This is a genomic window from Candidatus Leptovillus gracilis, assembly GCA_016716065.1.
In the GTDB taxonomy this organism is placed as follows: domain Bacteria; phylum Chloroflexota; class Anaerolineae; order Promineifilales; family Promineifilaceae; genus Leptovillus; species Leptovillus gracilis.
In genome coordinates this window covers 57,672-115,342 of the sequence record JADJXA010000012.1, presented here as the reverse complement: position 1 = coordinate 115,342, position 57,671 = coordinate 57,672, and the positions used below count along the sequence as shown (strand labels likewise).

At 59.2% G+C, this 57,671-nt stretch carries 52 protein-coding genes and 1 pseudogene (2 of these 53 cut by a window edge); 29 read left to right on the top strand and 24 right to left on the bottom strand.

The window, feature by feature from the left end; all coding sequences use genetic code 11:
• Together IPM39_22470 and IPM39_22465 are read right to left on the bottom strand one after the other, a co-directional pair.
• Nucleotides 1–334, bottom strand: partial view of an ABC transporter permease gene (locus tag IPM39_22470; protein MBK8988803.1) — the 5' portion only. Its footprint begins 800 nt before the window's first position; the window shows 334 of its 1,134 coding nt (coding positions 1–334); it begins with the start codon at nt 332–334; the stop codon falls past the left edge of the window.
• A gap of 27 nt (nt 335–361) precedes the next feature.
• Nucleotides 362–997, bottom strand: coding sequence for a TetR/AcrR family transcriptional regulator (locus IPM39_22465; GenBank protein ID MBK8988802.1), 636 nt, complete (start codon nt 995–997; stop codon nt 362–364).
• A gap of 203 nt (nt 998–1,200) precedes the next feature.
• Here IPM39_22465 and IPM39_22460 point away from each other — a divergent pair, with 203 nt between their 5' ends.
• Nucleotides 1,201–1,683, top strand: coding sequence for a DoxX family membrane protein (locus IPM39_22460; GenBank protein MBK8988801.1), 483 nt, complete (start codon nt 1,201–1,203; stop codon nt 1,681–1,683).
• Nucleotides 1,684–1,744: 61 nt separating this feature from the next.
• On the opposite strand, the gene IPM39_22455 is transcribed toward IPM39_22460, so the two are convergent.
• The 5 genes from IPM39_22455 to IPM39_22435 all read right to left on the bottom strand — a co-directional run bounded on the left by IPM39_22455 (nt 1,745) and on the right by IPM39_22435 (nt 5,654).
• The gene (locus IPM39_22455) at nt 1,745–3,286 is read right to left on the bottom strand and encodes a nitronate monooxygenase (GenBank protein MBK8988800.1); all 1,542 of its coding nucleotides are present in this window, start codon (nt 3,284–3,286) and stop codon (nt 1,745–1,747) included.
• Nucleotides 3,287–3,473: 187 nt separating this feature from the next.
• The gene (locus IPM39_22450; GenBank protein ID MBK8988799.1) at nt 3,474–4,106 is read right to left on the bottom strand and encodes a LysE family transporter; all 633 of its coding nucleotides are present in this window, start codon (nt 4,104–4,106) and stop codon (nt 3,474–3,476) included.
• A gap of 49 nt (nt 4,107–4,155) precedes the next feature.
• A complete protein-coding gene (locus IPM39_22445) occupies nt 4,156–4,584 on the bottom strand; it encodes a protein tyrosine phosphatase family protein (GenBank protein ID MBK8988798.1) in 429 nt (142 codons plus the stop codon).
• 28 nt (nt 4,585–4,612) lie between these two features.
• Nucleotides 4,613–5,032 carry a SufE family protein gene (locus tag IPM39_22440; GenBank protein ID MBK8988797.1) on the bottom strand — a complete coding sequence of 140 codons (420 nt, stop codon included), beginning with the start codon at nt 5,030–5,032 and terminating at the stop codon, nt 4,613–4,615.
• A gap of 82 nt (nt 5,033–5,114) precedes the next feature.
• Nucleotides 5,115–5,654, bottom strand: coding sequence for a molybdenum cofactor biosynthesis protein MoaB (locus IPM39_22435; GenBank protein MBK8988796.1), 540 nt, complete (start codon nt 5,652–5,654; stop codon nt 5,115–5,117).
• A 170-nt stretch (nt 5,655–5,824) separates the two neighbouring features.
• Between IPM39_22435 and rfbF the strand changes: the two genes are divergently transcribed.
• The 21 genes from rfbF (at nt 5,825) to IPM39_22330 (ending at nt 26,073) form a co-directional block, all read left to right on the top strand.
• Nucleotides 5,825–6,595, top strand: a complete 771-nt coding sequence (gene rfbF / locus IPM39_22430; GenBank protein MBK8988795.1) for a glucose-1-phosphate cytidylyltransferase — start codon at nt 5,825–5,827, stop codon at nt 6,593–6,595.
• Between the two features lie 105 nt (nt 6,596–6,700).
• Nucleotides 6,701–7,744, top strand: coding sequence for an SDR family oxidoreductase (locus tag IPM39_22425; GenBank protein ID MBK8988794.1), 1,044 nt, complete (start codon nt 6,701–6,703; stop codon nt 7,742–7,744).
• Between the two features lie 9 nt (nt 7,745–7,753).
• Nucleotides 7,754–8,986 (top strand): class I SAM-dependent methyltransferase, encoded by a 1,233-nt coding sequence (locus IPM39_22420; GenBank protein MBK8988793.1) that lies wholly within the window; start codon nt 7,754–7,756, stop codon nt 8,984–8,986.
• A 202-nt stretch (nt 8,987–9,188) separates the two neighbouring features.
• Nucleotides 9,189–10,067, top strand: a complete 879-nt coding sequence (gene panB, locus IPM39_22415; GenBank protein ID MBK8988792.1) for a 3-methyl-2-oxobutanoate hydroxymethyltransferase — start codon at nt 9,189–9,191, stop codon at nt 10,065–10,067.
• A 51-nt stretch (nt 10,068–10,118) separates the two neighbouring features.
• On the top strand, nt 10,119–11,150 hold the full coding sequence (locus tag IPM39_22410) for a 2-dehydropantoate 2-reductase (protein ID MBK8988791.1): 1,032 nt from the start codon (nt 10,119–10,121) through the stop codon (nt 11,148–11,150).
• Between the two features lies 1 nt (nt 11,151).
• Nucleotides 11,152–12,003, top strand: a complete 852-nt coding sequence (locus IPM39_22405; GenBank protein ID MBK8988790.1) for a pantoate--beta-alanine ligase — start codon at nt 11,152–11,154, stop codon at nt 12,001–12,003.
• A gap of 16 nt (nt 12,004–12,019) precedes the next feature.
• On the top strand, nt 12,020–12,364 hold the full coding sequence (locus tag IPM39_22400; protein MBK8988789.1) for an aspartate 1-decarboxylase: 345 nt from the start codon (nt 12,020–12,022) through the stop codon (nt 12,362–12,364).
• Nucleotides 12,365–12,397: 33 nt separating this feature from the next.
• On the top strand, nt 12,398–15,037 hold the full coding sequence (locus IPM39_22395) for a glycoside hydrolase family 3 C-terminal domain-containing protein (GenBank protein MBK8988788.1): 2,640 nt from the start codon (nt 12,398–12,400) through the stop codon (nt 15,035–15,037).
• 147 nt (nt 15,038–15,184) lie between these two features.
• Complete coding sequence (locus IPM39_22390) at nt 15,185–15,340, top strand: hypothetical protein (protein MBK8988787.1); 156 nt, start codon at nt 15,185–15,187, stop codon at nt 15,338–15,340.
• Nucleotides 15,337–15,915 (top strand): pentapeptide repeat-containing protein, encoded by a 579-nt coding sequence (locus IPM39_22385; protein MBK8988786.1) that lies wholly within the window; start codon nt 15,337–15,339, stop codon nt 15,913–15,915. The genes IPM39_22390 and IPM39_22385 overlap by 4 nt, the downstream gene beginning before the upstream one ends.
• Before the next feature lie 106 nt (nt 15,916–16,021).
• Nucleotides 16,022–16,555, top strand: a complete 534-nt coding sequence (locus IPM39_22380) for a hypothetical protein (GenBank protein ID MBK8988785.1) — start codon at nt 16,022–16,024, stop codon at nt 16,553–16,555.
• Nucleotides 16,556–16,774: 219 nt separating this feature from the next.
• The gene (locus tag IPM39_22375; protein ID MBK8988784.1) at nt 16,775–17,866 is read left to right on the top strand and encodes an ABC transporter ATP-binding protein; all 1,092 of its coding nucleotides are present in this window, start codon (nt 16,775–16,777) and stop codon (nt 17,864–17,866) included.
• A gap of 113 nt (nt 17,867–17,979) precedes the next feature.
• Nucleotides 17,980–19,047, top strand: coding sequence for a site-2 protease family protein (locus IPM39_22370; protein ID MBK8988783.1), 1,068 nt, complete (start codon nt 17,980–17,982; stop codon nt 19,045–19,047).
• A gap of 91 nt (nt 19,048–19,138) precedes the next feature.
• On the top strand, nt 19,139–20,128 hold the full coding sequence (locus IPM39_22365; GenBank protein MBK8988782.1) for a HEAT repeat domain-containing protein: 990 nt from the start codon (nt 19,139–19,141) through the stop codon (nt 20,126–20,128).
• Between the two features lie 85 nt (nt 20,129–20,213).
• A complete protein-coding gene (locus IPM39_22360; protein MBK8988781.1) occupies nt 20,214–21,125 on the top strand; it encodes an AEC family transporter in 912 nt (303 codons plus the stop codon).
• A gap of 112 nt (nt 21,126–21,237) precedes the next feature.
• Complete coding sequence (locus IPM39_22355; protein ID MBK8988780.1) at nt 21,238–22,545, top strand: hypothetical protein; 1,308 nt, start codon at nt 21,238–21,240, stop codon at nt 22,543–22,545.
• Nucleotides 22,546–22,549: 4 nt separating this feature from the next.
• Entirely contained in the window at nt 22,550–23,089 is a 540-nt protein-coding gene (locus tag IPM39_22350) for a tetratricopeptide repeat protein (protein ID MBK8988779.1), read from the top strand.
• A gap of 77 nt (nt 23,090–23,166) precedes the next feature.
• Nucleotides 23,167–23,613 (top strand): D-tyrosyl-tRNA(Tyr) deacylase, encoded by a 447-nt coding sequence (locus tag IPM39_22345; GenBank protein ID MBK8988778.1) that lies wholly within the window; start codon nt 23,167–23,169, stop codon nt 23,611–23,613.
• A 67-nt stretch (nt 23,614–23,680) separates the two neighbouring features.
• Nucleotides 23,681–25,018, top strand: coding sequence for a PQQ-dependent sugar dehydrogenase (locus IPM39_22340; GenBank protein ID MBK8988777.1), 1,338 nt, complete (start codon nt 23,681–23,683; stop codon nt 25,016–25,018).
• A gap of 33 nt (nt 25,019–25,051) precedes the next feature.
• Nucleotides 25,052–25,786, top strand: coding sequence for a YggS family pyridoxal phosphate-dependent enzyme (locus IPM39_22335; protein MBK8988776.1), 735 nt, complete (start codon nt 25,052–25,054; stop codon nt 25,784–25,786).
• A gap of 23 nt (nt 25,787–25,809) precedes the next feature.
• Nucleotides 25,810–26,073 (top strand): YggT family protein, encoded by a 264-nt coding sequence (locus IPM39_22330; GenBank protein ID MBK8988775.1) that lies wholly within the window; start codon nt 25,810–25,812, stop codon nt 26,071–26,073.
• 112 nt (nt 26,074–26,185) lie between these two features.
• Here the strand turns inward: IPM39_22330 and IPM39_22325 are convergent, their stop codons facing one another.
• Genes IPM39_22325 through IPM39_22315 form a run of 3 tightly spaced genes read right to left on the bottom strand, consistent with a single transcriptional unit; the run spans nt 26,186 to nt 28,601 of the window.
• Nucleotides 26,186–26,623, bottom strand: coding sequence for a hypothetical protein (locus IPM39_22325; protein ID MBK8988774.1), 438 nt, complete (start codon nt 26,621–26,623; stop codon nt 26,186–26,188).
• Nucleotides 26,624–26,647: 24 nt separating this feature from the next.
• Nucleotides 26,648–27,811, bottom strand: a complete 1,164-nt coding sequence (locus tag IPM39_22320) for an acyl-CoA dehydrogenase family protein (protein MBK8988773.1) — start codon at nt 27,809–27,811, stop codon at nt 26,648–26,650.
• 46 nt (nt 27,812–27,857) lie between these two features.
• On the bottom strand, nt 27,858–28,601 hold the full coding sequence (locus IPM39_22315; protein ID MBK8988772.1) for a hypothetical protein: 744 nt from the start codon (nt 28,599–28,601) through the stop codon (nt 27,858–27,860).
• 56 nt (nt 28,602–28,657) lie between these two features.
• On the opposite strand from IPM39_22315, the gene priA reads away from it, so the two are divergent.
• Both priA and IPM39_22305 read left to right on the top strand, forming a co-directional pair.
• Complete coding sequence (gene priA, locus IPM39_22310; protein MBK8988771.1) at nt 28,658–31,516, top strand: primosomal protein N'; 2,859 nt, start codon at nt 28,658–28,660, stop codon at nt 31,514–31,516.
• A gap of 422 nt (nt 31,517–31,938) precedes the next feature.
• Nucleotides 31,939–36,807: a proprotein convertase P-domain-containing protein gene (locus tag IPM39_22305; GenBank protein MBK8988770.1), complete on the top strand. Its 4,869-nt coding sequence runs from the start codon at nt 31,939–31,941 to the stop codon at nt 36,805–36,807.
• 104 nt (nt 36,808–36,911) lie between these two features.
• Here the strand turns inward: IPM39_22305 and IPM39_22300 are convergent, their stop codons facing one another.
• The 10 genes and pseudogenes from IPM39_22300 to IPM39_22255 form a co-directional block, all read right to left on the bottom strand.
• Complete coding sequence (locus IPM39_22300) at nt 36,912–38,216, bottom strand: class II aldolase/adducin family protein (GenBank protein MBK8988769.1); 1,305 nt, start codon at nt 38,214–38,216, stop codon at nt 36,912–36,914.
• Between the two features lie 65 nt (nt 38,217–38,281).
• Nucleotides 38,282–39,715 carry a rhamnulokinase gene (locus IPM39_22295; protein MBK8988768.1) on the bottom strand — a complete coding sequence of 478 codons (1,434 nt, stop codon included), beginning with the start codon at nt 39,713–39,715 and terminating at the stop codon, nt 38,282–38,284.
• A 16-nt stretch (nt 39,716–39,731) separates the two neighbouring features.
• Nucleotides 39,732–40,157, bottom strand: coding sequence for an L-fucose mutarotase (fucU, locus tag IPM39_22290; protein ID MBK8988767.1), 426 nt, complete (start codon nt 40,155–40,157; stop codon nt 39,732–39,734).
• 77 nt (nt 40,158–40,234) lie between these two features.
• Entirely contained in the window at nt 40,235–42,031 is a 1,797-nt protein-coding gene (locus IPM39_22285) for an L-fucose isomerase (GenBank protein MBK8988766.1), read from the bottom strand.
• Nucleotides 42,032–42,054: 23 nt separating this feature from the next.
• Nucleotides 42,055–43,018 (bottom strand): annotated as a pseudogene (locus IPM39_22280) (NAD-dependent epimerase/dehydratase family protein).
• 283 nt (nt 43,019–43,301) lie between these two features.
• The gene (locus IPM39_22275; protein ID MBK8988765.1) at nt 43,302–44,444 is read right to left on the bottom strand and encodes an adenylyltransferase/cytidyltransferase family protein; all 1,143 of its coding nucleotides are present in this window, start codon (nt 44,442–44,444) and stop codon (nt 43,302–43,304) included.
• A gap of 13 nt (nt 44,445–44,457) precedes the next feature.
• A complete protein-coding gene (locus tag IPM39_22270; GenBank protein MBK8988764.1) occupies nt 44,458–45,450 on the bottom strand; it encodes an ABC transporter permease in 993 nt (330 codons plus the stop codon).
• The gene (locus IPM39_22265) at nt 45,450–47,000 is read right to left on the bottom strand and encodes a sugar ABC transporter ATP-binding protein (GenBank protein MBK8988763.1); all 1,551 of its coding nucleotides are present in this window, start codon (nt 46,998–47,000) and stop codon (nt 45,450–45,452) included. The genes IPM39_22270 and IPM39_22265 overlap by 1 nt, the downstream gene beginning before the upstream one ends.
• Before the next feature lie 78 nt (nt 47,001–47,078).
• The gene (locus IPM39_22260; protein ID MBK8988762.1) at nt 47,079–48,053 is read right to left on the bottom strand and encodes an ABC transporter substrate-binding protein; all 975 of its coding nucleotides are present in this window, start codon (nt 48,051–48,053) and stop codon (nt 47,079–47,081) included.
• A gap of 264 nt (nt 48,054–48,317) precedes the next feature.
• The gene (locus tag IPM39_22255; GenBank protein ID MBK8988761.1) at nt 48,318–49,325 is read right to left on the bottom strand and encodes a LacI family DNA-binding transcriptional regulator; all 1,008 of its coding nucleotides are present in this window, start codon (nt 49,323–49,325) and stop codon (nt 48,318–48,320) included.
• Between the two features lie 282 nt (nt 49,326–49,607).
• Here IPM39_22255 and IPM39_22250 point away from each other — a divergent pair, with 282 nt between their 5' ends.
• The 5 genes from IPM39_22250 to IPM39_22230 are packed head-to-tail and all read left to right on the top strand — an operon-like array spanning nt 49,608 to nt 55,186.
• Entirely contained in the window at nt 49,608–50,642 is a 1,035-nt protein-coding gene (locus tag IPM39_22250) for an aldo/keto reductase (protein MBK8988760.1), read from the top strand.
• Between the two features lie 10 nt (nt 50,643–50,652).
• Nucleotides 50,653–52,254, top strand: a complete 1,602-nt coding sequence (locus IPM39_22245) for a carbohydrate kinase (GenBank protein MBK8988759.1) — start codon at nt 50,653–50,655, stop codon at nt 52,252–52,254.
• A 26-nt stretch (nt 52,255–52,280) separates the two neighbouring features.
• Nucleotides 52,281–53,315 carry a galactitol-1-phosphate 5-dehydrogenase gene (locus IPM39_22240; protein ID MBK8988758.1) on the top strand — a complete coding sequence of 345 codons (1,035 nt, stop codon included), beginning with the start codon at nt 52,281–52,283 and terminating at the stop codon, nt 53,313–53,315.
• A 24-nt stretch (nt 53,316–53,339) separates the two neighbouring features.
• Nucleotides 53,340–54,218, top strand: a complete 879-nt coding sequence (locus tag IPM39_22235; GenBank protein MBK8988757.1) for a class II fructose-bisphosphate aldolase — start codon at nt 53,340–53,342, stop codon at nt 54,216–54,218.
• Nucleotides 54,219–54,226: 8 nt separating this feature from the next.
• Nucleotides 54,227–55,186, top strand: coding sequence for a 1-phosphofructokinase family hexose kinase (locus IPM39_22230; GenBank protein MBK8988756.1), 960 nt, complete (start codon nt 54,227–54,229; stop codon nt 55,184–55,186).
• 59 nt (nt 55,187–55,245) lie between these two features.
• Here the strand turns inward: IPM39_22230 and IPM39_22225 are convergent, their stop codons facing one another.
• From IPM39_22225 to IPM39_22210, 4 genes are all read right to left on the bottom strand, one after another.
• Nucleotides 55,246–56,019 carry an ABC transporter ATP-binding protein gene (locus tag IPM39_22225; GenBank protein MBK8988755.1) on the bottom strand — a complete coding sequence of 258 codons (774 nt, stop codon included), beginning with the start codon at nt 56,017–56,019 and terminating at the stop codon, nt 55,246–55,248.
• 26 nt (nt 56,020–56,045) lie between these two features.
• Entirely contained in the window at nt 56,046–56,813 is a 768-nt protein-coding gene (gene cbiQ / locus IPM39_22220; GenBank protein ID MBK8988754.1) for a cobalt ECF transporter T component CbiQ, read from the bottom strand.
• Nucleotides 56,814–56,880: 67 nt separating this feature from the next.
• Entirely contained in the window at nt 56,881–57,549 is a 669-nt protein-coding gene (cbiM, locus tag IPM39_22215; GenBank protein ID MBK8988753.1) for a cobalt transporter CbiM, read from the bottom strand.
• On the bottom strand, nt 57,536–57,671 hold the 3' portion of the coding sequence (locus IPM39_22210) for a carboxypeptidase regulatory-like domain-containing protein (GenBank protein ID MBK8988752.1). The gene runs 311 nt beyond the window's last position; 136 of the gene's 447 nt are visible here — the last part of the coding sequence; its start codon lies beyond the right edge, outside the window — the gene reads right to left on this strand; its stop codon occupies nt 57,536–57,538. Before IPM39_22210 ends, cbiM begins: the two co-directional genes overlap by 14 nt.

Sequence of the window (57,671 nt, the reverse complement as noted above, 5' to 3'; positions counted from 1 at the left end):
CCGCCAAGCGTGCGCCATAATCGGGCGGAATAATCATCCCGGCCCGCGCCGAATTGTTTTCGATCAACTGCCGCAATTCCTCTTCAGACTGCACATCGTAGCCAATCTGGAAATAATCGGCCGCCCGGTATGCGTCCAACAGTTCGCGCGAGGCGCGGCTTTTGTCCTGGTCGAACACCGCCAGCGGCACGTTGCGTACGTCGTTGGTGGCGGCGTAGCCTAACAGGAATAGCTGGATCACCGGCAGCAGAAAGGTCAGCGCCAGGGTGCGCGGGTCTCGGGCAATTTGGATAAATTCCTTGCGAATCAGAGAGCGTAGACGAGAGTTGAACATGGGGGCACTTGGGCCAGCCGCTGCGGTTTATGGTTCAGGCCACAGCCCGGAAAGGAAAATTTCTACGGCCGTAGCAACATGGGTTTCATTGCTCAGGCCATCGCTGCGCAAAGACGGAAATAAAAGAAAACTGAGCATCTGCGGCAGCATCATGCCGATGAAGGCGCGGGCGCTGGCGCGGGTATCGTGGGGCCGCAAATGCCCCAAATCAATCTGATGATTCAGATACGTTTTGAGAAATTCCAATATTTGCTGGATGAAGCGGGTAGCGAACACGTCGGCAATTTCCGGCCGAGTCACAACTTCGGAAAAAACCAACCTGGCCATGGTGTTTATTTCTGGCTGGTTGGTAATGTCCAGATAGGCGGTGGCAATTTGGGGCAGCACTTCTTGCGGCGGCTGGTCCAGCAGTGCGGCGCTTTGGCTGATCACCTGAAACAGGTGCAGGCGCGCTTGCAGCATGGCCTGAAACAGCTCTTCTTTGGTGGGGAAGTACCAATAGATCAGGGAAGGCGATTGCAGCCCGGCGGCGCGGGCAATGCTTTTGATGGTCGCGCCTTTAAACCCTTTGGCGGCAAACTCAGCAAAAGCGGCGTCTAAAATCTGTTGGCGGCGGTCGCTTTCCTGGCTCATGCCTGCTCCATTGCATGGGTGATGTTTCATGCCCGACTCTTTGTGCTGCCTGCATAATATACTTGATTGAACGTTCAGTCAAGAACCAAATCTACCCAAACGGGTAGGTGAGAGCTGCCTAAATCGGCTGCCCAAACTACTCTTTTGGTTGTGGCGCGTGGCGGCGGGCGGGTTATAATTTAGGCATTATTGTGCAAATTATCACAAATATAATAAAAATAGGAGACAGCGCCATGTTGATGAAGAACCACATGTTTGACAAGCGGTTCGATGAGCTTGATTTAAATATCACCCGTTGGATGGCGCGTCATGGCCTGACGCTGCTGCGCATTGGTCTGGGCGTTATTTTCTTCTGGTTTGGGGCGCTCAAGTTGATCCCTAATCTTAGCCCGGCCGAAGAGTTGGTCCGGCAGACCATCTTTTTTGTTGATCCCGATTTGTTTATCCCGGTATTGGCGGTATGGGAGATGGCGATTGGGGTAGGGCTGTTGCTGGGCCGTCCGATGCGATTGACGCTGCTGCTGTTGTTCTTGCAGATGCCCGGCACGACGCTGCCGCTGTTGATGCTGCCGGAGGCGGTTTGGACTTCGTTCCCGTTTGGCCTGACTCTGGAGGGACAGTACATCATCAAGAATCTGGTGTTGGTGACGGCCGGGATTGTGTTGGGGGGCACGGTGCGCGGCGGCTACCTGGAGCCGGAACCGCGCCGGGAATAGCCGCGCCGGGTATGGCCCGCGGGGTATGGCCCGCAGGGTATGGCCCGCGGGGTATGGCCCGCTAACCTAAAATGTCGGCTACTACATCCTGAACGTAGTAATGGGTCTGCCCCTGGCGAGAAAGGCGGCGTATGCCGTCCAGATGGTTGCCCAGGGTGACGATGGCTGGTTCTTCCACCAGTTCACCCTGGATTTCTTTTACCTGGCCCAGACCCACGCTGGACAGCAGGCCGTTGCACAGGCAGCGTCGCTCGTCGGTATTGCGCTCCAGGCCGCGTTTGTTGATGTAGGTTTCAATGGGGCCGGCCGGGCAGCGTTGGAAGAGCGTGCGCTCACCATGCTCGTCGGGTTTGTTGAAGCCGCGCTGCTGTAACATGCCAATATCGCAGACGCGCTTGCGACTTTCGTAGACCTCTGCTTCCGAGAGGGTGTCCTGAAGTTGGACGACTTTGAAAGAAAAACCGGTGGGCGAGAAGGTGGTGGTGCGCACCAGGTCGGCGTCGTCTACGCCGTTTTTCAGGGCGGCCAGGATGGCTGAGCGGTATTCGGGCTTCATGCCCGATTCTTCGGCCAGGGCGAACACAGTGCCTACCTGCACGCCGTTGGCCCCGGCGGCCAGCGCTTCTTGCAATTTTGCGTGGCTGCCATACCCCCCGGCCAGCCAAAAGGGAATGCCGACGGCGCGGATGGCCGACAGGTTGGCTTCGTCGCGGGCGCCGTAGATGGGTTGGCCCAGCGTGTCGCGGACCAGGGGACCAAGCGGGCTGGCGTTGTGGCCGCCGGCCGTATGGTGTTCGATGATGAAACCGTCGGGCGGCGCGGTTTTGCTTTCGGCCAGCACTTTGACCAGGTCTTCTAGCGAGACGATGGCGAGGAAGGCGGGGGTGGTTAACGGCCGTGTCGTCAATCTACCCTCCGCCACTTGTTGAGGGTCAAAAGCGATGGCAAATTCTTCGCCGGTTTCGCGGTATAACACCGAGATTTCGTGGGCCACCGGGGTGTGCTGCGCCAACTGCTGGCACAGGGCCGGCAGCCCCTCCGGGTTGCCCGCGCCGACGATGACGCCATCCACGCCGGCCAACATGGCCCCGTACATCACGTAAATCAGCGGCAGTTCAATCTTGTTGAGAAAGTTGATGAATATCTTGCCGCTGTGCCCCTCTTTCGCCAACCAGACTTCCACAAAACCGGTGGCGATAAGCAGTTCGATGATGTCGTCGTCCAACTTGAGCGGGACCATCGCGGCCGCGCCGTTGGGCATGGGGAAAGTTTTGCGTTCATCGTGGGTGTGAATGATTTGCATTGGCGCGCTGCGGAACCGGTCGCCGGGCGCTTTGCCGCCTTCGATGAAATAGCGGTCGCGGATTTTACGGCCGATGGTCACGCCAAATGTGTCGTCGAGGGACTGGAGGGCGCGTCGGGCGTGGCCGCCGGGGTCGCCCAATTGCAGCAGCCGCACGTAGACCACATCCAACGCTGTGCCGGAAACAGTGCCTACGGTGACGCCGGGTCGCTGCATGGCGACCGTCCGGGCCAGCCGCCAATTGGACACATGCACTCCCATGCCGCCTTGAATGAGCTTTATATCTTCAAGATGTTTCATGAATTATTTGCCTTTGGCTTTTAGCCAGGAGAAACAGGAATAATTTAAGCGGGAAGTGGGAGCGATGAATGTACGGTCCAGAAGAGGAGGGGTGTAGGAAACGTCTTTCTGTCTCGGCATTGCTTGTGGGCACAGTATAACAGGGCGTTGGGGGATTGCCTAATAGCTGACCGCCGACCGGATCGCCTTACAGACCGGTGAAGAGGAGGGCGAGGCTGAAACCGATGAGGATGAGGCCGGAGGCCAGGTTGATAAGGCGGAAAACAGTGGGGGAGAGACGGGCGCGCACGGCCGTTACTGCCAAACAGAGCGTCAGCCACCACAGGGCGGAGCCGAGGAACACGCCCAACACCAGTTGGACGCCTGCCCCGGCTCCATGAGTCTGGCTGCCCAAACCGAAACCGGCGAACACGGCCGTAAAAGACAAAATCGTCACCGGGTTGGACAGGGTGAGGAAGAGCGTGGTGGTATAGGCGTGGAGTAAGGCGATTTGCGATTTGGGATTTGAGGCGGCGGATTGTGGCGCGTTGGTGGCGGCGGGTAGGCGGAGCGTTTTGAGGCCGAGGTACAAAAGGAAGAGGCCGCCGCCGAGACGGAGCCAGGTCTGGTATTGGATGAGGAAATTGGAAACGGCCGTTAACCCCAGCGCCGCCACACTGCCATACAAAGCGTCGGCGGTGGCTGCGCCAAGGCCGGTGAGCAGGCCAATGAGCAGCCCTTCGGTGAGCGTGCGGCGGATGGTCAGGACGCCAATCGGCCCCACTGGGGCAGCGATGCCCACGCCAAAGAGCAATCCTTGCCAGAAAAGTGGGTTGTCCATGGGGCGGATGTTAAGCGTGCGTGACGGCCGTTGCCAGAATAAACAGCCGCTACACCTCGGCTAAAACATGGTTGATGAACGCCTGCCAGGTGGGGTTGGGCTGCCAGATGGCATCTAATACCTGGCGGGCCGTCTTTTCGGGCACGCCCTGAGTGCGCTGATACAGGTAAAGGAATGCCGATACACGCATGTTGGCGATGCAGTGGATGAAGAGGTTACGGCCGTCATGGGCCTGCATCGCCTGGCAAAACAAGGCGAAGTCGCGGCGTTGGGGCGCGTCCCAGATGACGGGGATGTGAACGTATGCCAGACCTTGTCCGGCAACAACAGCCTGTTCGTCGTGCAGCGCGTGGGAAGAATCGGCCGGCGCCAGGTTAAAGACTACTTCATAACCCGCTTCCTTAATCCGCGCAAAGTCATCGGCCTGGGGCTGCCCGGCGCAGGCGACCCGGTCGTCCAGGCGGTAAAAATTGTAGATATGGCTTATATCTGGAGGCACGAGAAGATTATGACCTTTCGGCGAGAATGGCCGCCTTTTGCCGAATCGTTTTCACCATCTCGTTCAGACCCGTTTTGCGCGTCGGGCTGAGGTGCTTTTCTAGTTTAAGCTGCTCAAAAAAGCCGGGAATGTCTAAGTCCAGAACAGCCTGAGGCGAACGGCCGTTCACCAACGCCAACACAATCGCCACCAACCCTTTGACGATGGCCGAATCGCTGTCGCCGACAAACGACAACATTGGCGGCGCGCCTTCTGGCGTCATCTTAATCCATACGCCGCTTTGGCAGCCCTCAATCCGCGTCTCTTCCGTCTTGTCGGCCGCCGCCATGGGCGGCAGATCGCGGCCCAAATCAACGAGATAACCATACCGGTCATCCCATGTTTCCAGCCAGTTAAAATCTTCCAGTATTGCTTCAGGGGTCATCATAAGAAGTTGGTAGTTGGTAGTTGATAGTTGGTAGCAGGTAGTTGGGCGTCTTCATTAGCAACTCCCAACTGTCAACTATCAACTACCGCACCATTTCCCAGGCCATGTGCTGCAATTCGGGGGCAATGAGTTTTTCCCAGGCCAATTGCACGGCATTGGGTGAGCCAGGGGTGGAAAAGATAAGGGTATTGCGGTAAACGCCGGCCGTCGCCCGCGACAACATGGCCGCCGCGCCGACTTCTGACCAGCTTAACATGCGGAATAATTCGCCAAAACCGGGCATTCGTTTCTCCAACTTGTGGTCCAACACGTCGAAGGTAGTGTCGCGGGGGGCGATGCCGGTGCCGCCGTTGAAGAGGACCACGCGGGCCGGGCCGGCGGCAAGTTCATCGAGTACGGCCGTTACCTGCGCCGGTTCATCTTTAATCAGATGATACGCAGCTACCACATGCCCGGCAGCCTCAACCTGGGCGCGCAAATAGCGGCCGTTCACGTCCGTCTCCGGGGTGCGGCTGTCGCTGACGGTGACAATTGCCACCGGAACCGGACCTCCGGCGGCGGCCTGCGCTTTGTGAACGGCCGTGCTGGCCGATTTGTTCGTGTGGGACAAATTCGTTTCCATCATTGCCCCATTTTAGCAGCATTGTGCCTAACCTGCGAAACGCCCGACGCCTCAACTCGCCGCCAACGCCGCGTAAGACGATTCGTAACTCACGTCATCTACCATGCCGTCAAACACAGCATAAGGCGCAGCGTCGGCGCGTCCGGCGCGACACGCATAAGGGAGTTCCAATGAAAGTAGGTATTTTAGCCGGTGGCAAGGGGACCCGTCTCTCAGAGGAAACCACATTGAAACCCAAACCCATGGTCGAGATTGGCGACAATCCCATTATCTGGCACATCATGATGCACTATGCACATTATGGCTTCAAAGATTTTGTGGTTGCCCTTGGTTACAAAGGCGAGGTCCTGAAGAAGTACATGGTAGATTATTTGTCGTTAGGCAGCAGCCTGACGGTAGATTTTCGCAGCGGTCAGGTTCGGTCCCACGACCAATATCATCCAGATTGGGTAGTGGAGCTGATTGATACCGGCCACGATACCATGACTGGCGGCCGGATCAAACGGTTGCAGCCTTACATTGGCGACGAGACCTTTATGCTCACCTGGGGCGATGGCGTTTCAGACGTCAATTTGCACCGCCTGTTAGAATTTCATCGTGCGCATGGCAAATTGGCAACAATGACGGCCGTGCGCCCACCCGCGCGTTATGGACATCTGGAATTTGACGGCGACCGCATCGTCCGCTTCCAGGAAAAACCGCAAACGGCCGAAGGCTGGATCAACGGCGCTTTTTTTGTCCTGGAACCAGAGGTATTCGAGTACATTGACGGCGACGAAATGATGTTCGAGCAAGAACCGCTGGCCCGTCTGGCCGAGGAAGGGCAGTTGATGGCCTACAAACATGAATCCTTCTGGCAATGTATGGACACCTTACGCGAAAAGCATATTTTAGAGACCCTGTGGCAGAGTAAAAACCCACCCTGGAAGGTTTGGGACTAATCCATTCAGCGTACAACAGTTGTTCAGACTATTGTGCGCTTTTATTTTTTATAACTGTTTCTGCTTGTCTGTCAGAATATACCCTCTCATAATAGGAAGTGACATATGCGTGTATTAGTTACCGGACATAATGGCTATGTAGGCACCGTAATGATGCCTATGTTGATCGCCGCCAATCATGATGTTGTGGGTCTGGACACCAATTTGTACGAAGGTTCCACCTTCGGTGAAGACACACAGCGCAATTATCCCGAAATTAACAAGGACGTCCGCGACATCCAAATGGCCGACCTGGAAGGCTTTGACGCCATCATCCATCTGGCCGGGCTGTCCAACGATCCATTGGGCGACCTGAACCCTGAATTGACCTACGACATTAACCATCACGCCTCTGTCCGTCTGGCGGAGATGGCTAAGGCAGTGGGCGTGCAGCGCTTCATTTTCTCTTCCTCGTGCAGCAATTACGGCGCGGGCGTTACTGACTGGCTGGATGAGTCTTCGGCGTTTAACCCGGTAACACCTTACGGCCGTTCCAAAGTCATGGTCGAACAAGACGTCGCCAAACTGGCCGATGACAACTTCAGCCCCACCTTCCTGCGCAGCGGCACCGCCTACGGCGTCTCGCCGCGCCTGCGCTTCGACCTGGTGCTGAACAACCTGGCCGCCTGGGCCTTCACCACTGGTCTGGTCTACCTGAAAAGCGATGGCACGCCCTGGCGTCCCATTGTCCACATCAGCGACATGTCCCGCGCTTTTATCGCTGTCATGGAAGCGCCCCGCGAATTGGTCCATAACGAAGCCTTCAATGTCGGCCGTTCCAGCGAAAATTACCAGATTCGCCAGATCGCCCAAATCGTCGCCGAAACCATCCCCGGCAGCCGCGTCGAATTTGCCGAAGGCGCCACCGCCGATAAACGCAATTACCGCGTCAACTGCGATAAAATTGTTAACACCCTGCCCGGCTACCAGCCCCAATGGACGGCCAAAAAAGGAGCGGAAGAGTTATACGCCGCCTATCAGAAGGTTGGCCTGGAATTGGAAGAGTTTGAAGGCCCGCGCTACCGCCGCCTGAAGCACATCAAAGCGTTAATGGCATCGGGGCGTCTCAGCGACACCCTGCGCTGGCGGCAGCCCGACCTGGCTCTGTAGGTAACAACCATGATTCATACCAACGAAACCACCTGCCGCGCTTGTGGTTCAGACCGCCTGCGCACCATCGTCGAATTTGGCCTCACCCCTCTGGCCGACCGCCTGCTGCGCCGCGACCAACTCGACGAGCCGGAATTAATGGCCCCCCTGACCCTGGTATTCTGCGAGGAGTGCGCCCTGGCGCAAATCCGCGAGACCATTGACCCGGAAATCCTGTTCTTCGCCGAATACCCCTATTTTTCCTCCGTGTCCCCTTCCCTGCTGCGGCATTTCGCCGCCAGCGCCGCCGATATTATGGCCGAGCGCAGCCTGAACGAGACCAGTCTGGTGATCGAAGCCGCCAGCAACGACGGCTACATGCTGAAAAACTTTGCCCAGGCGGGCATCCCGGTGCAGGGCGTAGACCCGGCCAAAGCGCCGGCCCAGGCGGCCATAGACGCCGGGATTCCGACGATGGTCACGTTTTTCGGGCAAGAATTGGCGGCGCAGTTCCGCGCTGAAGGCAAAGCCGCCGACATCTTTCTGGCAAACAACGTTCTGGCCCACGTGCCCGATTTGAATGGTTTTGTCACCGGCATCCGCACCATCCTCAAGGAGGATGGCACGGCCGTCATTGAAGCGCCCTACGTTGTGGATTTGGTAGACCACTGCGAGTTTGACACCATCTACCACCAACACCTCTGCTATTTTTCGGTGACAGCGCTGGACCGGCTGTTCCGGCGACATGGGCTGTATCTGAACGCCGTGAAGCAGGTCGCCATCCATGGTGGCTCGCTGCGGTTGTTTGTGGAACCGGTGGAACGGCCGCAAGAATCTGTCCTTCGCCTGCTGGCCCAGGAAAAAGAGCGCCAGGTAGACCGGATTGACTTTTACCTGGATTTTGCCGGCCGTATGGCGGCGGTGAAAACAGAACTCATGCGTTTGTTGACCGGCCTGAAACAGGAAGGGCGCTCCATCGTGGGCTATGGCGCGGCGGCCAAGGCGACAACGCTGCTGGCTTACTGCGGCATAGACAAGGCGCTGGTGGACTATGTGGTGGACCTGAATCCGTATAAGCACGGCCGTTTCATGGGCGCCAACCACTTCGAGATATTCCCACCCGCCAAACTGCTGGAAGATCAGCCCGATTACGTGCTGCTGCTGGCCTGGAACTTCGCCACGGAAATCATGAAGCAGCAGGAAGCGTATCGCGCCGCCGGTGGGCAGTTTATTGTGCCCATCCCACGCCCTGAAATTCGCTGACCCGTCCTGGAGACACCTAAATGAACGGCAAAGGGTGCGCATCCTCTGGACGCGCACCCTTTGCTTTTGTCGCCGACCCGAAGGGTATCCCAAACCCTTCGGGTCTTTATAGTTACCGAAGCGCTGCATTTTGGTAAAATCTGTATCAAAAGAGCTGATGCGGTTGCGGAAAATCTGTCAGTTCTGAAAAATAGAGGTAACTATGAGTTCTCAGCCTGACCAAACACGGCCCAAAGTGACAATCCCGGCGCTGGCCGCTAAAAAGCAGCAGGGCGACCCCATCACCATGTTAACTGCCTACGACTATTCTTCGGCGCTGCTGGTGGATAAGGCGGAGATTGATATGATCCTCGTCGGCGATTCGCTGGCGATGGTGATGATGGGGTTGGACAGCACCAACCCGGTGACGATGGAGATTATGCTCCACCACGGCCGTATGGTGGCCCGCGGCGCAAGCAGCGCCTTGCTGGTGGGCGACATGCCTTTCATGTCGTTTCAGGTTGGCGTGAAGGAGGCAGTACGCAACGCCGGCCGTTTCTTGCAAGAAGGTGGCATGGAGGCGGTGAAGTTGGAAGGTGGGCGAGCCGTCACCGACCGCGTGCGGGCCATTACGCGGGTGGGTATCCCGGTGATGGGGCATATTGGCCTGACGCCGCAGTCGGCGACCAGTTTGGGCGGGCACAAGGCGCAGGGCAAAACGGCCGTCACCGCCTATGCCCTGCTCCAAGACGCGCTGGCTTTGCAAGCGGCCGGCTGTTTCAGCCTGGTGCTGGAAGCTGTGCCCGCGGCCGTCGCCGCCGAAATCAGTCGGCGGTTAGACATCCCCACCATCGGCATTGGCGCGGGGGCTGGCTGCGATGGGCAGGTGTTGGTTTACCACGATTTGCTTGGTCTGTTCGACAAATTCCAGCCTAAATTTGTCAAACAATATGCCAACATCGGCGCGCAAATCAGCCAGGCGTTGGCGCAGTATCGCCAGGAAGTCGCCGATAAGACATTCCCGGCGGAAAGCCACACCTTCACCATGCCCGCAGACGAACTGGCCCACTTTTTCGCGCTGCTGGATGGTGAGGTTGGATAGTTGGTGGATAGGTGTTAAGCCAACCAACTATCCAACCACTTTCGCAAAATCATGTTACGCATAGGCATTATCGGCACAGGGGCGTTGGCCTCCTTGATGGCGCTGCGGCTGGCCGAGCAGGCGGACGTGGTGATGGTCGGGTCCTGGGCAGAGCAGTTGGACGCGATTGAAGCTGGGGGGTTGACGCTGCTGGAGGCTGACGGCCGTTCCCACACCCATCCCCTCCTGGCTACCGACGAACCACTGCTGCTGCCGCCGGTGGACGTGGCCCTGGTGTTGGTGAAAAGCTACCAGACCAGTACGGCCGTGCGCCGCCTGCGCACCCTGGTCAACACGGACACCCTCATCGTCACCTTGCAAAATGGGCTGGGCAATTGGGATACGCTGGCCCAGGCGTATGGCGCCTGGCGGGTGGTCCAGGGCGTTACCTCTTTGGGGGCGACGATGGTGCGGCCGGGCATGGTCCGCGCCGCTGGCGATGGTCCCATCAGTCTGGCGCGGGCGGCAGCCAACATCTTTTTTGAGCCGCTGGTGGGTTGTTTGCGGGCGGCCGGTTTCAGCGTGGAGATCGTCTATGACGTGCAAGGGCTGGTCTGGGGCAAACTGGCGGTGAACGCGGCCATTAATCCGCTGACGGCCGTTCTGCGCATTCGCAATGGCTTGTTGGCGGAGGAAGAACCCTTAAAATTGGTGATGATGGCGGCGGCCAGGGAAACGGCCGTTGTCGCCGCCGCGCAGGGCATCCAACTGCCATACCCCGACACGGCGCAGCGCGCCCTGCAAGTGGCCCAGGCGACGGCGCAAAACCACTCTTCGATGCTTCAGGACATCCGGCGCGGCAGCCAGACAGAAATCGAGGCCATCTGTGGCGCCGTGATCAAAGCCGGGCAGCAGTTTGGCGTGCCCACGCCCGTCAACATCCAACTCTGGCGCTGGGTCAAATCGGCCGAAGCCGGCCAGCCCATCACCGATTGGAAAATAGAGGTAGATGGGCTGGTGGTGGATCTGACAGGGGCCAGGGATCAGGGAGTGAGGATTCGTGGTCCCGTGCATCCTGGCCCGCAGCCCGCAGCAAAAGGATAACATGAGAGTAAGCAATAACATCCATGAAGTACGCCAGATACGCTGGCAGAACCCGGCCGCAACTTGGGGATTGGTCCCGACGATGGGTTATTTGCACGAGGGGCATATCTCGCTGGTGGAGCGCGCGCGCGCGGAAAATGAGTTCACGGCCGTTACCATCTATGTCAACCCGACGCAGTTTGCGCCGACCGAAGACCTGAGCAGCTACCCCCGCGACCTGCCGCGTGACCTGGCCTTACTAGAAGCGGCCGGGACCGACCTGGTCTTTACGCCCGATGATACCATCATGTATCCGCCTGGTTTCCAGACTTATGTCACTGTCGAGGAGGTGACGCGGCGGCTGGAAGGGGCCTCGCGCCCGACCCATTTCCGCGGTGTGGCGACTGTTGTGGCGAAGCTGTTCAACATCCTCCAGCCGACGCGGGCTTATTTTGGGCAAAAGGATTACCAGCAAACGGCCGTCTTGCGCCAAATGGTGGCCGATCTCAACTTCAACCTGGAGATGGTCGTCTGCCCGACGGTGCGCGAGGCGGATGGGCTGGCGATGAGTTCACGCAACAAGTACCTGGACCCGGCGCAGCGGGCGGCGGCGACCATTTTGTCGCGGGCATTGGCCGCCGGAGCAGCAGCCCTTAACGATGGCGCGCGCGACGCCACTGAACTGCGCGCCCTGATGCAGGCCATGATCACCGCCGAGCCGCTGGCCCGGCTGGACTACCTGAGCGTGGCCCATCCGGGCACGTTGGTTGAATTGGATGAGGTACAAGAGGCGGCGGTGTTGTCTACGGCCGTTTTCTTCGGCCGCACCCGTCTCATAGACAATATGTTGTGGCAGTTGACGATTGACGATTAAGGAGAAACTGACACCCATGCGCTGGGTATTACACGCTAAAATTCATAAAGCTACCGTCACTGAGGCCAACCTCGATTACGTCGGCAGCATTACCATAGACGAAGCCTTGCTGGACAAGGCTGGCCTGTGGCCGGGCGAAAAAGTGCAGGTGGTAGACAATACCAACGGCGCGCGCCTGGAGACCTATATCATCAAAGGGGAACGCGACTCCGGCATCATTTGCATGAACGGGGCCGCCGCCCACCTTATCCACGCCGGTGATGAAATTATCATTATGGGCTACGCCCTGAGCGACCAGCCTATTGCCAACCCCAAGATGATCTTGGTGGATAAAGAAAATAAGTTTGTGCGGTACTTGTAAGCTTAGGCGGATACAGCACCGCGTGAGGAGAAAATGGAAGATCAAATAAACACAATGATTGAACAGCTTACGCTGGCCGAAAAAGTATCTCTGTTGGCCGGAGCCGATATGTGGCACACCGTGCCTGTCGAACGGTTGGGCATCCCGGCTATGAAAGTGTCCGATGGCCCCAACGGAGTGCGCGGTGTGGATGATAACACCGGGCCAACTTCGGTTTGCTTCCCGGTGGGCATCGCTCTGGGCGCTACCTGGAATCCGGCGCTGGTGGAGCAGGTAGGGCAGGCATTGGCCGATGAGGTGAAGACCAAAGGGGCGCATGTGCTGCTTGCGCCTACGGTCAACATTCACCGTTCGCCCATTGCCGGCCGTAACTTTGAATGTTACGCCGAAGACCCCTACCTCAGTGGGATGCTGGCCTCCGCTTACATTCAGGGCTTGCAGAGCCAGGGGGTGGGGGCATGTATCAAGCATTTTGTCTGCAACGATTCTGAGTATGAGCGGCACAGCATGAGTTCAGAAGTAGCCGAACGGCCGTTACGTGAAATCTATCTGGAACCCTTCCGCATCGCTCTGGAGCGGGCCAAACCCTGGACCATTATGTCCGCCTACAACCGCATCAACGGCGTGTGGGCCAGCGAAAACAGCCACCTGCTGCGCGACATCCTCAAGGAGGAATGGGGCTTTGACGGGCTGGTCATCTCCGATTGGTACGGCTCTTACACCGAAAATGTGGCCGCTGGCGGTCTGGACCTGGAAATGCCCGGTCCCGCCCGCTGGCACGACGACCGGGTGCGCCGGGCGGTGGAGAATGGCGCACTAGACGTGGCGTTGGTGGACGACAAAGTGCGCCGCCTGTTACGCACGATGTTTCGTGTAGGCGTGTTTGATCGGCCGGAATTGCCGCCAGAGCAGAGCATAAACCGGCCGGAGCATCGCCAATTGGTCCGCGCCGCCGCCGCCGAAGCCATTGTTTTACTGAAGAACGAGGGCAGCTTGCTGCCGCTGGACCCGGACAGGCCGCAGCGCATCGCTGTCATCGGCGAGAACGCGCAGGCAGCACAAATAATGGGTGGGGGTAGTTCCGGCGTGAATCCCCATTACGCCATCAGCCCGCTGGCCGGGATTCGCCAGCGAGCGGGCGAGCAGGCGCAGGTGGCGTTTGCTCTTGGCTGCGCCATCCACCGTCAACTGCCGCCCATCCCGACGGATTGGCTGCGCACCGCAGACGGCCGTGCCGGGCTGACGCTCTCTTATTTTGGCAACCGTCAGCTGGATGGCGCGCCCATTTATACGGCCGCGATCCAAAAAACCAACCTCCACTGGTTTGGCGAACGGCATCCGTACATAAACCCGGCCAATTTTTCCCTGCGCCTGAGCGGTCAATTGCTTGTACCGCAAAGCGGCGCTTACACCTTTACGCTAGACAGCACCGGCCACAGCCGCTTCCTGGTGGATGGCGTCGTCCAATTGGAGTGCCTGACGGCCGAATCGGAGGCAGTGGCCGTTACCCTGGACCTGATCGCCAACCAACCCTACGACGTGGTGGTTGAATACAGCGCCGACGCGGTCGGCCAGGGCAGGTCGCTCAATCTGGGCTGCCGGCCGCCGCAGGAAGCAGATCCCCTGGCGGCGGCCGTTGCCCTGGCCGCCCGATCAGATGTCGCCATTGTTGTTGCCGGGCTGACCAAAGAATGGGAGAGTGAAGGCTTCGACCGGCCGGACATGGAACTGGTGGGCGCGCAAAATGAACTGATCGCCCGCGTAGCAGCGGCCAATCCCAACACCATCGTCGTCCTCAACGTGGGGTCGCCGGTGACAATGCCCTGGCTGGATGCGGTAACGGCCGTGCTGCAACTGTGGTATCCCGGCCAGGAAGGGGGCAACGCCCTGGCCGACGTGCTGTTCGGCGATGTCAATCCGTCTGGCCGCCTGCCCACCACCTTCCCCCGCCGCCTGGCCGATACCCCGGCTTACCTGAACTACCCCGGCGAAAACGGCAAAGTTCTGTACGGTGAAGGGTTGTTTGTGGGGTATCGTTACTACGACAAAAAGGAAATCGCGCCGTTGTTCCCCTTTGGGCACGGCTTGTCTTACACCACCTTTGCCTACGACAATCTGAAGATTGCGGTGGAGGATACGGCCGTTCAGGTGCAAGTAGACATCACCAACACCGGCAGCCGGTTCGGGCAGGAAGTGGTGCAGGTGTATGTGCGTGATGAGGTGGCGCGGTTGGTACGGCCGTTCAAGGAACTCAAAGCCTTCGCTAAAATCGCCTTGCAGCCGGGCGAAACCCAAACCGTCGTCCTGCCCCTCAGCCGCCAATCGCTGGCCTTTTACGATCCGGCCGTGGGCGATTGGGTGACGGAGGCGGGTATGTTCAGCGTATTGGTCGGCCGTTCGGCGCAGGATATTTGCCTCAGCGGGCAGTTTGAGTGGGGCGGTGACGGCGCGCGGGTGATGAAACTGCACACCGGGCTGCCTTTGCAAACCTTGCTCAATGATGCGCGGGCAACGGCCGTGCTGCAAGAACATTTGGGCGATCTGATGAATCACCCCCAGATAGACATGGCAATGACCATGTCCCTGGAGCAAATCGCCGCCTTCGTGCCCGACATGCTGCCGCGCGAAACCATCGAAGCCATCAATCACGCGTTGGCTTCGCTGACAAATTGATCGAGGGAGTGTTTCAAATAAGTTGAGCAGGTAGGGGCGGGACAGGCGGGGCGACATCTTTGCCAATCACCAATGCCTCGCCCCCGCCTGTCTCGCCCTCTTTTTTGCCCGACACAGCCGTTTGTTGGGCGAGATGGCGCGGAGAAAATGCCGTCCGCTGTGGCGGATACCAACCCGCGCCACCCACCACCACGAATGAAAACAGAGCGCCATCTTCCAGATGGCGACGCCAGCAAGATGCTGGCGTTACGTCAATCCGAAATCCGCAATCCGAAATTTTTAGGCGAAGAGGTGACAAAATGAGTGTGGAAGAACAGACAAAACCAGGCAATCGAGAAGAAATAGCGGCCCGTCTGCGCGACAAGCAAAACCTGGCCGGCATAGACCTGAGTGGATTGGACTTGAGCGAAATGAAGCTGATCGGCATGGTCTTGCCCGGCGCAAACCTCGCCCAGGCCGATTTACGCAAAGCCATCATCGCTGGGGCAGACCTGGCCGGCGTAGATTTGTCGGGCGCAGCCCTGGATGGTGTATTCATTGCCGGCGCCAATATGGCAAACGCCAATTTGCGCGGCGCCAGCCTGAAAGCAGCCAGAATCAACGGGACTAACTTGCAAGACGCCGACCTGACAGACGCTGACCTGAGCGCGGCGACCCTGCTGGCAGTCAACGTCGCCGGGGCGGATTTCAGCGGCGCAGTGACCACCGACGCCCATTCGGGCGGCGTGGTCTGGGCCAACGCCAAAGTCCCTCCGTCCGCGATACCTGAAGCCATGCAGCCGCCAACCTGGGCGCTGTTTTTGGCGCTGTTGGGTCTGGTGGGCGCGGTGGGCATTGTCGCCTTCCTGCTGGCCCGCAAAAAGTGGCCCACTGCTTAACCCTGTTTGCAACCTCTGTCTGGCCGGCGCGTATAGCCTGGTAAGAAATGGATAGACCTGACAGGTGTCCGAAAGCGTGTCAGGTCCTAAAGTGAGAGACAGACAGATGAAAAATCAGGGACAATTTACGTTAGGTATCGTGATTGTGGTGTTGGGGGTTGTGCTGCTGTTAGCCAACCTGTTGAACATTGACCTGGGCATTTTGTGTTGGCCGATGGCCTTTATCTTGTTGGGCCTGTTTTTCATTTTCCGCCCACGAATGATTGAACCGGGCACGGCCGTTACCCAGAAATTCCTCGGTGAAGTCGAGCGCAGCGGCCAGTGGGCCGTCACCGACGAAGAATTGTGGTACTTTATCGCCGACGCCGACTTCGACATGACCCAGGCCGACATTCCCTATGGCGAGACGCGCATCCGGGCGTTGGGGTTTGTCAGCGATATAGATGTACGTGTGCCTAAAGACGTGGGCGTGTCGGTATCGTCCACCTCCTTTGTCAGCGAAGTAGACGTGTTGGGTAACAAGGAAGAGAGCTTTCTGGGGCCGGTGAATCTGGAAACGCCCAACTACAAAATGGCCGACCGGCGCATCCGGCTGGAAACGACTTCGTTTGTGAGTGACATCAAAGTTCGCCAAAGCTAAACCATCGTTTGTTGAGAGATGCCCGGTGCGGCGCACTGCAAAAAGCGCGCCGCACCTTTTTGTTTTATCGGACGTGGCTCTTTTGTTCGTCAAATCCTGCCAATCCGCTGCCCCTCTAGCTGAAATGAAACACACCATTGCCAGATCGCGTTACAACGCCAGACTCTAGCGTTACTTTGCCTCTTTCCCTCCTTTGCGTTAAAACCCTCACAATAGATTATGTTGGCACTACACACGATCCAAAAATCTTTTAACGACGCGCCGGTTTTACTCGGGGTCACTCTGACAGTGGCGGCGGGGGAAATTGTGGCTTTGCTGGGGCCAAGTGGCTGTGGCAAAACGACCCTGCTGCGCATCATTGCCGGGCTGGAAACGGCCGACAACGGCCGTGTGCAGCTCGAAAGCCAAGACCTGACGGCCGTCCCGGTGCATCAGCGCGGCCTGGGCATGGTGTTCCAGGATTACGCCCTGTTCCCGCACAAAAACGTCGCCGACAATGTACGCTTTGGGCTGCGGATGCAGCACTGGTCGGCGGCCCAAATGCGTGACCGGGTGGAGCAAGTGCTTGGCCTGGTTGGATTGGCCGGGTTTGGTCTACGCGCCATCCATCAACTGTCCGGCGGCGAGCAGCAGCGGGTGGCTCTGGCCCGCGCCCTGGCCCCTGCGCCGCGCCTGCTGCTGTTGGATGAGCCATTGGGCGCATTGGATCGCGCCCTGCGTGAACGGCTGATGCTGGAACTGCGCGACATTCTCAAGCAGGCCGGCGGGGTGTTGGGCCGGCCGGAAGGGATAACGGCCGTCTATGTTACCCACGATCAGGCCGAAGCCTTCGCCATCGCCGACCGGGTGGTGGTGATGAACGCCGGACAAATTGAACAGGTCGGCCACCCGACTGATTTGTATCGCCACCCGGCCACGCCATTTGTCGCCCGTTTCCTGGGCATGGATAACATCTTGCCCGGCGACATCCTCTCCACCAACCCGCCCATCGCCCAAACGCCCGTCGGCCGCCTGCGTTTTACCCCCTCTCTGTCGCCCCATCTGCCCCTATCGCCCGCCCACTTTCTCATCCGCCCGGAAGCCGCCCAGATCGTCCCCATGGGCGATGAGGGCGTGAATGGAGTACACGGCCTTGTCCATGACCTCTCCTTTCGCGGCCGTTACCAGATTGTTACGGTGCTGGTGGATGGGATGGCTGGGGAAACGGCCGTTCCCCTCAAACTAGAATTCGATTCCGCCGAACGTCTTCCGGCCGTTGGACAGTCGGTACACTTGTCTCTAAACCCCCAGGCCATCTATCGGTTAGAATGAGGTAAGATCATCTGGGGATAGGTTGCTACCCTTCCCTGGACAGGCGTATAATGCCGCCATGTTCAAGCGGCGGCGCGGGTTCACCCCCTCCCCGCCAACACAAGGAAAATACTATGTCGTTTTTATGGGCAGTTGCCGGATTTTTTCTTATTCTGACGCCGATTATCCTCATCCATGAATTTGGTCATTTTAGTGCGGCGCGCCTCTCGAAAATTCGTGTAGAGGAATTTGGCTTCGGTTTTCCGCCGCGCGCGGCCGTGTTGGGCAAGCACAACGGCACAATTTTTACCCTGAATTGGCTGCCTTTGGGCGGTTTTGTGCGGCCGGCCGGTGAAGACGACCCCACCATTCCTGATGGGTTGTCGGCCGCCTCCAAACGCGCCCGTTTTTTTGTACTGGTCGCCGGGGCTGGGGCGAACTTTATTGCCGCCTTGTTGGCCTGGTGGTTTGCTTTCTCTCTGGGCGCGCCGGCCGTCGCTATCTCCCAGGTTAATCCCGACTCGCCCGCTTTCACGGCGGGCATCATCGCCGGTGATGTGATTTTGGAAGTAGAAGGCGAAAAAGCAGACAATACCAGCGTCATTTCCGGGCCGATGTATGCCAAAGGCGGCCAACCGGTGGAAATGCTCATTAGCCGCAACGGCGAAAAAATGATTGTCACCGTGATTCCGCGCGTCGAAGGGGAGTATGATCCGGCCGTGGAAGGTCCTATTGGCGTAGGACTCACCATGTCTGATTCCGGTGAGCGCATCACCCGGGGCCTGGGCGAAGCGGGCATGGATGCCGTCAATATCTTTACGGAGCAATTTGGGCTGTTTTTCCGCGTCCCGGCGATGCTGATTCGCGGCGATCTATCACCCAGCGAAGCCCGTCCGGTTAGCATTGTGGGCATCAGCCAGCTTGCCGGCGAGGTGACAGAAAATTCGGTCGCCAACAGCACCCTATTTCCCTTGCTGCACTTTTTTGCCTTTATCAATGTCGCCCTGGGCCTGACCAATTTGCTGCCCATTCCGGCGCTCGACGGTGGGCGGATCATGTTTGTGCTGATCGAAGCGGTGCGCGGTCGGCGCATTGAGCCGGAACGGGAAGGCATGGTCCACGTCATCGGCATGTTGGTGCTGCTGAGCCTGATGCTCTTCATGATTGTTCAGGATATAATCAATCCGATTATACCTTTCTAATGTGTATAGCCTTAGGCCGTAAGCCGTCACGCGGAACACGGACAATACTATTCAAACCTCCCGCCAAACGGGAGGTTTTTTGTGAGGAACCATGAAAGAAGAAAAAATACAACTGTTTTCTGAAGTTTTGGACGCACTGTTGCACAATGAGCAAGTGCCGGTACACCTGCTTTTTCGCCTGTCGGATATGCCTATGTCGGCTGAGTCGCGCTTTTTTGCCGCCTGGCCGGGTGCGGTTGATGATCGCCGCGAAGAGATTATGGGGCATCTGGTTGACCTGGCGGAAGATAACTTTGCCGTTGACTTTACGCCTATTTTTAAGGCGGGATTGTCTGACCCGTTGGCTGCCGTGCGGGTGTTGGCTTTAGATGGCCTGTGGGACGCTACGGATGTGCGGCTGGTGGCGCCGATTTTGCGGCTGATGCAGACAGACGACAACCAGGATGTGCGGGCGGCGGCCGCCAGGGCGCTGGCCCATTTTGTGCTGTTGGCGGAGTGGGGGCAAATTCCCACACGGCCGTTAGAACCGGTCATCCCCGCATTATTGGCAGCCTACGAAGATGAGGCAACGGCCGTGCCTATCCGCCGCGCCGCCCTGGAAGCGCTGGGCGCTGCCAGCCATGCCCGCGTCAACGCCCTCATCGAAGAAGCCTACGAACACGACGATCCGGCCATGAATCTCAGCGCCATCTTTGCCATGGGCAACAGCGCCGACCCGCGCTGGCTGCCTACTATCCTCGAAGAATTAGGCAACCCGTCGGCCGACGTGCGCGCCGAAGCGGCCACCGCCGCCGGGTCTATGGGTCGCAGCGAAGCCATCCCCCTCCTGGCTGAGCTAACCCACGACGAAGACGATGAAGTCTGCGCCGCCGCCATCGCTGCTTTGGGGCAAATTGGCGGCGACCAGGTCAAGACCCTGCTTACCGATTTGCTGGAAGACCCAGACTTTGAAGACATGCACGAGTTGGTTCAGGAATCGTTGGAATCGCTCCTGTTATTGGGCGGCGAACTGGACCTGATGGATTACGCAGACGATGGCGATGACGGCTATGACGATGACGACCTCATCAGCGAGTTTTAGTGGTAGGTGTTTGGAAGACAGTATTCAGTAAACAGTAAACAGTGTTCAGTCCATACTGAACTGTGAACACCGCCCCAGATAACCATTGAACACCATCGCCACCGTCCTCTGGCAAAATATCCTGCCTATCTTCATGGTTGCCGGTTTTGGTTATGCCTTGCAGCGCTGGCAGGTGGTAGATAAGCATACGCTGTCTAAAACTTCCCTGTATATCCTCAGCCCGGCTCTGGTTTTCGCCTCATTGGTCAATTCCCGACTGCCCGGCGAAGAATTGTTTGCCCTGGCCGCCTTTGCGGTGGTGTTTATTACCCTGATGGCGGTTACGGCCGTCTTGGTGGGTTGGGGTCTTGGTCTGCCGCGCCGCGCTCTGGTGACGCTGATCATCGTGACGATTTTTGGCAACAGCGGCAATTATGGCCTGACGCTGGTGCAGCTTCGTTATGGCGACGACGGTCTGGCGCGGGCGATTGTTTACTTCACAACCAGTACCATTGTGCTTTATTCGGCCGGAATTTTTCTGGCGTCCATGGGCGAACTGCCCTGGCGGCAGGCGTTGGGACGAATGCTGCGGCTGCCGCCGGTGTACGCCGCGTTTGGCGCTGTGCTGGTCTATGCGTTCGATTGGTCCATTCCCGCGCCGCTGCTGCGCGGTGTGGAAGTGGCCGGGCAGGGGGCCATTCCGGTGATGCTGTTGGTGTTGGGGATGCAAATGGAAGGCTTTCGCGGGCATATAACCTGGCGACTGACGGCCCCGGCGGTGGTGCTGCGACTGCTGGTTGCCCCGGTTGTGGCGCTGTTGGTGGCCGGTTTGTTGGGCCTGACGGGCCTGGGCCGGTCCGCTTCGATTGTCGAAGCGATGATGCCAACGGCCGTGATCACCATCATCCTGGCGACGGAGTTTGACTTGCAGCCAGAGGCGGTTACGAGTATCGTTGTCCTGACGACATTGTTAAGCCCGTTTACCATTGCCGCCACCATTGCGCTGTTGGGGCTGTGATGGCGTGGCGCGAGATGTACCTGACAAGGTGACAAGGTGACATCTGACAAGGTGGCAAAAATGTCAGATGATGACCTTTGCGAGTATACATATGCTCAGGTGGGTTTGTTGGATGAGAAGGTTTTGGTGTAGACCGGGCAGGTCTGTGGCGCTGCTGTTCTTGCTGCTCTGGCTGGGGCCGTTGGCGGCTCAGCCGTTGGCGGCTCAGCCGTTGGCGGCACGGCCGTTGGCGGCACGGCCGTTGGCGGCACGGCCGTTGGCGGCACGGCCGTTGGCGGCACGGCCGTTGGCGGCTCAGCCGTTGGCGCAGTCTGAAGGCGGCTGGCGCTCCACGGCCGACTATGCCTTTGGGCAGGCCATGACATTTCAGCTAAACGGCGTCAGCGCCACCGACTTCACCGGCGCGACGCTGCTCTTTCAGGCCCCGGAGTTCGACAATACTTTTGTCGCCGCTGTACCGCTGACCGACGGCCGTCAGATAGCCATCAGCCATCGGGTAGATTTGCGCCAGGTGCGGCTGGCTCCTTTTACAACTGTCACTTATTGGTGGGTGCTGGAAACGGCCGCCGGCCAGACCATCACCCTGCCGCCACAGCAGTTCCTTTACCAGGACGACCAGTTTGACTGGCGCGAACTGGCCCAGGACAGTGTGCGGGTCCACTGGACCGGCGACGACCTGGCGTTGGGACAGTTGGCTCTGGACGTGGTAGCCGAGGCGCTGCCGCGCTGGCAGGCCATCCTGCCGCTGCCGCAAGATGTGGCCTTTAACCTTTACCTGTACCCCTCGTCGGCCGATTTGCGGGCGGCGCTGCGCCTGACTGGGCGGGATTGGGTGGGCGCCCATGCCCACCCGGAGTTGGGCGTGCTGCTGGTAACGGCCGTCAACAGCCGTACCGCCGCCGCCGATTTGCGCCAGAGCATTCCCCACGAGATGAGCCATTACCTGCTCTATCAAACGCTCGGCCCGGTGGCCTACGACCATTTGCCCATTTGGTTGGGCGAAGGGCTGGCGACGATGATGGAGGCCAATCCGAACCCGAGCTACGGCGTGGTGTTGGAAACGGCCGTCGCCGCCTACCAGACGCTGCCATTGGCCGATTTGTGCGGCCGTTTCCCCGCCGCCGAAGACAAGGTGGTGCTGGCCTACGCCCAAAGCGAGTCGTTGACCCGCTACATCCAGGCGCGTTTTGGCAACCAGGCACTGCGCAGCCTGCTGGCCGCCTATGCCGATGGCCAGGAGTGTGACGCCGGCGTGCAGCGGGCCACCGGTCTTTCGCTGGCCGAACTGGAAAAAGCGTGGCTGGCCGCGCAGCAGCCCAAAACTCTCTGGACGCAAGTCTGGGAGCAGCAGGGCGTTTGGCTGCTGCTGCTGCTGGGCAGCTTTTTAATGACCGGACTGATTATCTGGCAAACGAAGTGAGACGATGAGCAAAACGACATTTTCTAATCCTAAAACGGCTTCGGCCGCTGGCGCGCCGGATCAGGTGAAAAAGCTGCTCCTGCGCGGCAGCGAATTGTTACGCCGCGGCGACATCGAACAGGCGGCCCGCGTGTTAGAAAAAGCGTATACCCTGGATGAAACCCATCCAGACGTGGCTCTGAATCTGGGCGGCGCATACATTTTATCCAACCGCTTCGGGCAGGCGGTGATGATTTTGGAGGCGCTGAGTCAGATGGAACCGTACAATGCGATGGTCTGGACCAACCTGGGCGCGGCTTATCTGGGCAATCCCATTTTGGCCCGCGACCCGGAGCATGAAAAAGCCATTACGGCCTTCGAGCGCGCGCTGGAAATTAACCCCATTGCCCCTAACGTGGCCTATAATCTGGGCCTGATTTTCCGCGACCGGCAAAACTACGAGCGGGCGCGCTACTGGTTTGGCGAGGCTGTCAAGGCCAATCCCAACGACCAGGACGCCCGCAATTTGCTGGCCCGCTTGGAAGCTGTGGCTGAAGAGGAATAGCAGCCTCGTGGGAGCGCGGACGTCCCGTCCGCCCTGGGCAGGCAAGAAGCCTGGGCTGCCATAGGGAGGTTGAAGCGATGCGGGCATTGTTGCAGCGGGTGAGCCGGGCACAGGTAACGGTGGATGGCGTTGTGGTAGGCGCGATTGGCCCTGGCTTTGTGGTTCTGCTGGGCGTGACCCACACAGACACAACAGCCGAAGCCGATTGGCTGGCGAACAAAATCGCCGGGATTCGCCTGTTTGAAGACGCCGAGGGCAAGATGAACGCCTCGTTGGTTGATGTGGCCGGGGCGCTGTTGGTGGTGAGCCAATTTACCTTGTATGGCGATGCCCAAAAGGGGCGACGGCCGTCGTTCACCGACGCCGCCCGCCCGGAACAAGCCGAACCCCTGGTGGATTATTTTGTCAAACAACTGCGGCGGCACGGTCTGACCGTCGCCACCGGTATATTTGGGGCCGCCATGGCCGTGGACATTCACAATGATGGCCCCGTGACCCTGCTGTTAGAACGGGAGCATCAATGAGTCGAGTTCGATCTTACTGAACACTGAACACCGGATACTAAACAAAAACGGGAGTTACTCACTAAACATGAAATACCAGACACCTTTCATCGGCCTATTCGTTTTACTGCATGTATTGGTTGGTTGTGGGCAAACGGCCGTATCCCCGGCAGCCCAACCAACGGCCGTCAGCCAGGCTGATACGGCCGTCCCCCAACCCACTGCTACGTCCATCCCGGCCACCGCCACGCCGCTGCCGGCGCCGGTGATGGCAACGGCCGTGCCCACAGACACCCCGGCCGGCCCCACCGCCACGCCCACCAGCGTCTGGATCAATCCCACCCCAACCGTGGACCCATCTATCCCGGCGGCCCCGCCGCCGCCCGAAGGCAGCGTGGCGCAGCCGCCCTATGCCGCCAGCGAGTGCAGCGACAAATACCCTTGTAACGAAGACGTGGCCGCCTGGGAAGCGCGCATCCAGGTTCCACCTGGTTTTCAGGCGACTTACTTTGCCCGCATAGATGGCCAGCCGACCACCATGGCCTTTGGTCCCGATGGTCTGTTGTACGTGGCCGTGCAGGCTGGCACAATTTATCGCCTGGACAGTGAGGGTAATTCCCGCGCTTATGTCGGCGGTTACACCACCCCCACAGGAATCGCCTTCCACCCCATCACCGGCGAGTTGTATGTTGCCAGCCGGGCCGTGGAAGAAAACGTGGATGGCGAATCGGTCATTTCCATCGTCAACAAGGGGCGCATTATTGAGGAACTGCCCTGCTGCTACACCTATTATCATGCGGCCAACGGCATTGCTTTTGGACCTGATGGGTATGGCTACGTTGGCGTCGGTGGTCGGGCTGATCATGGTGAAATTTTAGGAACCAACGAACAGGACGAGCTGCATCCTTACGAAGCGGCCATTTTGCGCTTTAATGCCGACGGCAGTGAAGTCGAAGTATATGCGCGGGGCATCCGCAACCCGTATGACATTGCCTGGGATGGCAATGGTGATTTGTGGGCTACCGACAACGCGCCCGACTACGGCCCGCCGGAAGAATTGCACCGCATTGTGCCCGGCGCGGAGCATGGCTATCCCTGGTACGATTGCGAAGTTTGTTTTCAGCCGCCGCCTGGCATAGAAGTGCTGCCGCCGGACTACACGTTCGTAGCCCATTCGTCACCGACAGGCATTACGGCCTATACGTCGGGCGCTTTCCCCGGCTATTACAACACCATGTTTATCACTTTGTGGAGCGCATTCCCCGGCGCGCAAAGTGTGGTGGCCGTAACGCCGAATGGCGACCAGTACGACTTTTCCCTGGGTTATGCCGCGCCAATTGATGTGGTGGTCGGCCCGGATGGGAATCTGTACGTAGCCGATTGGGCGACGGGGATCATTTTCCAGATCAGCTACATTGGGCAATAGCCGACTGCCCGACTACAAGGCTGCAAGACCAAAATGAACGAACTTGCGCAGCGTTACACGGCCGTTCTCAATCGCATCACCGCCGCCGCCCAACGGGCCGGCCGGTCGCCGGAAGCTGTCACCCTGGTGGCTGTGAGCAAAACCTGGCCGGCCGAGACGGTTCTGGCTGCTTACGAAGTGGGGATGCGCCACTTTGGCGAGAACCGACCGGAGGAATTGGCGGCAAAACGAACGGCCGTTGAAGCCGCGTTAGGACCAGACAACGGTATCATCTGGCATCAAATTGGCACGCTGCAAAGCCGCAAGACAGGGTTGACGGCCGTTCACGCCGACGTATTCCACGCCCTGGACCGCTTGAAGATTGCCAACCGGTTGGCGCGCGAGGTGGGGGAGAACGGCCGTATCTTGCCCACCTTCCTGGAGGTAAACGTTTCCGGCGAAACCAGCAAATCCGGTTTCGACGTGAGCAAGTGGCAAGAAGATGCAACGCAGCAGGCCAGGATACGTACTATCGTGCAGGCGTTGGTCAATTTGCCCGCTCTTTCGGTGCATGGGTTGATGACCATGGCCCCCTGGCAGGCGCCCGAAGACGAGATTCGCGCCGTGTTTCGCCAAACCCGGCTGCTGGCGCACTGGTTGAACCAGGTCGAACCGGCTCTCCAGCTAACCGGCCTGTCTATGGGCATGACCGACGACTTTGAAATTGCGATTGAAGAAGGGGCGACCCATGTCCGTGTGGGCCGTGCCCTGTTTGGCACACGGACCTGACGACACAAAAGAAAGGAAAACAGATGATTATTTTGTTACAGCTTGTGAATCTGGTTTATTACGCTCTGGTCATTCTGATTTTTGCCCGCTTTGTCTTCTCCTGGGTGCGCGTTGATCCGTACCACCCCACCTGGGGGCCGCTGGCGCGCTTTGTTTACCAGGCCACCGAGCCGCTGCTGGAACCGATCCGCCGCGTGCTGCCGCCCCAAGGCGGCCTCGATTTTAGCCCGATGGTTTTGCTGTTTGGCATCTACATTTTGCGCATCATCCTCTTCAGCCTGCTGTAAGGAACGAGATTTGAATAATCTACACGTTTAGATTGGACAAATCTTCTGAGATTTGTCCAATCTCTGACAAGACTCTTGCTCGCTGTGCCAGTAGTTGGGGCCTAAGCGCCAATTAGCGGCCAAAGAATACAACCAGCAAAATCACCGCAAAAAACGTGAGTGACACAGCCACCAATCCATACCAGCGGCGATAGACGTTTGGTGGGGCGGGGTAGGTGATGGGGCGGATGTACAGGCGAATGTAGCCCATGGTGGCGATGAATTGGGCCACCAGCAGCCCAATCTTGATGATCACCCAGGTCGTCCAGCCGATGAAAAACTGCGCCAGCAGGATGCCGGAGAAAATCAGCAGTAAAAATACCACGTCTACCAGCTTCACTTCTTTGCGAATGTAACCGCGCAGTAGCTGTTCGTCGCCAGCGCGGAAGTTGGCGCTGTCGGTCAGGCGGCTCTCCAGAGTCCGTATTACCAGCAGCGCCGCCGTTACCACGCCCAGCCACAGGGCAAAACTGGTGATATGCACAAGTAACAGAGCTTTGTAGAGGAGCATATTGTTAGTTTGTTAGACCCTTCATTAGCGCAAGCCGGTCAGGCTGCGGGCGATGACCATGCGTTGGATTTCGCTGGTCCCTTCGTAGATTTCGGTGATTTTGGCGTCGCGGAAGTAACGCTCCAGGGGCATTTCTTTGCTGTAGCCCATGCCGCCGTGAATCTGGATGGCCTCGGTGGTGACGTACATGGCGCTTTCGCTGGCGAACAATTTGGCCATGCTGGCTTCCATGGAGTAACGGCCGTTCCCCTTCATCGCCTGTTTTTTGGCCAGGCACGCCTGGTAAATAAGCAGCCGACTGGCGTCTACGCGGCACTTCATATCGGCCAATTTCTGCTGAATCATCTGGAATTGGCCGATTTTTTGCCCAAACGCTTCCCGTTCTTTGGCGTAGGCCACGCTGGCCTCCAACGCCGCTTCGGCGATGCCCAACGCCTGTGAGGCAATGCCGATGCGCCCGGCGTCCAACACCGTCATGGCGATTTTAAAGCCTTCCCCTTCCGCGCCCAGCCGATTTTCCACCGGGCACTCGTAGTTGTCGAAAATGATTTCGCTGGTGGCGCTGGCGCGGATGCCCAGCTTTGGCTCCGTTTTACCGCGTGAGAAACCGGGCTTGTCGGTTTCGATAATGAAAGCGCTGACGCCTTTGTGCTGCTTCTCTGGCTGGGTCATGGTGAAGAGGACAATGTAGTCGGCGTAAGGCGCGGAGGTGACCCAGGATTTACGGCCGTTAATCACATAATGCGTGCCGGCCTCATTCAATACCGCCCGGCTGGCCATCGTCCCGGCGTCACTGCCGCTCATCGGCTCTGTCAGGCTGTAGGCCCCAATTTTCGCGCCGCTGGCGATGGGCGCAACATACTTTTGCTTCTGCGCTTCCGTGCCAAACTTCAGCAGGCCATGGCAGTACAACGAATTGTTCACCGACATCACCGTGCCGTGGCTGGCGTCTACCTTACAGATTTCCGTCAGGGCCAGCGAATAAGCCAAGGTGTCCATGCCCGCGCCGCCGTATTCTTCGGGCACTTCAATGCCCATAAAGCCCAACTGTCCCATTTTGCGCACCGTCTCGATAGGGAACTGGCCCGTTTCGTCGTGGTGTTCGGCGATGGGCGCGATCTCGTTTTGGGCGAAGTCGCGCGCGGCCTGCTGAATCATTTTGTGTTCGTCGGTTATAAAGTCAAACATGGGGTAGATTCTCCTTGTTGGCGGCGGGCAGCGGGTCTGTTATCCGTCACTCGCCGCCTGTCTGAGTCTGTAAATAATGCAAAAAGATTTCAAATTCCTTCAGCGGCAGTTCCAGCCCTTCGGTCCAACGACGTTGTTCCGCCAGCCAGAAACGGCCGTCTTTGCTGTTCAAAATTCGGGTCGGTATGGTTTTGGGGCGTTCAGGCGCCTGGAATGGGTTAGACAGCGTATTGCCATACACCTCCACAGGATTGATCTTGTAAAACTGCACCGGCTGAGCCGGGTTATGGAAAAGATTTTCGGCCAGTGTGGGTGGCGCATACGTGTAACAAATCAGGCGGCTGTCGTCTTGCTGCAGTTGGCAGGCCAGACACAGCCAATGATCGGGCACGCGGCGCTCACGGCCGCCTCGTTTATAGCCGCGTAGGGCAAAATACCAGCCCATCAGCAGGATGCCGCCGGCCGCCAGGTCAAACGTCAGCGTTTCTAATTCTGGTTGATTCACCTGTATGGTACGGCCGTTCAACACCAGGTTGTAACCGCTGGGCCATACCCGTTTCAGCCATGTTTCTATCCCCCAGCCTATACCCAACGTCAGCGGCGCAGCCAGCCCACAGGCGAGAACCAGGGCAAAGCTGGGCAGGTCGCCGGGAGCCAGACGAAAGAGGGCGCGGAGGAGGAAAAAGAAGAGGGCAAAAATCAGCAGCAGCAGCGCCAGGATGGCAAAACGTAAGCGGGGGTGTTCTTGCTCGGCGTGCAGCACGATAGGGGACGGTGTAGATAGGCCCATGAAGCAATTTTAGCACCAGCATGGTGCTTTGCCTATCCTGCCACAATGGTACAATCATGGCTATGTACGCCGTTCTGGTCATTAACGTAGATGCACCCCTGGAGGGCACATTTCATTACCACATACCGACGGACCTGGCCGCCCAACTGCGGTTGGGACATCTGGTGGAGGTGGAATTTGGCCGCCGCCTGGCCCAGGGCATTGTCGTGGCTTTCGACGAGACCGCGCCAGTGGCCGAAACCAAACCGATCATCGCCCTGGTAGATTCTGCCCCCGTCCTTTGGCCCTGGCAGATTGCCCTGGCGCAGTGGATGAGCCAGGAATACCTGGCCCCGCTGAACGGCTGCCTGCGCCTGATGCTGCCCCCCGGTCTGACGCGCCAGGCGGATGTGGTGGTAGATGTGAATCCGTATTGGGATGGCGCCGGCCGTCTCACCGACCTCCAGCAGCAGCTTGTAGACCTCTTGCGCCAGAAGGGGGACATGCGCGGCCGCCAGATTCAGCGCGCTCTGCCGAAAACGGATTGGAAAACGGCCGTTACCCAACTAACCAACCGCAACATTCTGCGCAAAGCCTCGGTGCTGGACCCACCCCGCGCCCGCCCCAAAGAAATCAAGACCGCGCAGCTCTGCGCCGGCCCGGCGCGGGTGGAAGCTGCCTTGCGCCAGCTTGGCCGCCCCAATAAACAAGCCGACATCCTCTTCTACCTGGCCGATTTAGACGACCCGCTGCCGGAGGAAACGGCCGTACTTGCCGCCACCACCGCCACCACCAAACACCTGGAACAACTTGCCGCCGCTGAACTGATAGTGATTGCGGATTGCGGATTGCGGATTTCGGAGGCTCTTGATCCGCAATCCGCAATCCCAAATCCGCAATCCATCTCCCTCGCCATTCCCCACCGCGACGTTCTACGCCACGCCCTGCGGCTGCGCGGCGCGGAAACCTATTACCAGATCATCACCCTGCTGACCAAAGCGGCGCAGCCCGTGGCCATCAGCGATGTGTACGCCGTCACCGGGGCCAATCTCAATCATCTAAAAAAACTCGCCAAACTAGACCTGATTCGTTTGGGTTCCGAGGAGGTGTGGCGCGATCCTCTGGCCGACCGCGACTTCATCCCTGCCGATGCGCCGCAGCTAACCATGGACCAGGCCCGCGCCTGGGGTCGGGTAAAGATGGCGATGATTGAAGCGGAAGATGAAGATGACCAGATGACTGGGTGGCAAGGTGACGACGCGACTGCCTCTGAGTCACCCGGCCCCCTTGCCACCCCCACACCCCCACACCCCTTCCTCCTCCACGGTGTGACGGGCAGCGGCAAGACAGAAATCTACATGCGGGCGATTGAGTTTGCCCTGGCGCGGGGGCAGCAGGCCATTGTGTTGGTCCCGGAAATTGCCCTGACGCCGCAGACGGTGCGCCGTTTTGCCGCCCGTTTTCCAGGGCGGGTGGCCGTGCTGCACAGCCGCCTGAGCGATGGCGAACGTTACGACACCTGGCGGCGGGCGCGGCTGGGCTTGTTCGACATTGTGGTCGGGCCGCGCAGCGCCCTGTTTACGCCGCTGCCAGACATCGGTGTGATTGTGGTGGACGAGGAACACGACCCCAGTTATAAGCAGACGCCGCCGGTGTCGCCGCCATATTACCACGCCAGGGAAACGGCCGTTCACCTGGGGCGACTCCTCAACGCCACCGTCATCATGGGCAGCGCCACGCCGGATTTGGTGACCTACCACCGGGCGCAGGGCGGTCGTTACCAACTGCTGGAGCTGCCCAAGCGGGTGATGGGCCATCGCCATCGCCTGCAAAGCCAGGCCGAGCGCCTGAATCTAACCTCGCGCTACGTCCAATCCGGCGAAGACCCCGACGACGCCCTGACCATCCCGCTGCCGCCGATCCAGGTGGTGGATTTGCGCCAGGAGCTGCGGGCGGGCAACCGTTCCATATTTAGCCGGGTGTTGGCAGCGGCCGTAACCGAAACCCTGGAGCGCGGCGAACAAGCCATCCTCTTCCTCAACCGACGCGGCACAGCCACCTTTGTCATCTGCCGCGACTGTGGGTACATCGCCCGCTGTCCGCGCTGCGACTTGCCCCTGACTTTCCATCGGCCGCACGCCGCCCTGGTGTGCCACCACTGCGGCCGCCAGGAGCCGCAGCCGGCCGAGTGCCCGGTGTGTGGCTCCAAACGCATCCGCTATTTTGGCCTGGGCACGGAACAAGTGGAGGAGCAGGTGCAGCAGCGTTGGCCCACGGCCCGCATCACCCGCTGGGACCGGGACACGACAGCCGGCCGTTACGCCCACGAGCAGCTTCTGGGCGGTTTCATCAACCATGAGGCCGACATCCTCATTGGCACGCAAATGATCGCCAAAGGGCTGGATTTGCCGCTGGTGACGCTGGTGGGCGTCATTTCGGCCGATGTGTCGTTGGGGCTGCCGGATTATCGCACCGGCGAACGGGCGTTTCAGACGTTGGCTCAGGTCGCCGGGCGCGCCGGGCGAGGGCTGCTGGGTGGGCGGGTTATCATCCAGACCTACCAGCCGGAGCATTACGCCATCCAGGCCGCCGCCGAACATGATTATGCCAGCTTTTACATCGCCGAGATCCGCTTCCGCACGCAGCACAGTCTGCCGCCATTCCGCCGGTTGGCAAAGCTGGTGTTGGTAGACCCGATCAACGAGCGCGGCCAGCGGGAGGGAGAAACATTGGCGGCCAACCTGCGCCGCCACGCCCGCGACCTGGCCCTGGCGGCCACCGAGATTCTGGGGCCGACGCCGCCATTTTTTAGTCGGGTAGACGGCCGTTACCGCTGGCAGATCATCATCCGCTCCCCCAACCCCAACCGCCTGCTGGCCGATTTCCCCGTGCCCGCCAACTGGTCCGTAGACATAGACCCGGAAAGTACGCTGTAACTGCCGGGTTATTGTTGAAAATGCCCCACTTTATTTCCAGGTTACGGTCAAAATTTCATTTACAAAAGAAAAAAACAGAATATACTCAATATAGCTTTCTCATTGTTTGTTAAGCAATGGTTGTAAACAAATCCATCAAGAAGTCCAATTTCTGAATGGCGCCATCATTCTGATTGTGACGCCATAGGAGAAAATTTCTAGAGTACGCAGAACGATTCCTCTCGGTCTTCAGTATCCGTTATGGCGTGATGAAACGCGCTGCCAATACCGTGGCAGGGTTTGAACTTACCAATCGGGAAATTGTCTTGGCGCTTTCTAAATCCTTTATTTCCCCAACCACATACATGTTTTTAAGACAGTAGATGTGCCTACTGTTAATGTTTCATACCATATAGATGGTGACAGTATAAGGAGAAAATGATATGAAGAGGGTACGATTTGTGTTTTTGTGCGTGGGTCTTTTGTTGAGCCTCACGCTCTTTTCAGTGGCCCTTGCCGGTTCGCCCCGAGACACAGGGTCGGCTGGCAAAGAGGATGTTACTCCCGAGCCTTCGGAAACGGGCGAGATTTCTCAGTCCTCTCTCGGCGGGCAAATAGCGGGCAATGTGTCCCCAACCAACCTGGCTGCTCCATTGGGCGCCATTTCCGTGTACGAAGTTGAACCCAACAACACCCCGGCCACCGCCAATCCCCTCGGCGGCAGCGTCGCTATCCTCCGTGGCAACACCTTCCCTGCGGGCGACCTGGACTATTTCTCTTTCACCGGTAATGCCGGCGACCGCGTCTACGCAGCGACGATGACGGTGTTCTCGCCTGGCAGCACCGACAGCACGTTGACGCTGTTCGACACGGACGGGACCACGGTGATCGAAGTTGACGTTAACGACGGCAGCTTCGCGGCATCCTCGTCGAGCATTGCCGGCGCGACACTGCCGGCTGCCGGTACCTATTACCTGCAAGTCAGGTCCACCACTGCCACCACCACAATGCGCCCCTATGACCTGTACTTCCAACTGCGCAGCGGCAGCCCGGTGGCCGAAACGGAGCCGAACAATGCCTCTGATGGTGGGCAGGCGTTACCGCCTTCCGGTTGGGTCAGCGGGGTCATTGATCCAGCGGCTGATAATGACGTTTTCCTGTTTGCCCTCAATGCCGGTGATACCGTTTACTTGAGCCTGGATTTGGATCCAGAACGAGATGGCGGTACAACCTGGAACGGCCGTGTAGGTCTGGGCGCGTTTGGGAACCCAGCGCTTATTTTGCTTGTCAATGACGCCAGTACCACGTCACCGAATTCTGAAGCGTTCTTCTTCACCGTCAAAGAAGCGGGAACCTATTACGCCTACGTGGATCCTTCCACAGCGGGCACTGGTGATCCTACCTGGACCTACCATTTGTCCGTATCGGTCTTCCCTGCCGTCCCGGCGACGGCAAGCTGCACCACCTACACCAGCGCCAATGTGCCGGTTACTATTCCTACCGGACCAGGCCTGGTTACCTCCACCCTCAATGTGCCGGGCAACCCGCTCATTGCCGACCTGGACGTGACCGTCGTCCTGACGCACACCAACATGCCTGACCTGGATGTGGTACTGGTATCCCCTGGGGGCAATGAAGTAATTATGTTTAACGACCGCGGCGTCAGTACACAGCAGGGGATGAACCTGACTTTGGATGACGAGGCGGCTATTCCAATTTCTTCCTATACTGTCATGAGCGGCATGGTCTACCAACCACAAGCGTCCTCGCGGCTTTCCTGGTTCGACGGCCAATACGCGGGCGGCGATTGGACGCTGAAGGTGTACGACGACCTGGCAGCTAATGATGGTGTACTACAAAACTGGGCGCTGACCATTTGCGAACCGCCCCCACCGCCATCCTGCCCGGTAGGCTATGATCCCGTCACGGTGTTCAGCACTGACTTTGAGGCCGACAACGGCGGTTTCACCACGTCTGGCACGGCTGTAGATTGGGCCTACGGCGCGCCAACGGCCGTTCCTCTCAACACTTGCAACAGCGGCGCAAACTGCTGGGTCACCAATCTCGTCGGCGACTACAGCATATCCAGTAACCAAGACCTGCTTTCCCCCAATATCAACCTCAGCGGGTTGTTCGGTCCAATCCAACTCACCTGGTCGCAAAAGCACCAAATTGAAAATGCTAATTGGGACAACGCTTTTGTGGATGTGCAGCAGGTAGGCGGCGGCAGCCCACAGCGCGTTTGGGAATGGTATGATGCGATGCTGCGCTCTACGGTAGGTAGCCCATTAGTCACCACGCAGCCAAGCGCCGGTTGGCGTATTCACCGCGCCGACATTAGCAGCTTTGCCGGGCAGCAGGTTGAACTGCGTTTCAACCTGTCCTCCGATAGCACTGTTAATTTCGCTGGCATCGCCGTTGATGATGTCACCATTACCGCTTGCGCGCCGCCACAGGGCACGCCCATCATTGACCTGAATAAGACGGTCGGCACTGACCCGTCTGTTTGTGCCAGTGGCAGCGCCATTAGCGTTGGCCCCGGCGATGAAGTCACCTACTGCTATGAAGTGACCAACACCGGCACGCTTACCCTGACGCTGCATGATCTGGAAGACGACAAACTGGGTGACTTGCTGTCTGCCTTCCCCTATTCGCTGGTTCCGGGCGCATCCGCTTTTATAACGGAAACCAGCGTCATCACGCAAACGACCACCAATATCGCCACCTGGACGGCCTACAACGCCGGGCCAACTGGCGTCATTAGCGACACAGCAAACGCTACCGTAACCGTTGTGCAGCCGAGCATCTCCCTGAATAAAACGGTCGGCACTGACCCTGCCGTTTGCGCGAATACCAGCGAGATTAATGTTCTGGCAGGCGCTACTGTTGTCTACTGCTACGAAGTCTTGAACAGTGGCCTGACAACGCTTAACCTGCACGATCTGGTAGACAGCGAACTGGGGACGATTCTTAACGGCTTGAGTTACGCATTGATTCCTGGCGCAAGCGTTTTTGTAACGGAAACGGCCGTCATCAACGCCACCACCGTTAACACCGCCACCTGGACCGCTTACAACGCCGGCCCCACCTTTGTCTCCACAGACAGCGACACGGCGACAGTAAACGTCATTGTGACCTCAAACGGCCTGCCGTTGGAAGACTTTAACGCTGGTACGGCCGGGTTCCCGCCCGCCGGTTGGACAGTGATCAACAACGGCGGAACCTGCGTCTGGGAAAGCACGGAAACAACCGGCTATGCCAACCTCACCGGTGGCGATGGCTTTGCCGCCGAAGCCAACTCCGACAACTGTGGTTCTGGTACAACCATGAACACCGAACTGCGCACCCCTTTCTTCAACCTGACAGGGGCCACCAGCCCGGTACTCACGTACCGCTACGACTACCGTGACCTCGGCGTGGCCGATCAAGGCACGGTGGACATCTCCACCGATGGCGGCGCAACCTGGACGAACCTGGAAACTTACCTGGTGAGCGACCGTGGCCCCGCGCAGAACATTGTAGATCTGTCTGCCTACATCGGCCAACCGCTGCTGCAAGTGCGTTTCACCTATTTTGCTCCTGGTTATGATTGGTGGTTCCAGATTGACGACGTTGAGGTGCTGTTAGCAGGCCAGCCCGAGATAGCTGTTACCCCTGACAATCTGGCGAGTGCTCAACTGCCCAACACCACCACTACGCAGAATTTGAACATCGCCAACAATGGCTTAGGTCCCCTGACCTGGAACATCACCGAAGCGCCCGCAGCATGTGCAACGCCAAGCGATATCCCGTGGTTGAGTGCCGCCCCTGCCAATGGCGTGACGCCAGCGGGCAACAATGTTAATGTCACAGTGACATTTGATTCGACCGGGCTGACACCGGGTGTGTACAATGGCACACTCTGTGTGGGCAGCGATGATCCGGTCACACCGGTTGTGGCTGTGGCGGTAGCACTGACAGTCGAGGTACAGCCGATTATCAGTGTTGACCCACTGGCGTTAAATGCAACCGTTGGTTTCGGCGCACAAGCTACTGCGCCCATGACCATTACCAATGTAGGCACAGGTAGTCTGGACTGGAATATCGTTGAAGCGCTGCCCGCTCGTGCGCCAACGGCCGTTCTCTATGACAACGGCTCATTGGTCACCCACCCAGGCGGCGGCGCAGGCGGCGCAGATGATTCCCGCTTGCAAGTCACCTCCCTGCTCATGACTACCCTGGGCTTTGGCAACCAATTCTTGGTTGGCAACCGCATGGCCGATGACTTCACCGTACCTGCCGGTGGTTGGCTGCTGGATAGCGTAACCTTCTACACCTACCAGACAGGCTCCACCACCACCTCCACCACTACCGGCCTGTACGTGCAAATCTGGGATGGTCCGCCCAATGTAGGTGGTTCCAGCATCGTCTTTGGCGACCTGACCACCAACCGCCTGTCGTCCACAACTTGGTCCAACATCTACCGCACGTCGGAAACCACAGTCGGCAACACGACACGGCCGATTATGGCGAACGTGGCTAACCTGGGTGGTCTCTTCTTGCCAGCCGGTGAGTATTGGTTCGACTGGACGACGGATGGTTCCCTGGCTTCTGGTCCCTGGGCGCCGCCGGTCACTATCCTCGGCCAGACGACAACGGGGAATGGGCTGCAGTTCACCGGAACCTGGGGCCCAGCCAATGATGGTGGCACGCTCACGCCACAAGACCTGCCCTTTGTCATTGAAGGAAGCGCTACACCCTCCACCTGTAGCACGCCGGAGGATATTCCCTGGTTGAGCGTTACACCGGACAGCGGCAGCGCGGCAGCTGGCAGCAGCAGCGATGTCGTTGTTACCTTCGACAGCACTGGGCTAATCGCTGGCAGCTATGAAGCGACCCTTTGTGTTAACAGCAACGATTCTGCGCAGCCGCTGGTAGAAGTGCCGGTGGAACTGACAGTTACCGACACTTATGGTGTGGAATTGTCCGGCGACCAGGCTCAGACTGGCGATGTGGGCACAGTGGTGACATACACCCTGACGTTGACCAACACCGGCAGCGTCACGGATACGTTCGACCTGTCCGCGACCGGCGTTTGGACGGCAACGCTGTCTGATGCCAGCGTCACCTTGGCGCCCAACGCGAGTACAACATTCGACGTGACTGTCGTTGTGCCTGCGGGCGCAGCCGATGGGGATGACGATGCTGCCACAGTGACGGCCGTCTCGCAAACAGATGCTTCGGCCACCGCCAGCGCCACATTGACGACAACGGCCAACGTGCCAACAGCGCCTATGTGGTATCTCTATCTGCCCGTGGTGGTTAAACCGTAAGGTTTAATTGCTTTCTGCTGTAATTAAAAAGGGGGTTGGCTTTGGCCGACCCCCTTTTTGTTTTGAGTAACCTTACTACGCTACGCTCAAGCCACCCAACTGAATTACGTCAGGTTAAACGCCGCTTCTAACTCCCGCAGTTCATCCTCGCCAATGGGAACCAGTGGGCCGAGCGCGGCTGTATCCAACAGCGACCGGGCGCTAAATTCGGCCACCTCCAGCCGGTCGAAAGCCTGCAAGATGTGCTTGCCAACAACGAGCAGCCCTTCATTTGCTAGCAGCGCCACCGGCGCATGGAAGGACACGGCCGTCGCCAACTCCTCCGGCGCGTAATAATGGCGGGCAAAAGGAAATGTGGGGATGCCGCGCAGCAGGATGTAGCTTTCGGGGATGGTACGGGTGTCGAAACGGCCGTCGCCAATGGCAAAGGCGGTGGCGTGCGGTGGCTGCGCCTGGATGATGCACTGCACGTCTGGTTGGGCGGCATAGATGGCCTGATGCAGGCGGGCGGCGCGGCTGGGGAACTTGCCGGTTTCCCGACGGCCGTCGGCCACCAACACCAGATCATCAATCGCCAGGCTGCGCCGGTCACCGCCCGTTGGCGTGATGAGAAAACGGGTCTCGTCCACGCGCACCGAGGCCGCGCCCTGCGAGCTGACCATCAACTGCCGGTCGTAGGCGCGGTGTACGGCGTCGGCCAACTGCTGGCGCAGTTCTCGTTCATGGCTGCTGTGCCCGGCCGGCGCAAATTCTGGCAGCGCCTCTGGCTGCTCCGCCTGGAAAGCTATTTGCTCGTCTGTCAGGCTGTGGATGGGACCCAGCGCCGCCGCCCGCAGCAGCGCCCGCGCCGCAAACTCCAGCATCTCCAACCGCTGAAAAGCGTCTAACAGCGTTTCGCCGCCGGTCACCGCGCCGTGATTCTCCAGCATCACGCTGTTGAAGCCAGCGCCGAAGGTGGCGGCGATGTGGCGCCCCAACTGTTCGCTGCCGGTGAGGGCGTAGGGGGCATAACCGACAGCGCCGCAAATGCGCCAGGCAGCCGGCAGCGCCCGCATATCGGGAACCTGCCGCGCCAGACTAAACGACACCAGCGCCGGTGGATGGGCATGGACGATGGCCCGTAAATCGGGCCGGGCGGTGTAGATGGCGCGGTGGAAGGGCAGTTCGGTGGAGGGGCGATGGCGGCCAGTGATACGGCCGTCGCCGATAATACGGCCGTCATCAGCCACACACATGATGTCTTGCGGCGTCAGCCGCCCCTTGTCCACACCCGCCGGGGTAATCCAAATATCGCCATTGTCGTCCAGAATGGACAAATTGCCGCCGGACAGCGTTGTCATACCACTGTGATAAATCCGATTCATAACAGCGACCAACTGGTCGCGGGGGTGTAACAATTGAAAGTTCATAGAAGTCCTTGAAATGCAAAAATTCAGCAAGAAGATGTTCCGCTCGATGAACCATGTCCTAAAATTTAAAGCGCCTGGTAACGCCGATGCGCCTCGTCCCACACGGCCGTTTCCCCTCCTGGTTCATAGCGCCGCAGCAAGCCCGACTGAGCCACTACCTGCCGCCCCTGGCGCAAATCGGCCAATTCGCCCAGAGCGATGAGCTGGACCAGGGCGTTGCCCAGCACTGTCGCCTCGATGGGGCCGGTGATCACCGTCCGACCGGTGGCGTCGGCGGTCATCTGGTTGAGCAGTTGGTTTTGCGTGCCGCCGCCGACAATGTGGATGACCTCAAGGGCGCGGCCGGTCAAATGGGCCAGCCGCGCAAACAGGGTGCGGTACTCCAGCGCCAGGCTTTCCAGCAGCACACGCACCACTGCGCCTTCGTCTGGTGGCGCGGGCTGGCCGCTGCGGGCGCAAAAGGCGGCCACCAGCGCCGGGTAATCGCCCGGCGTCAGAAATTCCGGCGCGTTGGGGTTGATGAAGGCGGTGTGCGGGCGGGCGGCTTCGGCCAGCTTCACCAGGGTGGGGTAATCGAATTCACGGCCGTGCCCGCGCCAGGCCGCGCGGCACTGCTGCAACAGCCACAATCCGGCCACGTTCGCCAGCAGCCGCACGCTGCCATCTACGCCACCCTCGTTGGTGACGTTGGCCGCGAATGCTGCCGGGGTGACAAACGGCCGTTCCATCTCCAACCCCACCAGACTCCATGTGCCGCTGCTGATGTAGCCATAATCGGCCGTTGTTGTGGGCACGGCGGCCACCGCGCTGGCCGTATCATGCCCCCCGGAGGCAAAAACCGGGATGTTCTGGTAGCTGCCCAACCGCGTCCCCGACGCCACAATCGGCGGCAGCATGTGTGTTGGGATGTCCAGCCGCGCCAGCAGTCCTGTCGCCCACTGCCGCGTCTGCACGTCCAGCATTTGCGTCGTCGAGGCGATGGTTTGTTCGGCGGCTTGCACGCCGGTGAGCCAGTAGTTCAGCAGGTCGGGTGACAGCAGCAGTGTGTCGGCCACATCCAGCAGGGGGGATTGGCTTTGCACCAGGCTGAGAAGCTGATAGAGTGTGTTGTAGCGGGCAAACTGGATGCCCGTCTGGGCATAAATCTCGGCCTGGGGCACGCGGGCGAAGGCGGCGGCCATCATGCCCTCTGTGCGGTCGTCGCGGTAACAGACGGGATTGCTCAGCAGACGGCCGTCGCGGTCCAACAGCCCAAAGTCTACCCCCCACGTATCCACGCCGATGCCCGCCGGTTGGTGCGCCTTGCCGCGCTCAATCCCGGCCTGAATCTCCGCCCACAGGCGCAAAAAATCCCAATACAACGTACCCCGCGCATTCACCGCGCCATTGGGAAAGCGATGCAGTTCCTCGATGGTCAGCCGCTCACCGTCAAAGTGAACGGCCGTTACCCGCCCCGACTCCGCGCCCAGGTCAACCGCCAAAACTGTCTTGTGTGTCATGGCGTTTCGATCTAACTCACGATACGCCTTTTTTCAGGATGATGTTGGCGTATTTGCGCGTGTCGCCGGTCATGACGACGGCGTAAGCGTTGGCGGCCCGTTCGTAAAAAGCGAAACGCTCGATGAAGCGAATTGGCGGCGCGCCGGGAGAATAGGTGGTAATAATAGCGCGATAGCCATTTTCCACGTCAGGGTCTGGCTCGTCGCCGGGTACGCAGGACATCATGGCTAACGGGTCTTCGACATAACTGTCCAGGACAAACAGCGGCAAAATTGCGCCCAACAAAGACTCGATCTGCAGCCCATCCGCCCGGATGACCAGATCGTTGGTGCTGTGGCCGGGGAAATGGGCATCGGCCAAGACAATCTCGTCGCCATGCCCCATCTCGTACAACGTCGCCAGCAGCTCCGGACTAAACAGCGGTGAAATACCTCTTAACATCTTTCCTCCTTGAAAATAGGAGCGCGGACGTCCCGTCCGCCCTGGCAGGCGAGGCGCCGACGCTCCCAGGGAATTCTCTACCCATACAACGGCCCAAAGTTGGCGCAGGCGCGGAAGTCGGCGCCGGCCGGTTCCATCCCGCCGAAGGCGGTCCAGACGTGGGGGCGGAAGACCAGTTCCTCCGGCACGTTGTGCATGTAGACCGGGATGCGCAGCATGGCCGCCAGGCTGATCAGGTCTGCGCCGATGTGGCCGTAGGAAATCGCCCCATGATTGGCGCCCCAGTTGTTCATCACCGTGTACACGTCGCGGAATAGGCCCTCGCCGCTGGTGCGCGGCGCAAACCAGGTTGTCGGCCAAGTGGGGTTGGTGCGCTCGTTGAGAATTTCATGCACGGCGTCGGGCAAGTCCACGCTCCAGCCTTCGGCGATTTGCAGCGCCGGGCCAAGCCCTTTCACCAAATTCAGGCGGCACATGGTCATGGGCATGCCGCCGCGCGTGCGGAATTGGGTAGACCAGCCGCCGCCGCGGAAGTATTCGGTCATGCCGGCGTGCCAGGTGGTGGCCGCCAGACAAGCCTGTGCCTCTGGCGGCGTGATTTCCCACCATGGTTTCATGACCGGCTGCCCATCGCGCTCTTGCTGCCCGGTTCCATCCAGGGCAGCCGGGCCAGAGTTGATGAGGTGGAGGATGCCGTCGGCGGCACGGCCGTTTAATTCATAACCGGTCACGCGCTTCACTGCGGCTGGACTCCAATAGGTGCGCACGTCGGCGAAGATTTGCGCCGCGCCGGTGAGCAGGTGGCCGAACAACATGCTGACGCCGTTCAGGGCGTCGTTTTCGGTGGCGACGATGTAGGGCTGGCGGATGCCGTTCCAGTCAAACGAGGAGGTGAGGATGGCTTCCATGTAGTCGCCATTGGGATAATAATCGGTCCATTGGCGCTGTCCCTGGAAGCCGCCCGCCAGGGCGTTGTGGCCGTTGGCCTCTTCGGCGTAACCCAATTCCGCCAGGCGCGGGTTGCCCACCATCAGATCGCGGGCGATGAGCGCCATTTTGACCGAGACTTGCCAATCGCTGTCTTGCTGCTCGCGGCTGCGTTTGTGCTGCGGCGAATTGTAATCCTGGCCTTCAGGACAGTTGGCTTTGGTCCAGGCCAGCGCCTTGTCGTATTCGTCGGGATCAAAGATGTTCTGGTTCAGGCGGCGGCTGAATTCGCTCATGTCTACCGTTTCCACGCGCATCCCCAGGTAGCTCTCGAAGAAGGGCTGATCCACGATGGAACCGGCGATGCCCATGGAAACGCCGCCCATCGCCAGGTAGGATTGGCCGCGCATGGCGGCGGCGGCTAATCCGGCTTTGGCGAAGCGCAGCAGCTTTTCTTGCACGTCGGCGGGGATGGTGGTGTCGCCGCTGTCTTGCACATCACGGCCGTAAATGCTAAACGCCGACAGCCCTTTCTGCGCGTGGGCGGCCATCACCGCCGCCAGATAGACCGCGCCGGGACGCTCTGTGCCGTTGAAGCCCCAGACCGCTTTGGGGATGAGTGGGTCCATGTCCATGGTTTCCGAGCCGTAGCACCAGGCGGGGGTGACGGTGATGGAGAGGCCGACGCCTTCACGCTGGAATTTAACGGCCGTTTCCGCCGCCTCTTTCACCCCACCAATACAGCTGTCGGCGATGACGCACTCCACCGGCAGGCCGTTGGCGTGGCGCAGGTTGGCGCTGAGGAAATCGGCCACCGTGCGGGCCATGGTCATGGTGGTCTCTTCTAACGATTCGCGCACGCCCTGGCGACGGCCGTCAATCGCCGGCCGAATGCCAATCTTGGGCGGGCTGCCTACCAAACGATTGTGTGGCGGATTTACATTCATCGGTTCATGGCTCCTTCTTTCCACTAATACCCGCGCTTCGCCTTCACCTGGGCCTCGACCCAGGGGTAGGTAGCGGCGATGCCTTGTTGGAGGTAGTAGTTGGCCTGCCAGCCGGTGGTGTAGATGCGTTCGTTGCTGAAGTTGCGCGACTGCACGCCGACGGGGCCGTGGATGTGTTTGACATGGATGGTTTTACCGGCGACTTCGGCAACGGCCGTCACCAGTTCATTGACGCTGACATATTCAGGGCAGCCGATGTTGACCGCGCCGACCAGGTCGGAGTGCATCAGGCGGTAGATGCCGTCCACCATGTCGGTGACGTAGGTATAAGAGCGAACGGCCGTGCCATCCCCCCATACCTCAATCGTGCCGCCATCTTCCACTTCGGCCACCTTGCGGCAGATGGCCGCCGGGGCTTTTTCGCGCCCGCCGGTCCAGGTCCCATAAGGGCCGTAGCAGTTTTGGAAGCGGGCGATGCGCACTGTCATGCCCTGGTTGCGTTCGTAAGCCAGCGCCATGCGCTCCGAGTACAGCTTTTCCCAGCCATACTCGTTGTCCGGGTTGGCCGGAATGGCTTCCGCTTCGGTCATTTCCGGCTCGCCGGGCTGCATGTCGCGGTACACGCACACCGACGACGAAAAGAAGTAGCGCGGCACACCCAATTCGGCCGCCTGATGGGTCATGTGAAATGTTGATCAGGGCGCTGTTGTGCATAATCTCGCACTCGGCGGAGTGGATGAAGCCCATGCCGCCCATGTCGGCCGCCAACTGATAAACCTCGTCGAATGTGCCGCCGTTGAGCGTCAGCGCCGCGCGGCAGTTGGCTTCCTGGCGCAAATCGAGCAGCTGGAAATCGTCAGCGGCCGTTGGCCGGTATTCATGCGCCTTAATGTCCACGCCGCGCACCCAATACCCCTCATCCTTCAACTTCTGAACCAGATGGCCGCCGATAAACCCACCAGCGCCACAAACAAGTGCTGTTTTCATAATGTTCGATAACCTCTTTTTAGTTTGGAGATTGGGCATGGTTCATTCTAAGTACTCTGTGCTTTGCAAATCTAGCAAGAAGGCGTGTCATGCTGAACGGAGTCTTCGGAGTGAAGCATCCCGTTCACTTGACTAAGCCACAGGGATTCTTCGCTCCGAAGACTCCGCTCAGAATGACAATTCAGCGTAAATTTGTAAAGAAGATGTTTCGCTCGGTGAACCATGCCGGAGATTAGAGATTAGAGATTGGAGACGCACGATCTCTAATCTCCAATCTCATTCTTTATTCATGCTCACGCCGCGCAATGACGCGCACCGCGTTTTCAATCGGTTGGTCAGAGACCAGAATTAGATAGCCGCCGCCGCCCGCGCCGGACAACTTCCAGCCCAGGGCCACATCGCGGTACTGCGCAATCAGCGCCGCCACCGACTCGTTCATCATGTTGGGGAACATGGCGATTTGCGCCTCAAACGATTCGCGTACGGAACGGCCGAACGCCACTATGTCCCGCTGCTGGATGGCTTGCCAGCATGTCTCGGTCGGGTCGGCCAACGCTTTGGCCCGCTCTGGGGTGATGCGCGTATCGGCCAGCACGGCGTATTCGGCGTGGCGCGGGCCAAGCGTCACCAGATAGAGGGCGTTCTCTACAAATTGCAGCGCCAATTCATCTTGCAGCCGCTCAATGCTGACCGGCCAATATTCACCGGCGTAATTGGCCTTTGCCAGACCGGGTAAAACCAGGCCGATGGCGTCTTGCGAACCAGAGATTTCCTTAGTGCCCGGCGGGTTGTCGTAGCAGAAAAGGATTTTGGCTATTTTTTCCGGGTCGCCGATAGGCAAACGTGGTCCCCACATGTCAATCGCCGCCCGGCGGGTGCTGGAAGCCATGCCGCTGCGGTCGTTGAATTGCAGCGTCGGTTCAATGGAGATGGTGATCACTGCGCCGGGATAATGGCGGGAGACAAAGGGCTGGTCCAGCCAACCACCGGCCAGATCAATGCGAAAGGGCATCTGGTGGATGGTGCGCAGAGAAGTGGAAGAACGGGGCGTCAGACCGGCGTGCGGCTCGCGGTGCAGCACCAGATATTCCACGCCATATTCCTGGCAAAGTTGTTGTTTATAGGGGGTGTGGCCGTCGGCATTGACGATGAAGAGGTCGGGTTGAACGGCCTGAAATTCGGCCAAAAAGTCCAACATGCCAGAGCCTTGCGAGATGAAGGCGTCTTTAACACACTTCACCGCTTTCACCATGAATAGCCGTTCATCTTCGCTGTTAACCGGCGTCCGGCCTTTCAGGTCGAAGACGGTTTTGTCGGAACCGAGGGCGACGTAGAGGTCGCCGTAGGAAGCTGCTTCATTAAAGAAAGCAATGTGCCCGCTGTGTAACAGGTCGTAGCAGCCGCTAACAAATACTTTTTTAGCCATGCCCTGTAATCTTCTATTTCTGCCGGCCGCGGCGCAGAATGTCGGCGTAAACGGCCAGGATGACAATGGCCCCGGTGATGACGATTTGCCATTCCTGGGGTACGGAGAGGATGCGCAGGCCGTTGGTGAGGACGCTGATGACAAACGCGCCAATCACTGTGCCCAGAATCGTGCCTTCACCACCGCTGAGGGATGTGCCGCCGATGACAACGGCCGCAATCGCGTCCAGCTCATACCCCGCGCCCAGAGCCGGCTGCGCCGAGTTCAGCCGGGCAGCAATCATGACGCCGCCTAGACCGGCAAAGGTACTGGCCAGGGTGTAGACGGCGATTTTCCAGGCGGCGACGTTGACGCCGGAGAGGCGGGTGGCTTCTTCGTTGCTGCCCAGGGCGAAGGTGTAACGTCCCAGGACCGTTTTGGTGAGGATGATATGGGCGACGATGGCCGCGCCGAAGAAGATGAGGACGGCGTTGGGGATGTTGAAGCCGGGAATGATGGCGCCGGTGACGGAACCCATGGCGATTTTGGCGAAGGATGGGGTGTCGGTGAAATAAATGGGCTTCAACCCGGAGATGACCAGCGACAAGCCTTTAGCGATGTACAACATGCCCAGGGTGGCGATGAAGGGGGGTATTCTCATTTTGGCGATAACCGTGCCGTTGATGGCCCCAGCCAGCGCGCCGGTCATGAGTCCACCCATGACGCCGATGGGCACGGGCAGGCCCCAGAAGGTGATAAAAACGCCGGTCATCACGGCCGAAATGGTCATCACCGTGCCCACAGACAGGTCAATGCCGCCGGTGATGATGACAAATGTGACGCCGAGAGCCAGGACGCCATTAACGGCCGTTGCCAACAATATATTCACCATATTGCTAAACTGCAAAAAGTTCGGCGAAGCCAGCGAAAACACAATAAACATCGCAATCAGGCCGCCGAAGGCCAGAATTTTTTGGGTGGCGTCCGAACGGACGAACAAATTCTTGGGGGTGAGAGTTGTTTCCATCAGTTATTTCCACCTTGGGCTAAAAGTGAGGCGGCATCTTGCTGCTGGCTGCCGCTGCGTTGGGTCGCATACTTCATAATCGTTTCTTGCGTCGCTTCGGCGACGGGCATCTCTGCGGTGATGCGCCCTTCGCACATAGCGATGACCCGGTGGCTCATGCGCAGAACTTCCGGTAATTCGGACGAGATCATGATGATGGACTTGCCCTGTTGGGTCAAATCGTTGAGTAATCTGTAAATCTCGCTCTTGGCGCCCACGTCAATGCCGCGCGTCGGTTCATCGAAGATCAGAATTTCGGTGTCGGCCGTCAGCCACTTGCCAATGACCACTTTCTGTTGGTTGCCCCCGGATAGATTTTTGACCTTTTGTTGGATGCCCGGTGTTTTAATGGACAACGCTTTGACGTAATGGTCGGCTGTCTCGCGTGTTTTGGCAAAATTGACCCAGCCTCCAGGCTTGACGAACTTGCTCAGAGCGGCCAGCACGATGTTGGTTTCCACGTTCATGCCCAGCGTCAGGCCATACCGCTTGCGATCTTCCGATAGATAGCCGATGCCGTGTCGCACGGCGTCGCCGGGGCTGTTGATTTGCACCTGCTGACCCTTCACGTAAATCTCGCCAGAGTCTATGCGGTCGGCGCCAAAGACGGCGCGGGCGACTTCTGTGCGCCCGGCGCCCATGAGTCCGGCAAAGCCGAGGATTTCCCCTTTTTTGAGGCTAAAGTTGATGTCTTTGAGAACCTTGCCGCGGTTGAGGTTTTTCACTTCGAGGACGATCTCCTGGCTGGCGTCTTCGGGGATTTCCGGGGCGCTTTCGTAGATGATGCGGCCAACCATGAGGCTGATGATCTCGTCAATGGTGACGGCAGCGGTGGGTGTCGTTTGCACGTAACGGCCGTCACGCATCACCGTGATGCGGTCAGAAATTTGCTTCAACTCTTCTAATCGGTGCGAAATGTAGACAATGCCCACCCCTTGCACCCGCAGTTTACGAATGAACGTGAACAACTCCTCAATCTCGGTGTCGGTGAGAGCGGCCGTTGGCTCGTCCATAATCAACACTTCGGAATTAAAGGAGAGCGCCTTGGCAATCTCCACCATCTGCTGCATAGCGACGGTCAAATCGGCTACTTTGGTGCGCGGGTCTAGCTTCAAGTGCATCCGCTCAAACAATTCCACCGCTTGCTCGTTGATTTTCTTTTCGTCCAACAAAAAGCCAATTTTCTGTCGCGGCTCCCGGCCGATAAAAATGTTTTGCGCCACCGTCAAATGCGGCATCAAATTCAATTCCTGGTGGATCATGCCAATGCCCAACTGCTGCGCGGCTCGGGGGCTGGTAATCTCTACTTCGTTCCCCTTATACAGAATCCGACCTTCATCTTTTGCATAAATACCCGCCAGCACCTTCATCATTGTTGATTTGCCGGCGCCATTTTCGCCTACCAAAGCATGTACCTCACCGGCCCGCAGTTCAAACTGGCAATGATCGAGCGCGTGAACGCCGGGAAAACTCTTGTCTATCCCTTCCATTAAAACCAGGACGTTATCCATGGGTCAATCCCTCAGGCGGTATTCAAGCAAGGTGCGACGCACTTGTAAAAATGCGTCGCACCTGAAAAGGGTCAAACTCTATTCGTACAACAGCGGTTTGATCGTGTCCGAGTCAATAGTGGTCGCATCGTACCAATGGAAACCGGTGTCAATGGTCGTTGGCAGGGTCTCGCCGTTCAGGGCTTTGACGGCCGCTTCGACACATTTGTAACCGATGCCAATTGGGTCCTGGGTGATGGCCCCAGCTTCCGTCCCGGCGCGGATGGCGTCCATCTGCTGTTTGCCAGAATCATAACCGATGACCACGATCTGGCCGGTTTTGCCCAGTTCGGACACGGCATTCAATACACCGATGATCGAACCTTCGTTCGCGCCAAAGAAACCTTTCAGGTCGGGATGGGCCAGGATGATCGCTTTTGCCAGGTCGGTGGATTTCAACTGGTCGCCAGCGCCGTACTGAATGTCCACGATTTCGATGTTGGGATATTTTGTGGCCATCTGATTGACAAAGCCGTCGCGGCGGTCAATGCCGGTCTGGCTGGTCTGGTCGTGGACGATGACGGCCACCTGACCCGATCCACCAATCAGTTCGGCCATTTTGTCGGCGGCCATGGCCGCAGCGGCGATGTTGTCAGTCGCGGCTGTGGTGACCGGGATGTCGCTGGCGACGCCAGAGTCAAACCCGACAACCGGGATGCCAGCGGCCTGGGCGCGTTCCAGAAGGGGCAGCAAAGCCTGGGTATCCAGGGCGGCCAGGCACAGGGCAGCCGGGTTTTTGTCCAGGGCGGCTTGCACCATTTCTACCTGCTTGTCTACCATCGCTTCCGTCTCTGGGCCTTCAAAGGTGATGGTAACGCCCAAATCGGTAGCCGCTTGTTCGGCGCCCGCCTTGACAGCTTGCCAGAACTGATGCTGGAAGCCTTTAGAGATGACGGCAATGTACACGTCTTCGCTGGCGGTCTCGGCTGGCTGTTCTGTAGCCGAGGAACAACCCACCAGGACAAAAATGGCAACCAGGGCGCTCAAAAGGATTACAAACAATCTGTTTTTCATACAAAATTCTCCTCTCTGAAATTGATTTTGGGTAAATGGCCGCTCAAGGTTAGGACCTTGTCCGGCCGCAATAAGCATTGATGGCCGCGTTGATAAGCTACCGTTTGCTCACAAAGTTCACTCCATAAATCCTCCTTTGGGCGAATCAGTCCAGTTGACTCGTGGGACGAGACACGGCCGTTGCTGCGGTTTGGTTGATAGCAATCATAGTAGACACCCGTGTACTCTTGCGGCGTATTCCATGAGCGCGCGCAATTAGGATGCTTACGCTGGCGGTGGGGCGCTTGACTGTCGAACAAACAACTCGGTGGGCAAAATAATGCGTTGCAGTTCTTCTGGCCCTTCGTTTTGCAAACGCGCCAATAGAAGCTGTGTCGCCCTGTAGCCCATTTCATAAGCTGGCTGCACCACAACCGTCAGAAAGGGTGATGGATTTAAGATAACCGGTATGTCGTCAAACGATACAAGCGACATATCTCCCGGCACGCGCAGATTGTGTCTGTTCAGGGTTTGCAGCGCACCGTTGGCGATGAAGTTATTGACAGCCACAAAAGCAGTGGGGCGCGGCGTGGCTTGCAGCGCCGCTTCGGTCATTTCGCAGCCCGAATGTAGGCTGAAACTGCCCCAGTAGATGTTGTTGGTATTGTGTTCCAGGCCCGCTTCTTGCATGGCCTGGCAAAACCCGTCCACACGTTCGGTCGAGGTGGATACATGCCGTGGCCCGGAGAGGATGGCGATGTGCCGATGCCCCAATTCAAGTAGATGGGAGGTCAGTTTGTACGCGCCGTCAAACGAGTCGCTGCGCACGATGTCTACGTTGGCGTTGCGGACATCGCGGTCCAACACCACAACGCTGATGTTTTGTTTTTGGATGGTCTGGACGGCGTCGGTGGCGCTGTGAGCGGGGACCAGCAGGATGCCATCAATGCGCCGCTTGAGCAGCATGTTTAGATATTGGGCTTGTTTTTCGGAGGATTCATCGGTGTTGCATAAGATGACGCTGTACCCTTTTTCTTGGGCGGCGTCTTCAACGCCACGGGCGAGGGTGGTCCAATACGGGTTGGTGATGTCAGTGAGGACCAGGGCGAGGGTGTTGGTCTGTTTAAAGCGCAGGCTGGGACCGAGCATGTTGGGCACGTAGCCAAGTTCGGCAATGGCCGACTCCACCTTGATGCGCGTCTCTTCGCTGACGTAGCCGGAGTTGTTGATAACGCGGGAAACCGTCATGCTGGCGACCCCGGCTTTTTGGGCGACATCTCGGATGGTAGACATGCTTTTTCTCCTCAACCGATTAACATGATATGCGTAACATGTTATGGGTAACATTGTAACATAGCCACAAAGATTGTCAATACTTTTTAGGTAAAATAGATACAACCTGGCAAAAAGAGGGATTGCCATATTGACATGCTGCGGTTAAATCGGTAATATAAGTTACGCATACCATATCGGGCACAGGGCATTTTTTTAAGCCGATATGTTACGGGTAACATACGAATGGGAAACGGCCGTTTCCCCCTTTTTACACCTGCACGCCACTATCAGGAGGATGAGATGATTCAGACCCAAGCTCATACTGCATTACAGTTTACCCTGGCCGCCGATGGCATTGACCCGGCCGCTGTTCCTTACCGTACGCTCTATACCGGCGCCAGGCTGCCGGCCATAGGTTTGGGCACATTTGGCTCGGATCGCTTTTCGGGGGAGGAGGTGGCAGCGGCCGTACAAAACGCCATCGCCGCCGGGTATCGCCACATAGATTGCGCCGCCGTCTACGGCAACGAACACCTCATCGGTCACGCGCTGCGCCGCGTCTTGGGCAGCGGCCTGGTCAGCCGCCAGGAACTGTGGATTACCTCCAAACTGTGGAACGACAAACACGCCGAAGCCGACGTGATCCCCGCCTGCCGGCAGTCGCTGGCCGATTTACAGCTAGACTATCTCGACCTCTATCTCATCCATTGGCCGTTTCCCAACCACCATGCCCCTGGCGTAGATGTGGACTCCCGTGACCCGCACGCCGTGCCCTACATCCACGACAACTTCATGAAAACCTGGCGACAAATGGAAAGATTGGTTGATTTGGGTCTGGTCCGTCATATCGGCACGTCTAACATGAGCATCTCCAAGCTGACGCTGCTGCTGCGTGACGCGCGCATCAAACCGGCGGCCAACGAAATGGAACTCCATCCCCATTTTCAGCAGCCAGAACTCTTCCAATTTTGCCTGGACAACAGCATCGTTCCCATTGGGTTTTCGCCCATTGGCTCGCCGGCGCGGCCCGACCGGGACAAGACGCCCGAAGACACGGTGGATATTGAAGATCCGGTGATTGTAGCCATCGCCGAACGGCTGGGTGTGCATCCGGCGGTGGTGTGTATTAAATGGGCGGTGCAGCGGGGGCAGGTTCCTATCCCTTTTTCGATCTATCGTGACCAATATGTGAGCAATTTGCAAACGGCCGTTACCCCTCCCTTAACCGACGCTGACATGGCCGCCATCGCCGCCATTGACAAAAACTGCCGCCTCATCAAAGGCCAGGTCTTCCTCTGGGAAGGCGCAGACAGTTGGCAAGCGTTGTGGGAGTAATGATCCACCGATGACCCAGATTTTTGCCATCTGGGTCATCGGTGGACCGGAACCAGAGGCTAACATGGCGCAGCGCTGCATTTTAACGATTGACGTGGGGACTTCAGGGACAAAAACGGCCGTCTACACCACCACCGGCGCGTTCATCCACGAAACAACCTTCGCCTACAACCTCCATCGCCCCCATCCCCTGTGGGCCGAAATTGACGCCAATATCTGGTGGCAGGCCGTCTGCGCCACGGTACCGCAAGCGCTGGCCGAAGGCGGCGTGGCGGCCGATGAAGTGGCCGGCATTGGCGTGGATGGCGTCGGCTGGACGCTGATTCCGGTGGACGAGCAGGCCAAACCGTTGGCCCCGGCCATGATCTGGTTGGACCGCCGCGCCGCCGATGAAACGGCCTGGCTCAACGCCCTGCCCGAAGCGTCGCGGCTGGTTAGCCTGGCCGCTAATCCACTGGATGCGGCCTATATCACGCCCAAGCTGCTCTGGATGCAGCGGCAGCGGCCGCAAATTTTTGCCGCCGCCCATCAGTTTTTAGCCGCCACCGGCTTCATCGTCGCCCGGCTGACCGGCGAGTTTACCTGTGATTACACTCAGGCGTATGGCTATCACTTTTTCGACATTGCCCAGGAGCGCTGGTCGGATTGGGCGCTGGACAAGATTGGCGTGCCGTCGGAAAAAATGCCGCGCCTTTGCGCCTGCACCGATGTGGTCGGCGGCCTGACGGCGGCGGCGGCGGCGCAAATGGGCCTGAAGCCGGGCATCCCGGTGATTGCCGGCTGCCTGGATGCGGCCGTCGGCGCGCTGGGCGCCGGCGTAACCCGCCCCGGCCAGACCAACGAGCAGGGTGGGCAGGCTGGCGGCGTGGGCATCAGCCTGGACCATGTCGTCGTTGAGCCGCGTCTGATTTTTTCGCACCACGTGCTGCCGGGGCAGTATCTATTGCAGGCGGGCACGGTGGGCGGTGGTTCATTGGGCTGGTTTCGCGATCAATTTGGGCAGATGGAAACGGCCGTTTCCTCCCTCATCCCCCAATCCCCTTTTGAACTCTTCAGCCTGCAGGCCGCCCAATCACCGCCGGGCGCCAATGGCCTTATTTTCCTGCCCTATATGGCCGGCGAGCGCACGCCGCTGTGGAGCAGCGTCGCGCGCGGTGTGTTCTTTGGCCTGTCTTACACCACCACCCGCGCCGACATGCTGCGGGCCATCATGGAGGGCTGCGCCTTTGCCGTCTACGATAATTTGCAGATCGCCCAGGCGCATGGCGTCCACGTGAGTGAGTATTTGGGGTCGGGCGGGGCGACGCAGAGCGCCCTGTGGTGCCAGATTAAGGCGGACGTGTATGGACGGCCGTTTGTCGTGGCGCAGCAGGGAAACGGCCGTGCTGGAGGCCATGGACTGGGTCTCTTCGCCCTCACCGCTCAGGCCACCGGCCACACCGACAACGCCGGCAACTGCGTAGACCGCCTGCTGCCCCAGCGCCGCGTTTATACGCCCGACCCCCAGCGCCACGCCCGTTACCAGGCGCTTTTCCAGGTTTACCGCCGCGTCTCGCGCACCTTGTTGGCTGAATTTTCCCACCTGGACGCCATCACGCGCCGGATTGAATAGATTCGATTTTCAAAGGAACGTGAAGTATGAAAGCAGTTGTTTTGCAAGACAAGGGGGTGATGGTCTATTGTGATGCACCCACCCCAACACCGCGAGCCGGTTATGTGCGGCTGCACGTGCAGGCCGCATCTATCTGCGGCTCGGACATTAAGCGCTATGTTTCTGGCCATCGTCTGTACCCGCTTATTCTGGGTCACGAGGTCGCCGGGATTATTGACAGCGTTGGCGAGGGCGTCAGCCCGGACCTGATTGGCAAACACGCGGCCGTTATTCCGGTTGTGCCCTGTTTTGCCTGCGAGCAGTGCCAACGCGGCTATTATTCGGCCTGCCACAGTTACTCCTTTATCGGTTCGCGGGAACATGGTGGCTTTGCCGACTACCTGGAACTGCCAGAGCGTAACGCCCTCATCGTGCCAGATGAGCTGCCATTTGCTTATGCGGCGCTGATTGAGCCATCTACAGTGGCGCGCCACATGCTGGCTTTGGGCGATTTTCAGGCGGGGCAAACGGCCGTTACCCTCGGCGCTGGTTCGATTGGGCTGATGATCGTGCAGTGGCTGCGCATCCTCGGCGCCAGCCTCATCATCTGCACCGATGTCTCCGACGACAACCTGGCGACAGCGCGGCAGTTGGGCGCGCACGTCACCCTCAATCCCCGGCAGGTAGACGTGGTCGCCGAAGTGCGCCGGTTAACCGGCGACGGCGTAGACATCACTTTGGAAGCGGCCGGCGTGCCCCAAGCCCTGCGGCAAAGCGTGCCCATCACCCGGCCACGCGGCAAAATCATCTGCGGCGGCAACCAGCCGCTCGACCAAAGCCTGCCGCTGTCGTTCATCGAGGAGATGATGCGCCGCGAATTGAGCATCATCGGCTGCTTCATGTCTTACTCCGCGCCCTTTCCCGGCCATGAATGGACGGATACGGTGGCAGCGCTGCTTGACGGCGGGCTGGACATGGAGACCATGATCTCCCACCGCCGCCCTCTTGCCGCCGCCCCGGACATCTTCGCCCAAATTGGCGCGCACCAACTCACCCACCGCAAAATCATTCTCACGCCGTAAGCGGCGGAATACCACGGAGATCCCATGACACTATGTAACCTCAAACCCTGGCTCCTGCGCGCCCAGCGCGAAGGGTTTGCTGTGGGGGCGTTCAACGCCAATACCCTAGAACAGGTCCAGGCCATCGTCGCCGCGGCGCAGGCTGAAAATGCGCCGGTGATGATTCAGGTCAGCCATCGCGCCCTGGGCTACATCGGCCAGGGCAATGAAGTGCGCGGCCTGCAATATGTGGCGGCTATCGGCCAGATTGCCGCCGCCAGCGTAGATGTGCCCGTCGCCCTGCATCTGGACCACGCCAACGAAACCGAAGTGCTGCAAGCCATCGCCCTGGGCTTCACCTCTGTCATGTTTGACGGCGCTGAACTGCACTTCGCCGACAATGTTGCCATCACCCGGCGACTGCGTGAAGCGGCGCAGGCGGCCGGCGTCTGCCTGGAAGCGGAAATCGGCGAAGTGCCCAAGCCGGATGGCGCGCCCTTCGACCCGGCGGCCATCGCCCTGACCGACCCTGCCGCCGCCGCTGAATTTGTTCGGGCCACCGGCGTGGATACATTGGCGATTGCCCTGGGATCGGTGCATGGGCTGAAGGAGAAACACGTCACCCTGGACCTGGCGCGGCTGCGGGCGATTCGGGCATTGGTGAATGCGTCGCTGGTGCTGCATGGTTCGTCGGGCGTCACCGACGCCGACATTGCCCAGGGCATTCAAATGGGCTTGTGTAAGGTGAACGTGGCGACTCAGTTGAACAAAGCGTTTACAACGGCCGTGCGCCACACCCTCGCCACATCCCCAGACCTGGTTGACCCACGTCCCTATCTGGCGGCCGGCCGCGCTGCCCAAATGGAAGCCGTGCGCGAGCGAATCCGTTTCTGCGGTTCGGCCGGTAAAGCTGAGTTGTGTTGAGACGCACCATGATTTTATGCCTGAACGCCAACGCCGCCATAGATAAAACCGTCACCGTGCCCGCCTTCCGGCTCGGCCGAATCCATCGCCCGACCACGGTGATCGCCCTGCCGGGCGGCAAGGGCTGTAATGTCGCCCGCGCGCTGCAACAGTTGGGCGCAAAGCCGGTTGTCGCCGGTTGGGTGGGCGGCTGCGCCGGCCAGTTTATCGCCGCCGGGCTGCACCGTGAAGGCATTGCCACCGATTTCACGCCAACCGATGTTGAATCGCGCACCTGTCTTTCTATTCTGGATGAGGCAACGGGGGTGATGACCGAAATCTATGAAAATGGCGCACCGCTGCCGCCGGACACAGTGACCGCCCTGGTAGACCATTTCCAGGCGATTGTCGGCCGGTTTGCTGCCGTGACGCTCTCCGGCAGCCTGCCGCCGGGCGCGCCGCCCGATTTCTACGCCACGCTCATCGAAATCGCCCACGCGGCCAATGTGCCGACCTATCTGGACAGCAGTAAAGAGGCATTGCGTGATGGGGTGGCGGCACGGCCGTTTCTCATCAAGCCCAATCAGGCCGAAATCGGCGCCCTCACCGCCCGCCCGCTGCACAGTTTAGCCGATTACGCCGCCGCCGCTGCCGACATCGCCGCCCGTTATGAGACGATTGTGCTGTTGTCGTTGGGCCAGGACGGGGCGATTGCCGCCGGGAACGGCGAACTGCTGCGCGTTTACACGCCTCCTGTCGCCGCGCAAAGCGCGGTGGGGTCGGGTGATTGTTTGCTGGCGGGGTTGGCTTATGGCTTCACCACCGGCCTGCCTTTGGCCGAGGCTGTGCGCTGCGGCGTGGCGGCGGGCACGGCCAATACCCTCACTCTGGGCGCGGGGCGCTTTGCCCTGACCGACTTCCATTCGATTTTGGCGCAGGTGGTGGTGCGGGAAGAGATCGGCGACAATGACGCCGCTGGATCACGGTAACGGGATGGTTCGGCTGGCGCTCGCCACAAGTTTGCCATCGGAAGAGTCTCCTTGCACTCTCATCGATGGGAATGGGGCGTCAGCGAGTGGGGGCGCTCCAGGCCGTGGGCTTCCATCAGGGTCACATCGTCCATCACCTGGCGCGGTGGGCCGTCGGCGATGATGCAGCCCTCGTCCAGCAGCAGCACCCGGTCACACACTTCCAGGATCAGCTCCAGGTCATGGGCGGAGATGAGCATGGTCTCCGATGTGTTTTGCAGGAAACGAATCAGGCGGCGGCGGGCGCGAATGTCCAGGTTGGCGCTCGGCTCGTCGTAAATGACCAGCCGGGGCTGCATCGCCAACACCCCGGCGATGGAGACCATGCGCTTTTCGCCGCCGGAGAGGTGATGGGGCGGGCGCTGGGCCAGGTCGGTTGTGCCGGTGAGGGCCAGCGCAGACGCGACTCTGGCCTGCACGTCGGCCGGTGACAGGCCCAGGTTTTGCGGGCCAAAAGCCACGTCGTCCCACACCGATGGACTGAAGAGCTGGTCGTCGGGATTTTGGAAGAGCAGACCGACCTGGGGATGGAAACGGCCGTTCCTTACCTGCTCGCCAAACAGTTCCACCACTCCCCCGGATGGGGCCAACACGCCACAAAATAGATGAAACAATGTCGTCTTGCCCGCCCCGTTGGGGCCAATCACCCCTACTCGTTCGCCAGGAGCAATGGTGAGATTCAGGCCGTGCAGCACAACCCGCTCGGCGCTGTAAGCAAACGACAGGTCACGCGCGTGCAGCGCCGCAGGGGAGATGGGGAGATGGGGAGATGGGGAGCGAGTTTCTCTCCCCATCTCCTCTGCTCTTTCCATAATAGGTTTCATCCTAACATCGCCTCCGCCAGAACAAAGCCCAGGGCGACGAGCAGAACGGCCGTTAACGCCGCCCAATCTCGCCCGGTAGTCATAAACCCGTCGGCCGGCCGGGCTACCGTTTGCCCATAACCGCGCAGCACCATCGCCTGATACACCCGCTCCGATTGTTCATAGCTGCGCACCAACAGCGTACCGGCTACGGCCGCCAACGCGCGCGCGCCGCGCGCGCTCAACCGCCCGGCCGCAAAGCCGCGCAGCCGCATTGCCCGCTCCATCGTGCGCAAATCGTGGCCTAATTCAAAGATGTAGCGATAGGTCAGCAGCAGCATGTCGGCCAGGATGGGCGGCAGGCGCAGCGCCCGCATCGCCTTGATGGTTGTCAGAAACGGAGCCGCGCCAAACAGCACCAGGCTGATGGTGAGAATGCAGACGAATTTGACGAAAATGAGCAAAAACTCCAGCAGCCCTTCCTGCCGCAGCGCCAGCGGGCCAAGCTGCCACAGCACTGTCTGCCCGCTAAAAAAGGGCAGCAGCACGGCCACCGCCAGCAGAAAAATGCCCGGATAGCGCAGGCGGTTGAACCAAAAGGTGATGGGCAGGCGCGAGAGGAGGAAGAGAACGGCCGTAACCAGGCCCATCATCGGCAGCAGTGCCATCTGCTGCACAAACGAGAAGGCAAAAATTAGCGCCAGCAGCCCCACCAGCCGCGTCCGCGCCTCCCACCGGTGTATGGGCGAGTCGAGATAGGCGAATTGTTCCAGTCCTAAATCCATAGGGTTCGTATTTGGGAATCCGTGTTCCGTGTTCCGTTGGCACTTACCAGAGGCAGCACCCTACCGATTACCGCTTACGGCCGTTAGCCATCATCTCCGGCTTCACCCGCAGCAGAAAAGCCACGACGAAGACGGTAAACACGCCCTCGATCAGCGCCAGGGGCAAATGGGCCAATGTCAGGGCGGTGACGGCTGCCCGTTCCATCTCCACAGCCAGCGTGGCCGGAATGGTGGTGATGAGCAGGCTGAAGGCGATGAACGCCGCCAGCGCCAGCCCCACCGCCCCGGCGACAAACGCCGCCGCACCGATGATGGTTCGCTGCTTAGGGCTGGCGGGATCGGCCGGGGCCAGCCGCAGCCCCAACCGGAAGAGGCCATAAGCCAGCAGCGCCGGAATGCCCATCATCGCCGCGTTCACACCCAACGTTGTCAGGCCGCCATGTTGGAACATGATGGCCTGCAAAAACAGGCCGATGAGGATGGCCGGGAAGGCGTAATAGCCCAGGACCACCCCCAGCAGTCCGTTTAGCACCAGATGCACGCTGGTCGGTGGCACGGGAATGTGAATCCACGAAGCGACGAAGAAGGCGGCCGTCAGCAGGGCGGCTTTGGGCACGCCTGCCTGCGGATTCGCCTGCTGATTGATTTTGCGCAGCGAAAGCCACGTCGCGACGCCAGTCACGGCGTAGCCGCCCACCAACACGCTCGTCGGTAAGATGCCATCAGGAATGTGCATGGGCTGGCCTCCGCGAGAAATAGAGCGCCGTGCCCACCATGCCCCACACCACGCTGGCCGACATGAGGATGATTTGTGGCGTCGTGTAGCCGGCCGCGGCGGCTTGGCTGCCGCCGCCCACG

Excerpts from the sequence above, each read along its gene's own strand:
- IPM39_22465 (MBK8988802.1), bottom strand. The coding sequence starts at position 997 with ATGAAACATCACCCATGCAATGGAGCAGGCATGAGCCAGGAAAGCGAC.
- IPM39_22460 (MBK8988801.1), top strand. The coding sequence starts at position 1,201 with ATGTTGATGAAGAACCACATGTTTGACAAGCGGTTCGATGAGCTTGAT.
- IPM39_22455 (MBK8988800.1), bottom strand. The coding sequence starts at position 3,286 with ATGAAACATCTTGAAGATATAAAGCTCATTCAAGGCGGCATGGGAGTG.
- IPM39_22450 (MBK8988799.1), bottom strand. The coding sequence starts at position 4,106 with ATGGACAACCCACTTTTCTGGCAAGGATTGCTCTTTGGCGTGGGCATC.
- IPM39_22440 (MBK8988797.1), bottom strand. The coding sequence starts at position 5,032 with ATGATGACCCCTGAAGCAATACTGGAAGATTTTAACTGGCTGGAAACA.
- IPM39_22435 (MBK8988796.1), bottom strand. The coding sequence starts at position 5,654 with ATGGAAACGAATTTGTCCCACACGAACAAATCGGCCAGCACGGCCGTT.
- rfbF (MBK8988795.1), top strand. The coding sequence starts at position 5,825 with ATGAAAGTAGGTATTTTAGCCGGTGGCAAGGGGACCCGTCTCTCAGAG.
- IPM39_22425 (MBK8988794.1), top strand. The coding sequence starts at position 6,701 with ATGCGTGTATTAGTTACCGGACATAATGGCTATGTAGGCACCGTAATG.
- IPM39_22420 (MBK8988793.1), top strand. The coding sequence starts at position 7,754 with ATGATTCATACCAACGAAACCACCTGCCGCGCTTGTGGTTCAGACCGC.
- panB (MBK8988792.1), top strand. The coding sequence starts at position 9,189 with ATGAGTTCTCAGCCTGACCAAACACGGCCCAAAGTGACAATCCCGGCG.
- IPM39_22410 (MBK8988791.1), top strand. The coding sequence starts at position 10,119 with ATGTTACGCATAGGCATTATCGGCACAGGGGCGTTGGCCTCCTTGATG.
- IPM39_22405 (MBK8988790.1), top strand. The coding sequence starts at position 11,152 with ATGAGAGTAAGCAATAACATCCATGAAGTACGCCAGATACGCTGGCAG.
- IPM39_22400 (MBK8988789.1), top strand. The coding sequence starts at position 12,020 with ATGCGCTGGGTATTACACGCTAAAATTCATAAAGCTACCGTCACTGAG.
- IPM39_22395 (MBK8988788.1), top strand. The coding sequence starts at position 12,398 with ATGGAAGATCAAATAAACACAATGATTGAACAGCTTACGCTGGCCGAA.
- IPM39_22390 (MBK8988787.1), top strand. The coding sequence starts at position 15,185 with ATGCCGTCCGCTGTGGCGGATACCAACCCGCGCCACCCACCACCACGA.
- IPM39_22385 (MBK8988786.1), top strand. The coding sequence starts at position 15,337 with ATGAGTGTGGAAGAACAGACAAAACCAGGCAATCGAGAAGAAATAGCG.
- IPM39_22380 (MBK8988785.1), top strand. The coding sequence starts at position 16,022 with ATGAAAAATCAGGGACAATTTACGTTAGGTATCGTGATTGTGGTGTTG.
- IPM39_22375 (MBK8988784.1), top strand. The coding sequence starts at position 16,775 with ATGTTGGCACTACACACGATCCAAAAATCTTTTAACGACGCGCCGGTT.
- IPM39_22370 (MBK8988783.1), top strand. The coding sequence starts at position 17,980 with ATGTCGTTTTTATGGGCAGTTGCCGGATTTTTTCTTATTCTGACGCCG.
- IPM39_22365 (MBK8988782.1), top strand. The coding sequence starts at position 19,139 with ATGAAAGAAGAAAAAATACAACTGTTTTCTGAAGTTTTGGACGCACTG.
- IPM39_22355 (MBK8988780.1), top strand. The coding sequence starts at position 21,238 with ATGAGAAGGTTTTGGTGTAGACCGGGCAGGTCTGTGGCGCTGCTGTTC.
- IPM39_22350 (MBK8988779.1), top strand. The coding sequence starts at position 22,550 with ATGAGCAAAACGACATTTTCTAATCCTAAAACGGCTTCGGCCGCTGGC.
- IPM39_22345 (MBK8988778.1), top strand. The coding sequence starts at position 23,167 with ATGCGGGCATTGTTGCAGCGGGTGAGCCGGGCACAGGTAACGGTGGAT.
- IPM39_22340 (MBK8988777.1), top strand. The coding sequence starts at position 23,681 with ATGAAATACCAGACACCTTTCATCGGCCTATTCGTTTTACTGCATGTA.
- IPM39_22335 (MBK8988776.1), top strand. The coding sequence starts at position 25,052 with ATGAACGAACTTGCGCAGCGTTACACGGCCGTTCTCAATCGCATCACC.
- IPM39_22330 (MBK8988775.1), top strand. The coding sequence starts at position 25,810 with ATGATTATTTTGTTACAGCTTGTGAATCTGGTTTATTACGCTCTGGTC.
- IPM39_22325 (MBK8988774.1), bottom strand. The coding sequence starts at position 26,623 with ATGCTCCTCTACAAAGCTCTGTTACTTGTGCATATCACCAGTTTTGCC.
- IPM39_22320 (MBK8988773.1), bottom strand. The coding sequence starts at position 27,811 with ATGTTTGACTTTATAACCGACGAACACAAAATGATTCAGCAGGCCGCG.
- IPM39_22315 (MBK8988772.1), bottom strand. The coding sequence starts at position 28,601 with ATGGGCCTATCTACACCGTCCCCTATCGTGCTGCACGCCGAGCAAGAA.
- priA (MBK8988771.1), top strand. The coding sequence starts at position 28,658 with ATGGCTATGTACGCCGTTCTGGTCATTAACGTAGATGCACCCCTGGAG.
- IPM39_22305 (MBK8988770.1), top strand. The coding sequence starts at position 31,939 with ATGAAGAGGGTACGATTTGTGTTTTTGTGCGTGGGTCTTTTGTTGAGC.
- IPM39_22300 (MBK8988769.1), bottom strand. The coding sequence starts at position 38,216 with ATGAACTTTCAATTGTTACACCCCCGCGACCAGTTGGTCGCTGTTATG.
- IPM39_22295 (MBK8988768.1), bottom strand. The coding sequence starts at position 39,715 with ATGACACACAAGACAGTTTTGGCGGTTGACCTGGGCGCGGAGTCGGGG.
- fucU (MBK8988767.1), bottom strand. The coding sequence starts at position 40,157 with ATGTTAAGAGGTATTTCACCGCTGTTTAGTCCGGAGCTGCTGGCGACG.
- IPM39_22285 (MBK8988766.1), bottom strand. The coding sequence starts at position 42,031 with ATGAATGTAAATCCGCCACACAATCGTTTGGTAGGCAGCCCGCCCAAG.
- IPM39_22275 (MBK8988765.1), bottom strand. The coding sequence starts at position 44,444 with ATGGCTAAAAAAGTATTTGTTAGCGGCTGCTACGACCTGTTACACAGC.
- IPM39_22270 (MBK8988764.1), bottom strand. The coding sequence starts at position 45,450 with ATGGAAACAACTCTCACCCCCAAGAATTTGTTCGTCCGTTCGGACGCC.
- IPM39_22265 (MBK8988763.1), bottom strand. The coding sequence starts at position 47,000 with ATGGATAACGTCCTGGTTTTAATGGAAGGGATAGACAAGAGTTTTCCC.
- IPM39_22260 (MBK8988762.1), bottom strand. The coding sequence starts at position 48,053 with ATGAAAAACAGATTGTTTGTAATCCTTTTGAGCGCCCTGGTTGCCATT.
- IPM39_22255 (MBK8988761.1), bottom strand. The coding sequence starts at position 49,325 with ATGTCTACCATCCGAGATGTCGCCCAAAAAGCCGGGGTCGCCAGCATG.
- IPM39_22250 (MBK8988760.1), top strand. The coding sequence starts at position 49,608 with ATGATTCAGACCCAAGCTCATACTGCATTACAGTTTACCCTGGCCGCC.
- IPM39_22245 (MBK8988759.1), top strand. The coding sequence starts at position 50,653 with ATGACCCAGATTTTTGCCATCTGGGTCATCGGTGGACCGGAACCAGAG.
- IPM39_22240 (MBK8988758.1), top strand. The coding sequence starts at position 52,281 with ATGAAAGCAGTTGTTTTGCAAGACAAGGGGGTGATGGTCTATTGTGAT.
- IPM39_22235 (MBK8988757.1), top strand. The coding sequence starts at position 53,340 with ATGACACTATGTAACCTCAAACCCTGGCTCCTGCGCGCCCAGCGCGAA.
- IPM39_22230 (MBK8988756.1), top strand. The coding sequence starts at position 54,227 with ATGATTTTATGCCTGAACGCCAACGCCGCCATAGATAAAACCGTCACC.
- IPM39_22225 (MBK8988755.1), bottom strand. The coding sequence starts at position 56,019 with ATGGGGAGAGAAACTCGCTCCCCATCTCCCCATCTCCCCATCTCCCCT.
- cbiQ (MBK8988754.1), bottom strand. The coding sequence starts at position 56,813 with ATGGATTTAGGACTGGAACAATTCGCCTATCTCGACTCGCCCATACAC.
- cbiM (MBK8988753.1), bottom strand. The coding sequence starts at position 57,549 with ATGCACATTCCTGATGGCATCTTACCGACGAGCGTGTTGGTGGGCGGC.